The organism is Colwellia sp. E150_009 (assembly GCF_053543955.1).
In genome coordinates, this window is the sequence record NZ_JBHFOM010000028.1 from 1 (window position 1) to 55,621 (window position 55,621).

Sequence of the window (55,621 nt, forward strand, 5' to 3'; positions counted from 1 at the left end):
GAGATAACTTATCAAAACATCCAGTTGGTTAAGCTTTTTGGCTGAACCCCTTGGAACTGGAGCGCATTGTAGAGAACTTTCAGAAAGGATCAAGTATTATTTTTATGTTTTTATTTGTTCGAATGTTTATTGAACTAAATGTTGGTATATCGAACTATTTAAGATTATTACCGTATAAATTGCATGTTTTTTACACTTATAGTTGCACAATGAAAAAAGGTGGGTAACATAGAATTGTAAATTTCGTTTTTACGATTTGCTCTATATAAATTAATATTAAAATAATAATTAGGTATCTATATGAATTCTCCGAGTATATCCACAATCGTGATAGCTGCAATTTTTGCTCTTATCGCTTTCTTTATTTTTAGTTCTATTTCAGCTACACCTGTTTTCATTGCTGTTTTTGTTTTTATCACTGCAATTGTTGCCTCATTGATAAATACTTCTTCAGATAACACCCAAGCGAATACTTTAACTGATGACACAAAAACGAATATAAAAACACTTTATGTGGGTAATTTACCTTACCGCGCAAATGAAACAACTGTTCGTGAATTATTTGCTAATTATGGTACAGTCGAGTCTGTCAGGTTAATGAAGGATAAGCACACAGGTAAACGTAGAGGTTTTGGTTTTGTTGAAATGTCTGCAGAAGGTATTGAAAAAGCGATAGAATCATTAAATGACGCTGAATTTCAACAACGAACTTTAAAAGTCAGAGAAGCCAAAGAACGTCCAGAACGTACTGACACTACTCAATAAGCTCTAAAGTAGCTTTAAAATATTCGTGATTATAAACACCCGAGTTACCTCGGGTTTTTTATTGATACGTTTTGATTAAGAATTTATACGAAAAATCACTCTATACTAGACAAAAGGTAAACTAACGCTAAAATTGCCTTCTTTATTATGCCTGTTCCTTCCAACACTGAAATTTCAGCATTACATTTAAGTATCATCATAAGGTAAACAAATATGTTTAGTCATATACATCCTGATAACTACGAAACGCAACTGGCAAACAAGATACAAAGCATGGCTGATTTATTTTCTTGCTTTAATTTGCCTTCTGCTGAAGTTTTCCCATCAAAACCTTTACATTATCGTTTGCGAGCTGAATTTAGGCTGTGGCATCAAGGTGATGATCTTTATTACATTATGTTCAACAGCGAAACAAAAGAAAAATACAAGGTTGTCGATTTTCCAGTTGCAAGCCAGTTGATCAATCAAGCCATGAAAGCTTTGCTAGTACTCATTAAAGATGAACCTGCACTACGCTTTAAACTGTTTCAAGTAGATTTTCTTTCAACCTTAAGTGGTCAATTGCTAATTAGTATGCTCTATCATAAGCCTTTAGAGCCGATTTGGGAGGATAAGGCTAACAAGCTCAAAGCTGAATTATCATCAATTGCTCCCGTAGATATTATTGGTAGAGCGAAAAAACAAAAAATAATTATTGATAAAGATTACGTGATGGAATCACTACATGTAGGTGAAGACACTTATAATTACCAACAAGTAGAAAACAGTTTCACACAGCCTAATGGTAGCGTTAATGAACAAATGCTGCTGTGGGCTCAACAAGCAACAACTAATGTTGGTGGAGATCTAATTGAACTTTATTGTGGCAATGGAAACTTCAGTATTGCATTAGCGAAAAATTTTGAGCGAGTATTAGGAACAGAAATTTCAAAAACATCTGTAAAATCAGCCCAAGTTAATATAAGAGCTAATAACATTAACAATATAGATATAGTACGAATGTCGAGTGAGGAATTTAGTCAGGCAATGAATGGCGAGCGTAAATTCAGACGGCTAGAAGGGTTTGACCTAACCGCTTATCATTATGATACTGTATTGGTTGACCCGCCCAGAGCAGGTCTTGATGAAGACAGTATATCACTAGTCAGTCGTTTCAATATAATAGTATATATTTCTTGTAATCCAGAAACATTAAAGGAGAATCTTATCGAGCTAACTAAAACCCATACTATTGAAAAATTTGCTTTGTTTGATCAATTTCCTTATACAGAGCATATTGAAACAGGAGTTATACTAACAAGAAAATAATACTCATTTTCTACAATATAACTATTATTGAGTAGTAGTATTATTTTCGAGTCTTTTGGGATATTTTTCGCCTATCACTCAACTCTGCCGCACCACGAGCGATAAAGCGTAACTGTTGAATTGTCAATTTCGATAAATGTGCTCTTTCTGCTTTACTGTCCATGTCTAACGCATCTGAGCCTGCGCTAAATACGATAGTTACTGCGGCATTAGCTTGCATATAAGCAACATCTGAATCTAAATCATTCGCTTGTTGTAAATAATCACAAAGCTCCATGGTAAAATAACGAATCTCTCGTATTACAGCTGCCCTAAAAGCAGCTGAGGTACCTGACCGTTCACGCAATAACAAACGAAAAACATTTCCGTTACTTTCAATGAGTTCCATAAATGTTTCAACGGATATTTGAATTACTGAACCACCTTTAGCGATACGCTGTCTGGCTTGACGCATTAGTTGCCGTAACGTCAACCCTGCTTCATCAACCAAGGTTAATCCAAGCTCATTCATATCACTAAAGTGTCGATAAAACGACGTAGGAGCAAGACCCGCTTCTTTTGCAACCTCACGTAAGCTTAAGCTAGAAAAACTACGTTCTGCGCTCAATTGATTTAAAGCTGCATCAATTAGTAATCGACGCGTTTTTTCTTTTTGTTGGGCGCGAACACCACTCATTTTCATACACTCCTTTAAACACACACTATCATCATACTGTAATCCCACAACAATATGCAGGAAAAATAATATCAAGTGTCAAAAATCATTGTAAGATATTTCACTATAAATCAAAGATCACTTCTCTCTATACGCCATATCATCAAAAGAGTTATCATTTTATTACCATTATTTATAAATCCTGCTAGAATTTTCACGATTGATAACAATAAAAGTAGTATCTGAGGAAAGCCTTTTGACTAATGCTAAAACAAAGAAAAAAACGAATGATAAAATATTTACTTATGATGTCATTATTATAGGTACTGGGCCAGGTGGTGAAGGTGCGGCAATGGAGTTAGCCAAAAAGGATAAAAATGTTGCTATTATTGAACGTTATAAAGATGTTGGTGGCGGTTGCACTCATTGGGGAACAATACCTTCAAAGGCGTTACGCCAAAGTGTTCGTCGATTAACAGAATATAATGAGAGTCCTTTATTTCGTGGGCACGATAAAGCTAAGCGCTTAACCTGTTCAGAAATTTTGACACATGCCTCTGCTGTTATACGCAAACAAGTTCAATTACGTAGTGGCTTCTATGATCGTAATAAAGTTACTCTAATTACTGGAGAAGCCTCATTTGTTGATGCTAATACCATTCAAATTGTAAAAAGTGATGGCTCTGTAGAAAAAATTACTGCTGAAAAAATAGTTATAGCAACAGGATCTCATCCTTATAGACCAGATGGTATAAACTTTAGCCACCCTCGTATTTACGATTCAGATACTATACTTTCGCTTAAACATGAGCCCAGCTCTATTATTATATACGGCGCAGGTGTTATCGGAAGCGAATACGCATCAATATTTCGAGGCCTAGGTGTTAAAGTAGATTTGATTAACACACGGGATCGTCTACTTTCCTTTTTAGATGATGAGATATCAGATGCGCTGAGTTACCACCTATGGAATAACGGTGTGGTAATTAGACATGGCGAACAAATTGAACGTGTTGAAACAAGTGAAAATTCTGTCGTTGTACATTTAGAATCAGGTAAAAAAATGCGTGCTGACTGTTTGCTATTTGCCAATGGTCGAACGGGTAATACTCAAGATTTAAATTTACTTAATGCTGGCTTAAAAGCTGATGGTCGTGGTCAGCTAAAAGTGAACGGCCAATATCAAACTGATATTGAAAATATATACGCAGTTGGTGATGTTATTGGCTATCCAAGCTTAGCAAGTGCCGCGTATGACCAAGGTAGATTGGCCGCATCAGCAATGATTGACTATAAAAGTAACGCTATGCTAATTGCAGATATCCCTACAGGTATTTACACCATACCTGAAATTAGCTCTGTGGGAAAAACCGAGCAAGAGTTAACAGCAGCAAAAATACCATACGAAGTTGGAAGAGCTCAATTTAAACATTTAGCCAGAGCACAAATTGCCAACAGCTTAGTAGGTTCTTTGAAAATTCTTTTTCATCGTGAAACTAAAGAAATATTAGGTATACATTGTTTTGGTGAAAATGCAGCTGAAATAATTCATATTGGTCAAGCAATCATGCAGCAAACTAACGGTGGCAACACAATAGAGTATTTTGTCAATACAACATTTAATTATCCAACCATGGCTGAAGCTTTCCGTGTTGCAGCGCTTAATGGATTGAATCGATTATTCTAGCCTTAGAAATAATAGTAGAGGATTAGCGGCTCATTATTAGAGCCTCTTGTTGAGAAATAAATAGAAAAATTGAACGAGACTACTTGCGATGGCAAAAAAAATAGTATTAATTACTTTATTAGTACTCAACTACCCAAGCTTAGCCTTTGATAGTTACAGTATATATTTAGTAAGGCATGCCGAAAAAGTGGCTAACTCTGACAATCCATCGTTAACAAATTGTGGAGCGAGCCGTGCTGCAATGATAGCTAATATATTGTCTAAAACTAATATTTCCTCAATATATAGCACCAGTTATGAACGAACTATGCAAACAGCAAAGCCGCTGGCTGACTTAAACAATAGTCCAATAAAAATTTATAACCCGAAACTCTTAGATCAATTAGCTTTATTATTACAACAAAAGAATGAAAATGCTTTAGTCGTTGGTCATAGTAATACAACACCACAATTAGTTGAGTTGTTAGCGAAACAAAAAACATCCCCTTTAACTGAACAAGATTTTCAATACCTTTATCAAGTCCAATTTATTAACAAACAACCCCTACTTACCATTTTTCAACTACCATTAAATTGTTTAGCAGCATAACACACTAACAAATCTATTATTGAAGATATAAAAAAGGGCTATTTATAAAACATAAATAACCCTTCATACTACATTTGCTTAATAAAACTACAGCATATAATTCTCAGGCATCGGTAGTGCTGCTACCCCAGAATCTATTGCTGCCTGTGCTACAGCTCTTGCAACCGTGCCTAATAAGCGAGAGTCCATTGGTTTAGGAATAATATAATTTTTACCAAAAACTAGCTCTTTATCGCCACTAGCAAATAATACTTCTTCAGGTACTGGTTCTTTCGCCAAAGCACGAATAGCATGAACTGCGGCAACTTTCATCTCATCATTAATAGTGCGAGCCCTAACATCTAAAGCACCACGGAAAATAAACGGAAAACATAACACATTATTCACTTGGTTAGGATAATCACTACGACCCGTGGCAATAATTAGATCTTCTCGAGCCGCTAATGCCTCTTCTGGTTTAATTTCTGGATCAGGGTTAGAGCATGCAAATATAACAGGATTATCTGCCATCAAATTAACTTGCTCTTGGGACAGTAAATTAGGCCCAGAAACACCAACAAATACATCTGCACCAGCAATAGCATCATCTAACGTTCGTTTATCAGTATTATTAGCAAATAATTTTTTATACTCATTTAAGTCATCACGGCGTGTATGAACCACCCCTTTAGTATCAAGCATATAAATTTTTTCACGCTGTGCACCGCATTTAATGAGTAGTTCCATACAAGCAATAGCAGCCGCTCCTGCCCCTAGGCAGACAATATTAGCTTGCTTAATATCCTTACCTTGAATATCTAAAGCATTCATCATACCAGCAGCAGTAACAATTGCGGTTCCGTGTTGATCATCATGGAATACTGGTATTTTACAGCGCTCAATAAGTGCTTTTTCTATCGCAAAACATTCTGGCGCTTTAATATCTTCAAGGTTTATACCACCGAAACTATCTGAAATATTGGCAACAGTATTAACAAATTCTTCTACTGTTTTATGTTTAACTTCAATATCAAACGAATCGATATTGGCAAAACGCTTGAATAATAAAGACTTTCCTTCCATTACAGGCTTTGATGCCATTGGTCCTAAATTACCTAAACCTAAAATAGCGGTTCCATTAGTAATTACGGCAACCGTATTTCCTTTCGCTGTATATTTGTAAACATCGTCTGGATTTGCTGCTATTTCCCGAACTGGCTCGGCTACACCAGGGCTGTAAGCCAGTGATAAATCTTCACTTGTTTCGGCAGGAGTCGTTAGTGATACACTAATTTTTCCTGGTGTTGGTAATGAATGGTAATCAAGAGCTTGTTGACGAATATCTGACATTTTTGTTCCCTAGTGCGTAAGTTGGTAATCTATAAGGATGAAATTTATTATTATTGTTCTTATAGTGTATTTCATTCTTTATGACTATTTAAAGGTCTTTTAACTATATAAAATCGCTGTATGCTATATTGAATATAAACTTTTTAAAAATTAAAATCTCATTATTTCAAGTAATAACGACTATTGCATTAAAGAATTGTTAATTAAACAACTTTATTCTAACGAATAAGCTGCATAAACTACTGAGAAGTTAGTTTAGTTTAAAATGAAAAAGCACACATAAAGATGAACAACCGTATGAATTATTTTACTTAAAAGTACAGATTTATTGAAAAATAATAAATTTAGACAAAAAACCCTTATCAAATAAATGATAAGGGTTTTTATATAACGTTTCGATTATAAAATTTAATCTAATAGATTAAGCTTTTACAACAACATCAACTAAAGTCCAGTTTTTAGACTTAGAAATTGGTGCTACTTCACGAATAGTTACTACATCACCTTCATTACATACGTTAGCTTCATCATGAGCTTTCAACTTAGTTGAACGCGTGATAAATTTACCGTACATAGGGTGCTTAACGCGACGTTCGATCATTACAACAATAGACTTGTCCATTTTGTTACTGATAACAACGCCTTGTAGTGTGCGGATTTTCGCTTCGCTCATTACTTACCTGCCTTTTCAGTGATGATCGTCTTTACACGTGCAATATTGCGACGTACAGTTCTTAGCAAATGAGTTTGTGCTAATTGACCAGTGCTTGCTTGCATGCGGTAGTTAAACTGCTCGCGTAGAAGCTCTAGTAATTCAGCATTAAGCTCTTCAATGCTTTTTGCTTTAAGTTCACTAGCTTTCATTACATTACCGTCCTAGTTACGAAGGTAGTTTTAAACGGAAGTTTAGCAGCTGCTAAAGCAAATGCTTCACGTGCTAATTCTTCAGAAACACCTTCCATTTCATAAAGAACACGGCCAGGAAGAATTTGGCAAACCCAATATTCTACTGAACCCTTACCTTTACCCATACGAACCTCAAGAGGTTTTTTGGTAATTGGCTTATCAGGGAAAACACGTATCCAGATTTTACCTTGACGTTTAACATGACGAGTCATAGCACGACGTGCGGCTTCAATTTGGCGAGCAGTCATACGACCACGCTCAACCGATTTCAAACCGAAAGTACCGAAGCTAACTGAACTACCAACCTGTGCAAGACCACGGTTACGTAATTTAAATTGCTTACGGAATTTAGTACGTTTTGGTTGTAACATTACTGATTCCTCTTACTTCGCTTTGCGGTTGTTCTTTCTTTTAGGTTTAGCCGCTGGTTGTTCTGCCACAAGTGGCATTTTACCAATGATTTCACCTTTAAAGATCCAAACTTTAATACCAATAACACCATAAGTCGTGTCACCACGCGCAATGGCGTAGTCGATATCAGCACGTAAAGTATGTAAAGGTACACGACCTTCACGATACCATTCTGCACGTGCAATATCAGCGCCGCCTAAACGACCACTAACTTGAACTTTGATACCCTTAGCACCTAAACGCATTGCGTTTTGAACTGCACGCTTCATAGCGCGACGGAACATAACACGACGTTCTAACTGACTAGCAATACTGTCAGCAACAAGCTGCGCATCCATTTCTGGCTTACGTACTTCAGCAATGTTAATTTGAGCAGGAACGCCAGCAATTTTAGATACTGCTAAACGTAATTTTTCAACATCTTCGCCTTTCTTACCAATAACAACACCTGGACGAGCCGTGTGAATTGTTACGCGGATAGATTTAGCTGGACGTTCAATAACTACTTTAGATAGTGAAGCGCGTTTAAGCTTTTCTGTTAAATATTCGCGAACCTTATGGTCGCCGTCTAAGTTACTAGCAAAATCTTTGCTATTTGCAAACCAAGTTGACGCGAAAGGTTTCGTGATCCCTAGGCGTATACCGGTAGGATGTACTTTTTGACCCATACTAATATCTCCTAAGAATCAGACACAATCACAGTAATGTGACTAGTGCGCTTAATAATGCGATCGGCACGGCCTTTCGCACGAGGTCTAATACGTTTCATTGTTGGACCATCGTCAACCATTATAGTTTTAACGAATAATTCATCAATGTCTGCACCTTCGTTGTGCTCTGCATTAGCAATCGCTGAATTAAGTACTTTTTTAACTAATTGAGCAGCAGATTTGTTGCTAAAAGTTAAAATTTCAAGTGCTTTTTCAACGTGTACGCCACGGATTTGATCCGCAACTAAACGTGCTTTTTGTGCAGAGCCTCGGGCAAATTTATGTATAGCAATTGCTTCCATCTAACTTCCCCTTACTTCTTCGCTTTCTTATCAGCGACATGACCGCGATAAGTACGAGTTGGTGCAAATTCTCCCAATTTGTGACCGATCATTTCTTCGGTTACAAATACAGGAACGTGTTGACGGCCATTATGGACAGCTATGGTCAATCCGATCATCGTTGGGATGATCATTGAACGACGGGACCAAGTTTTAATTGGCTTTTTATTCCCGCTTTCCACCGCTTTCTCTACCTTCGTCAACAAGTGTAGGTCAATAAAAGGACCTTTCTTGAGGGAACGTGGCATGGTGATTCCTTAATTATCAGTACTCTAATTACCGACTTTAGTTTATTTAACTATCGATAATGTAGAGTATTTAGTTTAATGTACTAATTACTTAGTACGACGACGTACGATAAATTTATCGGTACGCTTGTTCGAACGAGTCTTATAACCCTTAGTTGGTACACCCCAAGGTGATACCGGGTGACGACCGCCAGATGTTTTACCTTCACCACCACCGTGTGGGTGATCAACTGGGTTCATGGCAACACCACGAACAGTTGGGCGAACACCGCGCCAGCGTGAAGCACCAGCTTTACCTAAAGAGCGAAGCATGTGTTCAGAGTTACCGATTTCACCTAAGGTAGCGCGACAATCTGCTTCTATTTTACGCATTTCGCCGCTACGAAGACGTAAAGTAACGTAAGCACCATCTTTTGCAACTAATTGTGCATAAGTACCAGCAGCACGTGCAATTTGCGCGCCCTTACCTGGCTTAAGTTCAATTGCGTGTACAACACTACCTAATGGTGTGTTACGTAATGGCATAGCATTACCCGCTTTAATAGGAGCATCAACACCTGACTGGATAGTATCACCAGCAGTTAAGCCCTTAGGGGCCAAGATGTAACGACGTTCGCCATCTGCGTATAAAACTAAAGCAATGTTAGCACTACGGTTTGGATCGTATTCTAAACGCTCAACTTTCGCAGGGATACCATCTTTAGTACGTTTAAAGTCAACAATACGATAATGATGCTTATGACCACCGCCAATATGACGAACGGTAATACGACCATTATTGTTACGACCACCAGACTTAGACTTAGTGTCTAATAATGGTGCGTAAGGCTTACCTTTATGAAGCTCTTTGTTTACCACTTTAACTAGGTGACGACGACCCGGAGAAGTAGGTTTACATTTTACAATAGCCATTTTCAACTACTCCTATGATTCAGCGCCAACGAAGTCGATGTCACTACCTTCTGCAAGAGTAACGTAGGCTTTTTTCCAGTCGTTACGACGACCAGTACGAGCACCTGTACGTTTTACTTTACCCTTAACATTCAGTGTATTAACACCTACAACAGAAACTTCGAAAAGTTTCTCAACGGCCGCTTTGATTTCAGCTTTAGTTGCATCAGTAGTTACTTTGAAAACAACAGTGTTGTTTGCTTCAGCAGCTACAGTTGCTTTTTCAGAAATATTTGGTGCTAAAAGCACTTTTAACAAACGTTCTTCGTTTATCATGCTAAAATCCCCTCAATTTCTTTAACTGCATCAGCAGTAATTAAAACTTTTTCGAAACCAACTAAGCTTACAGGATCAATTGCTTGTACATCGACTGCGTCAACTTTATATAAGTTACGCGCTGATAAGAACAAGTTCTCGTCAACTTCTTTTGTTACAATCAATACATCTTTAAGCTCTAAACCTTTTAACTTAGCAACTAAGTCTTTAGTTTTAGGCGTTTCTACCGAAAAATCGTTCACAACTACTAAACGTTCTTGACGAACTAATTCAGATAGAATGCTAGCAATAGCACCACGATACATTTTACGGTTAACTTTTTGGCTGTGATCTTGAGGTTTAGCAGCGAATGTTACGCCACCAGAACGCCAGATTGGACCACGAGTAGTACCAGCACGTGCACGGCCAGTACCTTTTTGACGCCATGGCTTCTTGCCACCGCCGCTAACTTCTGAACGAGTTTTCTGAGCGCGAGTACCTTGACGAGCACCAGCTGCATAAGCAACTACTACTTGATGTACTAAAGCTTCATTAAACTCACGTCCAAAAGTTGCTTCAGAAACTTCAAGAGCACCTGATGCGTCTTTTAATGATAATTCCATCACAAAATCTCCTGGACTAAGCTTTAACAGCTGGTTTGATGATTACGTTACCGTTGATAGCACCCGGAACTGCACCTTTAACAAGTAGCAAGTTACGTTCTGCGTCAACGCGAACCAATTCAAGGTTTTGTGTAGTAACGCGCACAGCACCCATGTGACCAGACATTTTTTTGCCTTTGAAAACGCGACCTGGTGTTTGACACTGACCTAACGAACCGTTAGAGCGGTGAGAAATTGAGTTACCATGTGTTGCATCTTGCATGCTGAAATTCCAGCGCTTGATACCACCTTGGAAACCTTTACCTTTTGAGGTACCAGTTACGTCAACTAATTTAGTTTCATTGAAAATCTCAACAGTGATTTCACTGCCTGCTTCAATATCGCTACCTTCATTTGCATTTAAGCGGAATTCCCACAGGCCACGACCTGCTTCAACGCCTGCTTTAGCGAAATGACCAGCTGCTGGTTTGTTAACACGGCTTGCTTTACGCTTGCCCGTGGTAACTTGAAGCGCTGAATAACCATCGTTGTCTACAGTTTTAACCTGAGCAACACGGTTCGCTTCAACTTCTAGAACAGTAACAGGAGTAGAAACACCATCTTCAGTGAAGATGCGAGTCATACCCACTTTACGTCCAACTAGACCTATAGTCATTGTTAAAACTCCTCTTAGCCCAAGCTGATTTGAACATCAACACCAGCTGCAAGATCTAAACGCATTAATGCGTCTACAGTCTTTTCAGTTGGCTCAACGATATCAATCATGCGTTTGTGAGTACGAATTTCGTACTGATCACGTGCATCTTTGTTAACGTGTGGAGAAATCAACACGGTAAAACGTTCTTTGCGTGTAGGAAGTGGAATAGGACCACGAACCTGTGCGCCAGTACGTTTTGCAGTATCAACGATTTCTGCTGTAGATTGATCAATCAAACGATGATCGAACGCTTTCAAACGAATGCGAATTCTTTGATTTGACATGTATCAAATCCCCTTTTAAAAGAACAAAAAAATACATCCCTCTGCTTCCTTATGTGCTGGAAGGGGGTGTATTACATAAAAACATTCAACGCAAGATTAGCGTTGCTGTAATAAGAATTTAACTTTATAGAATAACCAAAAAGTCAAACTCTTAGTTTGTTTACGCTGAAAAACTTCAAAACGATTTAAACAAACCTGCATTCAGTTCAACCGAATGCGGACGCGTATTATACATGATTAGTGATACCGAGCAAGTAATTATTTACGTTTAGTTTTATCCTCTTTGATTTATTTAATAAGAATTAAAATCTTTTTTTTTAATTCCGAAATTATTGATAATTTTATTATGGTGATTATTACCTATATATAAGCAGAACAATTTTTCTTTTGTCTTCTTTTACAATTTATTTACCAATGTTCTATCGATCCTTGTTGAGTAATGTTATACTCGCGCGCAAATTTTCAACAGTTCTGCTTTTGATCTTTCTTAGCTTAAAAAAGTTTAAGAATAAAAAGTGGGATAGACCTTAAACTAAGTAGAGTAAAGTAATGGCAGATTTAGCTAAATACAGAAACATTGGTATTTTCGCTCACGTTGATGCGGGTAAAACCACAACAACTGAACGTATCCTTAAACTAACCGGAAAAATCCATAAAGCTGGTGAAACACATGATGGTGAGTCAACAACTGACTTCATGGAACAAGAAGCTGAGCGTGGTATTACTATCCAGTCTGCTGCGGTTACCTGTGAATGGAAAGGCCACCGTTTGAACGTCATTGACACTCCTGGTCACGTTGATTTCACAGTAGAAGTATATCGCTCTCTTAAAGTTCTTGATGGTGGTGTTGGTGTGTTCTGTGGTAGTGGTGGTGTTGAGCCACAATCAGAAACTAACTGGCGTTATGCGAACGACTCTAAAGTAGCGCGCTTAATCTTCGTTAATAAGTTAGACCGTTTAGGTGCTAACTTTTTCCGTGTAACTGATCAAGTTAAAAAAGTACTTGGTGCTAACCCTCTTATTATGACTTTACCTATTGGTGAAGAAGATAACTTTGTAGGTGTAGTTGATGTATTAAGCCAAAAGGCTTATATTTGGGATGAGACTGGCCTACCAGAAAATTATACTATTGAAGATATTCCTGCTGATATGGTAGACGATGCTGCAATGTATCGTGAACAATTGATCGAAACTGCTTTAGAAGCAGATGAAGATTTATTGATGGACTATTTGGAAGGTGAATTAACACCAACTGAAGAGCAAATTAAAGCGTGTATCCGTAAAGGTACTAATGAATTAATGTTCTTCCCTACCTACTGTGGTTCTGCATTCAAAAATAAAGGTATGCAACTGGTTCTAGATGCTATTGTTGATTACTTACCTTGCCCTACTGACGTGAATCCTCAACCATTAACTGATGCAGAAGGTGAACCAACAGGCAAGTTTGCCATTGTTGATACTAAAGAAACATTCAAAGCGTTAGCATTCAAAATTATGGATGACCGTTTTGGTGCTCTTACTTTCATTCGTATCTACTCAGGTAAGCTTAAAAAAGGTGATACCATCTTAAACTCGTTTACAGGTAAAACTGAGCGTGTTGGTCGTATGGTAGAAATGCAAGCAGATGACCGTACTGAGCTTTCTGAAGCACAAGCTGGTGATATCTTAGCTATCGTTGGTATGAAAAACGTTCAAACAGGTCACACATTATGTGATCCTAAAGACCCATGTACGTTAGAAGCCATGGTTTTCCCTGCACCTGTAATTTCTATTTCTGTAACCCCTAAAGATAAAGGCGGCTCTGAAAAAATGGGTGTTGCTATCGGTAAAATGGTTGCAGAAGATCCAACGTTCCAAGTTGAAACTGACCAAGATTCAGGCGAAACAATTTTACGTGGTATGGGTGAACTTCACTTAGACATTAAAGTCGATATCCTTAAACGTACTTATGGTGTTGATCTAGAAGTTGGTAAACCACAAGTTGCTTATCGTGAAACCATAACACAACCAGTTGAAGACTCTTACACACATAAGAAGCAATCTGGTGGTTCTGGTCAGTTCGGTAAAATTGATTACCGTATTAAGCCTGGCGAACCTGGTTCTGGTTTCGTATTCAACTCTGTTGTTGTTGGTGGTAACGTACCTAAAGAATTCTTCCCTGCTATTGAAAAAGGTTTCAAAGGTATGATGGAAACTGGTGTGCTTGCTGGTTTCCCTGTATTGGATGTTGAAATTGAATTATACGATGGTGGTTTCCATGCTGTCGATTCATCTGCTGTAGCTTTTGAACTTGCTGCCAGAGGAGCTTTCCGCCAATCAATTCCAAAAGCAGGTGCGCAATTAATTGAACCAATCATGGCTGTTGACGTGTTTACTCCTGAAGATCATGTTGGTGATGTTATCGGTGATTTAAACCGTCGTCGCGGTATGATTAAAGACCAAGAAGCTGGAGCTACTGGTGTTCGTATTAAAGCGGACGTACCACTTTCAGAAATGTTTGGTTATATCGGATCTTTACGTACAATGACATCAGGTCGTGGTCAATTCTCAATGGAATTTTCTCATTACTTACCATGTCCAAATAACGTTGCAGAAGAAGTTATTGCTGAAGTAAAAGCAGCAAAAGCTGCTGCTAAAAAATAATTAACACTTAATTATTAATGAAAAAGCCCACTTCGGTGGGTTTTTTATTGTCCATAAAAACCACTAAACCAAAAAAAAGGTTGCTAACCTAAATTATCAACCTTTCTAATTTTTATACAAATACGATTCTTCTACAAATTAATTATTCTCTTGCTCTCGTGCAATAGCACGATAGGCAATATCAGTTCGAAATTCGACACCTTGCCAGCTAATTTGGTGCAATAATTCATAGGCTAATTCTTGTGCCTCAGTCACTGTATCCCCTAATGCTGTAGCGCATAAAACACGACCACCGTTAGTAACAACATCACCTTGCTCATTTAGCTTAGTGCCAGCATGAAAAGTTTTAGCTGCAACATTAGTATTGGTATCGAGACCTGATATAACATCACCTTTAGGGTAGCTTGCAGGATAACCTTGTGCAGCAAGTACAACACCAACAGCCGCTCGACTATCAAATGCTATTTCTGCTTTGTTTAATTGACCACGTGTCGCGGCTAAACAAAGTGCCACAATATCAGATTGTAAACGCATCATAATAGGTTGTGTTTCTGGATCACCAAAACGACAATTGTACTCAATAACATTAGGAGTACCATCAGCCGCAATCATGAGTCCCGCATACAAAAAGCCTGAATAAGGTGCACCTTCTTTAGCCATCCCCTCAACCGTGGGCATAATCACTTCAGCCATAATACGCTCATGAATTTCAGGTGTCACTACGGGTGCTGGCGAATAAGCTCCCATACCTCCGGTGTTTGGCCCTAAATCACCATTTAAAGCACGTTTATGATCTTGACTGGTGGCCATAGGTAACACATTTTTACCATCAACCATCACAATAAAGCTCGCTTCTTCACCCTCAAGAAATTCTTCAATTACTACACGATGTCCTGCGTCGCCAAAGGCATTGCCTGCTAGCATATCCTGAATAGCAGCTTCAGCTTCAGCTAACGTTAACGCAACAATAACGCCCTTACCTGCCGCTAAACCATCCGCTTTAACAACAATCGGTGCTCCTTGTTCACGCACATAAGCAAGTGCTGACTCTACTTCGGTAAAATTAGCATAACTACCAGACGGTATGTTATTACGCGCTAAAAAGTCTTTAGTAAATGATTTAGAGCCTTCAAGTTGTGCTGCCTTCGCACTTGGGCCAAAAATTGCTAAACCGCGTGCTTGAAATGCATCAACTACACCATCAACTAATGGTTGCTCTGGGCCAACAATAGTTAACGCTACATCTTCAGTTTGTGCAAAAGTAACTAACGCATTATTATCGCTAATATCAAGTTCTACATTTACCACTTTGTTTTCAGTTGCAGTACCAGCATTACCTGGGGCAACAAATACTTTAGTAACCTGACTAGATTGTGCGGCTTTCCATGCGAGGGCATGCTCACGACCACCTGATCCTATAACTAAAACTTTCATGTATTTTCCTATTATTTATTTTGCTTTTTAAAGTCGCTAAAACTGGCATTTGCAGGTTTAACAAACTTTAAAGTCATGCGATCACTTTCACCAATCGCTAAGTATTTATCTTTATCTTGCTCACCTAAACGTAGTACTGGAGGTAAAGTCCATACACCTTTAGGGTGTTGGGCCATATCTTTTGGGTTAGCATTAATATTACTGGCGCCAGCAAAACGAAAACCAGCAGCTTTAGCTTGTTTAATAGTGTTTGCTTCTGAAACATAACCCATGGCTTTATCTGGTGATACACCAGCAGGCAGTCTATGTTCAACCACCCCTAATACACCGCCAGCTTTAAGGGCTTTGTAAGCATCTTTAAACACTTGCTCTACGCCTTCATCTTTCCAGTTATGTAAATTACGAAAAGTTAGCACTAAATCAGCAGTACCCTCTGGCGCTAACTCACTTGGTTTACGAGGCACAAAATCAGTTAGTTCAACCTCACTAAAAACAGCGTTTGAAGCCAGCATTTTTTCTAACTGCTTACGTGAATTAGAATAATAATTATCTTCACCTGTATCAGGATAATGCGCCCCATAAAGCTTACCCTTACCCTTTAATGCAGGGGCTAGAATTTCGGTATACCAGCCACCGCCAGGTGTAATTTCAACCACAGTCATTTCTGGTTTAAAGCCAAAAAAAGTTAATGTTTCAATGGGATGACGATATTGATCTCTGGCTTTATTTTTAGCTGAACGGTGCTCACCTGTCACCGCTTGTTCAAGTGCATCATTACTATGATCATGATGGTCATGAGCATGGAGATTAGCGCTTGTAAACGCACTTATACTTAGTGCTCCTGTGATTGCTATTGCGCAAAATACGGATTTCAAACTTTTAAACTGAATCATAATATTTCCATTAACTATATTAAGTTACTAAAAGAATACTATTTATAGCAGATTTTAAATAAACAAGCAGCGTGGATTTTATTCAAATACTCATTTTCATTGTAAGTAAATAAATCTACACTGCTTGAATACAAATTGTTTTAATGCAAACGTAATGCTACGTAATTAATGTCTGAAATGTCTCATGCCAGTAAAGACCATAGCAATACCATGCTCGTCTGCCGCTGCAATTACTTCATCATCACGCATAGAGCCACCTGGTTGAATTACGGCTGTGATACCCGCTTCTGCTGCAGCATCTAAACCGTCACGAAATGGAAAGAATGCATCTGATGCCATCACTGAACCTTTCACTTCCAGGTTTTCATCGGCCGCTTTAATACCCGCAACTTTTGCCGAGTATACTCGGCTCATTTGACCAGCCCCAACACCAATAGTTGCACTATTTTTCACATAGACAATTGCATTAGATTTAACGAATTTTGCAACTTTCCAACAAAATTGTAAGTCTCGCATTTCATCAGCAGTAGGTTGACGCTTGGTCACAACGGTTAATTCGTCTTTTGTTACACGGCCTTGATCAGTGTCTTGTACTAACAAACCACCATTAACACGTTTAAAATCAAACCCTGTAGTTTTAGTATCCCATTGACCACATGCCAATAAGCGTAGGTTTGGTTTAGTTGCTACAATTTGTGCTGCTGCATCAGAAATACTCGGTGCAATAATCACTTCAACAAATTGACGAGATACAATAGCTTCTGCAGTTTTTGCGTCTAATTCACGGTTAAAAGCGATAATACCGCCAAACGCTGAGGTTGGATCCGTTTTATAAGCACCTTCATAAGCAGCTAAAATATCATCACCAATTGCAACACCACATGGATTTGCATGCTTAACAATAACACAGGCTGGTTCATCAAATTCTTTAACGCATTCAAGCGCTGCGTCAGTATCTGCAATATTATTATAAGATAAAGCTTTTCCTTGAAGCTGTTTAGCTGTAGAAACTGAGGCTTCTTCAGGGTTCGCTTCAATATAAAAGGCTGCATCTTGATGAGAATTTTCACCGTAACGCAAATCTTGAGTTTTGATAAATTGGCTATTGAATGTGCGCGGAAATTTAGCTTTATCTTCAAATGAAGGCGTCGCTTCTTTATCGCCATATGCTGGTAGCATTTTACCAAAATAATTGGCGATCATGCCATCGTAACTTGCCGTGTGCTCATAGGCAGCAATAGCTAAATCAAACCGTGTTTGGTAAGTTAATGAGTCATCATTAGCATCCATTTCAGTTAAAACACGATCATAATCGCTAGTGTTAACAATAATGGTTACATCCTTATGGTTTTTAGCCGCAGCTCGTACCATTGTTGGCCCGCCAATATCAATATTTTCTACCGCATTTTCCAGAGTACAATTCTCGTAACTAACCGTATTTGCAAAAGGGTATAAGTTAACCACAACCATATCAATCGCGCTGATGTTATTCTCAACCATTACAGCTTCATCTATACCGCGACGAGCTAAAATCCCTCCATGTACTTTAGGGTGTAATGTTTTAACTCGACCATCCATAATTTCAGGATGACCTGTATAATCAGAAACTTCAGTTACAGGAATACCATCTGCAGCTAATAACTTAGCCGTTCCGCCTGTAGAAAGCAATTCAACACCTTTTTCGCTTAAGCGACGCGCAAAATCAACAATGCCCGTTTTATCTGAAACACTTAACAAAGCGCGTTTAATAGGACGTGGAGTATCCATTAATATATTTACCTTTTAATAAAGCGCGAATACCTTTTTTAAAATAAGCTCGCTTACAAGTTAGTTTGGCGCGAACAAAACAAGAAGCTCCTGTGTTGTTTTAAGCTACATCCTTATAACCTTGTTCGCCTACATAAAACAATAAAAGCACCCGAAGGTGCTTTCTAGAAAAATACAAATTTAGTTCATGCCATATTTTTTTAATTTTTTACGTAATGTACCACGGTTGATACCTAGTAAGTTCGCAGCTCTGGTTTGATTACCACGCGTATACATCATAACTTCTTCTAACATTGGCGCTTCAATTTCGCTTAATACAAGGTCGTACATGTCATCAACATCGTTACCATTTAACTGTTTTAAATAATTATTGATCGCTATTTTAGCTTGAGTACGTAACGGAGACGTTTTGGTTTGCGTTTGAATATCACCAGTGATAAACGGAGAAGAAATATTTTGTTCGAACATAATGTACAACTCTTTCTATTAATATAAATTAAACAACCAATTGCTAACTAATGAGCAAATTGATCAAAACAAAGATTTAACGCCTCAAGCTGTTCACTTTCTGACGCTAAACCATTAAAAGTAGTTCTAAAATTTTTGCCTTGTTCTTCCGAGAATCTTTCAGAAAAATCTTCGCCTAGCTCTTTACCCAATAGAGCAAAGGCATGGATATACCAAGACACATGTTTACGAGCGATTCTCACGCCCATATAGTTACCATAAAACTGATGTAAATCCATTACATGCCCAAGTAATATTGAACGAATCTCAGTCACTGAGGGAGCAGTCATTTGGATACCTGTTTTCAAAAAATGATTAATTTCTCGAAAAATCCAAGGCCGCCCTTGAGCGCCTCGGCCAATCATAATGGCATCAGCTCCTGTATAACTTAATACTTGCTCAGCCTTTTCTACTGAGGTTATATCGCCATTTGCCACAACAGGGATTGAAACCACCTTTTTAATTGCTTTTATCGTGTCGTACTCTGCATTGCCTTTATAAAAGTCATTACGGGTTCGACCGTGCACTGCAAGCGAAGCAATACCGTTGTCTTGAGCAATTTTAGCTATTTCTACACCATTACGGCTATTCTCACACCAACCAGTGCGAATTTTTAACGTAACCGGCACATTCACCGAATTAACCACAGCCTTCACAATTTGCTCAACCTGTGCTGGCTCTCTTAACAAAGCAGAGCCCGCTAATTTTTTATTTACCTTCTTTGCTGGGCAGCCCATATTAATATCAATAATCTGCGCTCCATTTTTAACATTCATTTGCGCTGCAAATGCTAATTCATCAGCACAACTACCCGCTATTTGAACGCTACGAATACCAGACTCTTGACTATGAATCATTCTAAGTTTAGATTTATCGGTATTCCATACTTTAGGATTAGATGACACCATTTCGGATACAGCTAAACCAGCACCTAACCGACAACATAAATCTCGAAAAGGTTGATCGGTAATTCCTGCCATTGGTGCAAGAAAAACATTATTGTCAAATTGATATGGACCTATTTTCAACTTACCACCACAAAATCACTTTCAAAGCTGACTATTTTTTAAGCACCACTGCAAAAGGGCGCTAAGTTTACGTGTTTTTTTATGAATTGAAAAGCCTAGAATTTGAACAAATTTTAGTTTTTTTTGCCTTTTTAATATTGACATTTGCCAAACCATTAAAGTGAACGATTTTTAAACAATACATCAATGTTTTTGGTGATAAATATTATCGTTGACTGATAAAATAATTTTAATTAATAAACAGGAATTTTTTTAAACCTAACGTTATACTGTGTGGATAAGATATTGCTAAAGTTCCGCTAACCTAATTAAGCCAACATGATTATATTAATTTAAATGGCTACACTTAAATTAGTCGTGGGTATTATTAATAAGTAAAACTGAACAGTAATTCAAGGTACTATATGTCTGGTAGTTTAGTGTGTGTTGGTACAGGGATGACTTTAGGTGCACATATTTGCCCTATTGCAAGTAGTTATATTACCCAAGCCGATGTTGTCTTTTCATTAATGTCTACAGGTATCACCGAACGTTGGGTGGAAGAAATGCATGAAGACGTTCGTAGCTTACAGCCATACTATCAAGAGGGTAAAAATCGCAACATAACCTACAACGAAATGGTTAACGCTATATTAGCCGAAGTACGTATAGGCAAGAAAGTGACAGCAGTGTTTTATGGCCACCCAGGCGTATTTGCTTGCGTTAGCCACAGAGCTATCGATAAAGCAAAAAAAGAAAATTTTACGGCTCATATGGAAGCAGGTATATCCGCAGAAGACTGTTTATATGCCGACTTAAGCATAGATCCTGGAAAAACAGGTTGCATAAATTATGAAGCTAGCCAATTTATGTTTTATCAGCGCAATATTGATCCTGCTGCTCATCTTGTACTTTGGCAAGTAGGATTAGCAGGCGATAAATCACTTGGAAAGTTTTCAACGGGCAAAGCTTACAGACAAATACTAGTAGATTTGTTATTAAAAACTTATCCAGCCGACCACAAAGTCATCCTTTATCAAGCAAAAGTGTTACCCATTGATACCATGCGCGCTGAATATATAGCACTAGCTGATTTAATTGATGCAGAGCTATTTATGCACACCACTTTAGTGATTCCACCCAGTGAAAAAATGCGCCCCAACCAAGCAATTTTAGATAAACTAGCAGAATTAGATAAAAAAGAATTAAAAAGTAGCTATAGACCTAAACTAACACTAGTGTTATAAATCAAAGTTACCATAGTAAAAACTCACTATATAATGGTAATAGTTACAACAACAAAAACGGAGTACAAAATATGTCTAAAGTTATTCAGGTATTAGAACAAATGAGCCGTGACGCTAACGGTCAAAATGAAGACGCTATCAACAATTTATTAGCGGCAGCTCAGCTTGACACTGAAATTACAACAGCAATTATAAATAAGGATGTTATCACACTTGAACGTCAATTAGATGTTAGATCTGATATTGTATGTATGATTCTTCCTGCAGAAGACGATGAAGACAATGAAGACAATGATTCAACAGAAATAACAAACTACCATGTTATTGGTTTTTAATAAAAGTTTATCTTTGAATGTATTTTAGCTGCTTTAATGCTTTTATTGTTAATTTATGCATTATCTTAACTATTTTCATTAGCTCAACATTACGAGCTAATGAAATACAAAGTTTTGATGACAAACTGTCTCATGCTGACAGCATTAGAAGCAGCCATCCAAAACAATTTTTAATATTACTAGATGAACTTAATCAACAAAGAAATAGCCTCTCTATAGAACAACACCACCACCTCAATTACCTTAATTTTTATTTATTAATGTATCAAGGTGATTTTGATAAATCAATTAGTTCAGCTCAAGCTCTACTTCATTCTACTGCTAATAGCTTATTAAAATTTAGAGTTAAACTCGGCTTAGTAAATATTTCTGCTGTCAATCAAAACTGGTCTAAAGGATTATCCTATTTATCATCTATTTTGCATGAATTACCCCAAATTGAAGATAAACAAAGCTATCATGGGGCTCTACAAATAATCGGTATGTTTTATAATCAACTTGGGCAATATAACTTAAGCCTTTCTTACACAAAAAAAGTTGAATCAGAAAGTCCCCGAGGCAGAGACCAATGTATGGCAAAATGGCTTATTATAGAATCATCTTTTAGGCTAAAGCGATTAACTCCTACGGATCCTATAATCAATCAAACAATCAGTTTATGTAGAATAAATAATGAATATATTACTATCAGCTATATCAACTCTTACGTAGCTGAAATGTACCTTAACAATCAACAAGCAGACAAAGCCTTAGTCTTATTAAACGAGACTTTGCAGGACACCTTAAATACAAAATACCCACGCATCATTGCAATAACTTATGCATTGTTGGCACAAGCTCATTGGTTAAATAACGATGTTTTTTCTACAAAACAGTTTGCCTTGAAAGCGCTAGAGTATGAGACAAAAGAAGACACTGTACAGGCAAAAACATTGTCTTATAAATTGTTATTTGAAGTTGAAAAATCACAAAAAAATTATGAATTAGCACTTTTTTATCACCAAAAATACACAGCCGCTGACAAAGTAAATTATAATGAAACACAAAAAAAATATTTGGCATTTCAAATTGCAGAACATCAGGCCATAGAACAACAAAACGAAATTGATTTACTCAATAAAGAAAACGCCTTATTAACGTCTGAAAAAGCGTTACTAACTGCTGAAAAAGCAATGACTCGTAGTAATATTCAAAATAACCGCTTAGTTATTACTATATTAATACTCGCAATATCTGTATTGACTTTTTGGGGATATCATTTGTTAAAGGCACATAAGCGTATAAAAGAACTCGCAGAATATGACTCTCTCACTGGCATTTTTAATAGAGGGCATTTTACTCACATTGCTGACACCACCTTAGAATATTGTAAGAGCGCAAGTCAAAATCTAAGTTTAATTATGTTTGATTTAGACCAGTTTAAAGATGTAAATGACAATTATGGTCATGCTTGTGGTGACTGGGTATTAAAAAAAGCAGCCGAGGCATGTAAGCAACTTGGCAGAAAAAATGATATTTTTGCTCGTATTGGCGGTGAAGAATTTTGTATATTACTCAGCAGTTGCGATATGCAAGCTGCAGAGCAACGTGCTGAAGCTTGCAGAAAAGCGATATCAGAAATCAACACATCAAGCACAGGTTTTGATTTTACCATTACCGCAAGCTTTGGTGTTACCGACACTAAAACAAGCGGTTATGATTTAGGGAAACTTTTAGCAGACGCAGATAACGCCGCTTATGTATCTAAAGATGCTGGTAGAAACAAAGTGACGTTATTTAAACCAAAAACAATTGAGAAAGAAGCAGTAAAATTAGATAACTCACTTAATGCTTTTTAGTTAGGTTAGCTATTCAATAATACTTAAATATTTGCGTAAATTTTTACTTACGTTGCCCGTTTAAACGTACCCATTCGTCTTGAACGGTAACAGGCGCCATATTACACCACTGTCCGTAAATAACTTGTAAGCTTTCAGCTTGCTCTTCTAATATGCCCGACAAGGCTAACAACCCTTTATCGCCAACATATTCTATTATCGTTGGCGCTAGTTCACGTAATGGTCCTGCTAAAATATTAGCCACCACTACATCTGCTTTAAACGTGGGTTGATCTTTAGGAAGGTATAACGCTAATCTGTCATCAACCTGATTTCGTTTAGCGTTGGTAAGGCTGGCTTGTAGCGCTTGAGGGTCTATATCTATTCCGATAACTGTCTTTGCCCCAAGCTTTAATGCCGCTAACGAAAGAATGCCTGAACCACAACCAAAATCTACTACCGTTTTACCTTGTAAATCTAAACCATCAAGCCAAGTTAAACAAAGTGCTGTGGTTGGGTGTGTACCCGTGCCAAACGCAAGGCCAGGATCTAACATAACATTGACAGCTTCTGGTTCTGGCACATCGCGCCAACTTGGACAAATCCATAAACGCTTACCAAATTTCATCGGGTGGAAGTTATCCATCCATTCACGTTCCCAGTCTTTATCTTCTAGCTGCTCTAATTTATATTGCATTTGTTCTTTGTCTGGATGAATGCCTTGTAAATAACTGATCACTTTATCCATATCATGGCTAGCATCAAACAACCCCATCACTACCGTGTTAGACCAATAAATCACTTCATCACCAGGTAGGGGCTCATAAATAGGTGTATCTTTTGCATCAATAAAGGTAACGGCTTGCGAACCACAAGCAACGAGCCAATCACTATATTTTTCTGCTGTTTCTTCATTGGCACTTAATCTAAGTTGTATCCAAGGCATACTATTTTTCCGATAAGGTTAATTAATTTATGGTCACAATAACTATTCGTAATGATAGTTTATCACTCATTGATGCTAGAGTAGGAACAAATTCACCTAATGCAGCAAAAATACTATGTTAGATTTACTTCCTGATTTATTCGATCTTTACCCTGAGCAATTACAACTCGCTGAGCCACTGTTTAATGATTATGGCGGCAAAGTTATTTTTTCAGGTGAAATTATTACAGTATCTTGCTTTAACGATAATTCAAAAGTAAAAGAACTTGTGGCTACCGATGGCGCAGGCAAAGTGATGGTAGTTGATGGTAAAGGCAGTACAACCCGTGCATTGTTAGGCGATATGCTCGCAGAACAAGCTGTAACTAATGGGTGGGAAGCTATTGTGATTAATGGTTGTATTCGAGATACAGGTACAATTGCAACCCTGCCCATTGCTGTCAAAGCATTAGGCTGTAATCCAATAAAAACTGAAAAACTTGGTATCGGAGAGATAAACACAAACATTTCGTTTGCAGGTATTGAGTTTGTAGCAGGCCAGTATATTTATGGTGATGCTAATGGTTTAGCTATTAGCAAAATACAGTTAACAGTAAACTAACACAAGATTTTCTGTAATAGCTTATGGTAAAATTTGCATATTATTAAATTAACGTATTTTGCCCTAGGTTTTTCAATGAAATATTTTCCTGTTTTTCTTGATGCGAAAAAAATATCAGCCATGGTGATTGGTGGTGGTGAAGTTGCTACCCGTAAAATTGAGTTACTTTTAAAATCCACAACAAATATCACCATTATGAGTGAGAAAGTTTGTACTAGTGTTGAAAGACTAATTGATGAGCATCAATTAACTTGGTTACAACATAATTATCAAGCTGGTTATTTAGATAATATAACTTTAGTCATAGCCGCAACGGATAATATGTCGATAAATGAAGCGATTTATCAGGAAGCGGTTCCTTTAAAAATACTTACTAATGTTGTTGACCAGCCTGAATTGTGCACTTATATAACACCTGCAATTATAGATAGAAGTCCGATGATTGTTGCTTTATCAAGCTCAGGTAGCTCACCTATACTTATTCGTATGTTACGTGAACAAATTGAAAAAACATTACCGCAAGCTTATGGAAAACTAGCTGATTTCTCGTATAAATTTCGAGATCATGTCAAGGCAAGAGTCAAAGGGTTACGTAATAGACGTAGTTTCTGGGAAAACACTCTTAGAGGCCCAATAGGGCAAGCCGTACTTAACGGAAAACAACAACAAGCTGAACAACAATTAATTGCCAGTATCAAACAAGAAATAGCACCACCGTGTGGTGAAATTATTTTTATTCACACCAAAGATGGTAACCCTGATAACTTAACATTAAACGCTCATCGTGCTATGCAATTTGCCGATGCTGTCTTTTATGATGAGGATGTTAACATTGAGCTTATAGAATATGTGCGTCGCGATGCTGAGAAGTTTTTACAAACAATCGCTTCTCATATATTAATTAATTACCAACATGCAATTGAATTAGCGAAGCAAGGGCAAAAAGTGATTTATTTGCTGGCTGGCAATGAGCCTTTACCTGAAAATGCTGCATTAAAAAGCAGCAATATCACCACACAAGCAATTGTCAGTGGAGACTAAGCAGCAAGCATAAACTCATTTAGTTTAGTGTGTAGGTGTGAATTAATTATCACCTACACTACTTGTTTATTAACTTAATTTAGAACTATAGATACGCCTCTACTATGCTTACTTGCCTCAGAAGCCGCTTGAAATGTGTCATCATCTCTAAAAATAAGTTGCACATCACCAAAGGTTTTTTCTTTTGTTATATACCCCAATGAATGCAATTCTTTTATTACCTTAGCATCAATCCCTGGATAATGCTTTATCTCATCTTTTGGCCATAGTTGATGATGAAAGCGAGCGTTGTTAACCGCTTCATTGGCACTCATATTAAACTCAACTACATTTAAAATTGATTGATACACAGAGCTAATAATGGTGGTACCGCCTGGAGATCCCGTAACCAAATCAACTGTTTCACCTTTTAACAGTATTGTAGGAGACATAGAGGAAAGCATACGTTTTTTGGGATGAATTTCATTCGCTTTGCCGCCTATAGCACCAAATACATTCGCTACACCAGCTTTTGCACTAAAGTCATCCATCTCATCGTTCAAAATAAAACCAGCGCCTTCAACAATAACGCCACTACCAAAGGTATAATTAATGGTTGTAGTATTCGACACCGCGTTTCCCCATTTATCAACAATGGAAAAATGCGTGGTGTCAGTACTTTCTTTTAAGCCAGGTTTAATCTCTGGGGTAGCTGAAATTTTATCGAGTGAAATATTTTTAACTCGACTAATTAAATACTCTTCATTTAATAAGGCCTCTGATGGCACATCAACAAAATCAGGATCGCCTAAATATTCCGCCCGATCTGCAAAAACACGTTTACCAATTTCAGACAATAAATGAATATACGCAGTTGAGTTGTGCTCATATGTATTATCGCCCTTTACCAAATCATACATAGTGAGCCACTGCAATATAGCTAAACCACCTGAACTTGGCGGCGGCGCCGTAATAACAGAATACTCCCGCCACTTTTTCACTAGAGGCTTTCGCCACTTTGCTTGGTAGTTAGCTAAATCTTTTTCGTCAATAATCCCCCCATTTTTTGCCATAAACTGGCTAATAATTTGGGCCGTTCTACCTTTATAAAACCCATCTCGGCCATGGGTTGATATACGTTTTAAGGTTTCTGCTAATTCAGGCTGTTTAAAAACACTACCTGCTTTAGCATGAGCAAAATATTTAGAAAAATTAACTTTAATTCCTTTTTTCTTAAAACTATTGATACGCCACTCTATTGAGTTTTGCATAACAGGATGAACAATATAACCTTGTTCAGCTAATGTTATGGCTGGCTCTAGTAAGTCTGACCATTTTTTACTACCATATTTTTGATGCGCTTGCCACATACCATCCACCGTGCCTGGCACACCAGACGACAATATGCCATATAAAGACAAATAAGGAATAACATTACCTTTTTTATCTAAATACATATCCCTATGTGCTCTTTCTGGTGCAACTTCACGATAATCTAAAAAGACGGCTTTTTTATCTTTATAAATCGTCATAAAGCCACCGCCACCTATATTACCCGCTTCTGGCAAAGTAACCGCCAATACAAATTGCGCCGCAATTGCCGCATCAACGGCATTACCTTCTTCTTCAAGAATTTTTTTAACGGTTTGAGCACTATAACTGTCTGGCATTGCTAAAGCAGCGCCTGCTTTTACATTTTGCTTTATGTTTTGTTCTGCACTGGTTGCAATAAAGCAATGTGAGCAAGCAATTAATAACATAATTATTTTAGAATTCATTCAATTTTTCCTTATAAGAATAAATCACTATAAAAGAGCGCTTGTTTTAAAGCAATTATCATCTGATGAAAGCACCTTAAATTCTAATATTTAATTCATTAAGGACAAGCAGTTGAAAACTGGTAAGACCATGTATAGAATAATTTACTCTTTAAAACTACTTTTTTGTTGAACTACATGAGCTCTGTTGATATTAAAATAACATGCATGGATAACGCATTTCTTTCGGCAACACGTTTTACACCTGCACAAACAACAAATGAAGAAATCAAAGGAGCCATATTAATAGGGCCTGCAACAGGTATAAAAAGACAATTTTATACAAACTTTGCAACCTATCTAACACAACATGGTTATGGGGTGATCACCTTTGATAACAGAGGTATTGGCGAATCACTAAAAGGAAGTATTAAACGTTGTAATGCCAGTTTACAATGTTGGGGAGAACAAGATTTACCTGCAGCTTTTGAACAGCTTAAACAAAGTTTTCCTAATACCCGTTATCATTTAATTGGCCATAGTGCAGGCGGACAGCTTATTGGCTTAATGCCAAACGCAAATGAGCTAAGTTCTATTTTTAATGTTGCTTGCTCTTCTGGCAGTTTAAAGAATATGCATCCATCATATAAACTTAAAGCCCACTTTTTCATGAACTTTTTCATCCCTGTGAGTAATGCATTATTCGGACACACAAAGTCGCAATGGGTCGGTATGGGAGAACCACTCCCAAAAAATGTTGCTAAACAGTGGCGAGCATGGTGTAACGGAAGTGGTTACGTAAAAACAGCCTTTGGTAAAACAATTCACAAACACTACTATGATGAATTAGTAATGCCTTCACTATGGGTGAATGCCTCCGATGATTTCATAGCTAACAATACAAACACCGACGATATGCTTTCAGTGTTTACAGAAATTCCCTATAGCAAAATAACACTGGCAGCTGAAGAACATAACTTAAGAGAGATAGGTCATATGAAATTCTTTAGTCAAAAATCAAAAGTATTATGGCAATATGCATTGAATTGGTTAATGGAACATTAACAACTAAATTCACTACCAAAGAAAAACTGTATTTTAATGCGTTAAAAATTTAAACGGCCATAACCATACTCTTTTTGCACCAAAATGAGGCGTTAAAATTAATTAAAACACAATAATAAAACTTACCACTTGAAAATAACCAATAAAAATAAAACAAAACTTGTTATTTTACAAAAAGTTAAATTTAAACTTTAACTTTTTGTTCAAATGGCATAAAAGTTGATGCTCTTAGTAATAGTAGATATTTATCAAGAGTAAAAATAATGCTTTCAGCTTTTATCGAACAACACAAATTACCTACAGATTTCAAGCACACCATTGAGCAATATTATATACCGCTTGCTAATAAAATTGTCGGTCAGTTTACAAAAAGCGCGAAGGCTTACTTTGTTGGCATTAATGGCTGCCAAGGCAGTGGTAAATCAACACTTACTGACTACCTTGCTAGCTATTTAAGAGAAGAATATCAGCTTAATGTAGCCGTAATGTCGTTAGATGATTTTTACTTACCTAGTGAAAAACGTCATCAGTTATCCCGCGACATTCATCCCCTGTTATCCACTAGAGGCGTTCCAGGTACACATGACATCACTGCGCTAAAATCAGTGTTATCCCAATTGGAAAACCATAAAACAGGCTTTTCTATCCCACGATTTAATAAAGCAACCGATGAGCCTTTTCCTGAGGAGCAGTGGACATTAATTGAAAAGCCTGTAGATATTATTTTATTAGAAGGATGGTGCTGGGGTGTTCCAGCACAAACAGAAGAACAGCTACAAGCTCCTGTAAATGAGCTAGAATTACAACACGATACTGATGGTATATGGCGACATTATGTTAATCAACAACTGAAAGATAATTACGAACCCTTATACAAAAAAATGGATTTTTGGTTAGCACTACAGGCACCGTCTTTTGACTGTGTTTACCAATGGCGATTAGAACAAGAGCAAAAATTACAAGCAAGAAATGTTGGTATCGCAAATTCAAAAATAATGTCTCCCCCTGAAATATTAAATTTCACACAATATTTTCAAAGGCTTAGTGTTCAAGGTTGTAATACCATTGCTCATTCTGCTGATATGATTTTTTACCTAGATTATGATCGTAAAATTAGCGATACCCCGCAGCCTTTGGTAGCAGAAAAATAACAAGGATCAAACATGAACAAGATAAATAACATTATCTTTAGTGATCTCGATGGCACTTTACTAGACCATTATACTTATCAGTCAACGGCAGCAAGTAAAACACTTCAACAGTTAAAGCATGCCAACATACCCGTTATTTTAAATACCAGCAAAACATTAGCCGAAATAGAAATAATTAAACAAGAACTTGGACTAGATACACCATTTATTATAGAGAATGGTGCAGCCATTTACATACCTATTGGTACTTTTACTAGCCAACCAATTGGCACCATAGTAGTTGATAACTATTGGGTGAAATCTTTCTGTTTTCCAAGACAATATTGGTTAAATTTATTAGACAAACACTCTGATGAATTCGCCCCATATTATCAAGGTTTTTCTACCTTATCAGATTCGATTTTATCTACGTTAACAGGGTTAACTTTAAGCGAAGCAAAGCGAGCAAAAAAAAGACAATACGGCGAACCTATTCAATGGTTAGGGGATAAAGCAACTAAACGAGCCTTTGTCCATCATATGCTTGATTTAGGTGCTAATGTTGTTCAAGGAGGACGATTTCTCCATATAAGTGGTTATTGTGATAAAGGACAAGCGTTACTTTGGTTAGCTGAGCAGTATCGTGAGTTCTATATCGAAAAAGACCAAACAACAGATAAAAACACCTCATTGTGCACTATTGCGCTTGGTGATGGTGAAAATGATGTACCGATGTTAGAAGCAGCTGACATCGCCGTACAAATTCGTTCTCCTGTACATGAATTTCCCAACCTGTCACGCCAATATAAAACAATGCAAACGACCTTATTTGGCCCTGAAGGATGGACCGAAGCAATACAAGCAATTTTAGCTAACCAGTTAGTTCCATACTCAACCGATACACTCAATTAATTTCTTAAACATAATCAACATCTAAAGAGGTAAACCATGGCTGATTTTTATCAAAACGGTACGGTAACAACATTACATAATTTAGCACAGCGTGATCCTAAAGATTTGGCCGAAGAATTATTAGTTTTCTCTAAAACACGTCCTTTAGGGCTTATTTTACCCTCATTGTTTTCAGAGTTAGAAGGTAAAGCATTACCTGATATTATTAACAAACTCAAAGATGTGGAATATTTATCTGAAATAGTTATTGGTTTAGACCGTGCAGATTTAGACCAATACAAACATGCCTTATCTTTTTTTGGGAAGTTACCACAACATCACAGGGTTCTATGGAATGATGGACCTAGATTGCAAGCCATAGACGCTAAACTGCAGGCATTAAATTTAGCACCGAAGGAATTAGGCAAAGGCCGCAATGTTTGGTATTGCATGGGCTATATTTTAGCATCAGGAAAAGCTGAATCAGTGGCATTACATGATTGTGATATTTTGACGTACGAAAGAGATTTACTCGACAAATTACTATACCCTGTAGCCAACCCTATGTTTAATTATGAATTTTCCAAAGGGTATTATGCACGTGTTGCTGGCGAAAAAATCAATGGCCGAGTATCACGTTTATTAGTAACGCCATTAATTAAAGCATTGAAAAAAACCGTTGGTCATTGTGACTATCTTGAATACATGGACAGTTTCTTATATCCCTTAGCCGGTGAATTTTCTTTTCGTCGAGACGTCTTAAGTGATATTCGTATTCCCAGTGATTGGGGATTAGAAATTGGTGTGCTTTCTGAAATGTACCGCAACTACGCGCCAAACCGTATATGCCAGGTTGATATTGCCGCAACCTATGATCATAAACATCAAGACTTGTCTTTAGATAATGATCAAGGAGGGTTATCTAAAATGTCGGTTGATATCACTAAATCATTTATCCGAAAGCTTGCCACACAGGGCGAAACATTCACGTCAGAAAAATTCAGAACATTAAAAGCGACTTACTATCGCGTTGCTTTAGATTATGTGGAAACTTATCGTAATGACGCCATGATGAACGGCTTACAACTCGATATTCATAGCGAAGAAAAAGCAGTAGAAATGTTTGCCGAAAACATATTAACTGCAGGTCATACTTTTTTAAAACAACCGATGGACACACCTTTTATTCCTTCTTGGAATAGAGTTGTAAGTGCTATCCCAGATATTTTATCGCAGTTAAAAGAAGCGGTTGAATTAGATAACAAAGAATTTAGTCAATTATAAAAGTAAAAAGTGAATGGTACCCATGACGATTAATCAGTTTAAAAATGAGTTACTAAGTGATTTAACAGCGAAATTGACTCAACAGCTTAATACTATATATCAAGACATTGAACTTGAGCAGTCATGTGAAGACATTGCTCAGTCACTATTAACTATTATGAATTTGTCTAACAAAATAGTTATTTCTGAGCCATTCACTAATCATTGGTCTGAAAAAGATATTATTTTGATCACCTATGGCGACAGTATTATTAGTAACAGTCAGCCCCCGCTAAAAACCTTAAAAACGTTTTTAGATAAAACAGTAAAAAATACCATTAATAGTACCCATATATTACCCTTTTTTCCTTATAGCTCTGATGATGGCTTTGCCGTTATTGACTATTCATCGGTAAATGAATCGCTGGGCACATGGCAAGACATAAAAGCGATAAGTGAGAACTATCATCTAATGTCTGATCTTGTTATTAACCATTGCTCAAGTCGCAGTGCTTGGTTTGACAATTTCATTAAGGGTGAAGGTCAAGGCAGCGACTTTTTCTTTACTGCCCATCCTGATGATGCATTATCAGAGGTAGTAAGGCCACGTACTTCACCACTATTAAAAGAAGTTGAAACAGGGCAAGGAAAAAAATATGTTTGGTGTACTTTTAGTCACGATCAGGTAGATTTTGACTTTAGAAATCCAGAAGTGCTCAAAGCATTTACTTCAATCATTAAGCAATACCTTGATGCAGGTGTAAAAATATTCCGCTTAGACGCTATCGCTTTTTTGTGGAAAATCGCAGGCACAAGCAGTATTAATTTACCACAAACTCACGAGGTGGTGAGATTATTAAGAACACTAATTGAAGCAGCTGACCCAAGCGCAATTATCATTACGGAAACCAATATCCCGAATACGCAAAACCTAACCTATTTTGGTAACGCTAATGAGGCTCACGGAATATATAATTTTTCATTACCCCCATTATTATTAAACACGCTACTAACAGGTAATTGTTTATACTTAAAGCGTTGGTTAATGAGTATGCCGCCACCACAAGACGGCACTATGTATTTTAATTTTATCGCTTCGCATGACGGCATTGGTTTACGCCCTGCTGAAGGTTTATTAAGTGATGAAGAAATTGATAAACTAGTACACACAGTAGAAAACTTTGGTGGAAAAATTTCATGGCGAACCTCTGATACTGGCGAACAAAAAGCCTATGAAATGAACATATCGCTTTATGATGCTATGCAAGGCACTGTGAACGGCAAAGATCAGTGGAATTTTGAACGTTTTATTTGTGCTCATACCATTATGTTTGGGCTTGAAGGTATTCCTGGCATTTATATTCATAGTTTACTGGGAACACAAAATGATTATCAAAAACTAGCAAACACCCATCATAACCGCTCTATTAATAGACACCGCTGGCAAGAAGATGCATTGGCAGAGGCACTTAATGACGAAAGTTTGCACCACGGTAAGGTACTTTCAACATTGAAATATTTATTGAATATACGTATTTCAAAACCAGCATTTCACCCTAACGCTACACAATTTACCTTGCATTTAGGTTTGCAATTATTTGGTTTTTGGCGGCAAAGCAAAAACAGGGCACAAAGTATTTTTTGTATCAGCAACATATCTGATCGGTCAATTGAATTACCCTTGGGTGAATTAAATTTAATTGTAACTGACAACTGGGTTGAGCTAATTAGTCATACTGAAATAACTGATTTAACTGCAACAATAATATTAACGCCCTATCAAACAGTTTGGATATCAAATAGTTAATTCTAACAAATAGTCACTTTTCTATTAAACATAAGCGACAACTGAAGTGTTTAAAGGGATAATATACGCTATCAAACGATCCGATCAGTTGATAGCTGTCTCTTGATATTTTATCAGTTAATCTTACAACAATTGAACTATTGACCTGCCACTTGCATTTCATCAATCAAGATTGAACCTGTACTAATACTGCCATGCTTATCAAAATCTGTTCCAACGGCAACAATGCCTTTGAACATTTTGTCTAAGTTTCCTGCGATGGTAATTTCACTAACAGGATAAGAAATTTCCCCATTCTCAACCCAAAAACCAGCAGCACCACGAGAGTAATCACCGTTAACAATATTAACCCCTTGACCCATTAATTCAGTCACTAACAACCCTGTACCTAAAGTTTTTAACATGGCATCAAAATCAGCAGCTTGATTGCCTTTTGTGCTATTATTTTTATCGGTCACTAGCCAGTTATGAATACCACCTGCATGCCCCGTCGTGGTAAGCCCTAACTTACGAGCAGAGTAGCTAGTTAAAAGGTAAGTTTGTAACGCACCCTCAGTAATAATATCGCGATCTTGGGTAAGCACTCCTTCACTGTCAAATGCACTACTCGCTAGTGCTTTAAGAATGTGTGGTCGCTCTTGTATCGAAATAAAATTAGGAAAAACCTCATTACCTAAAGCATCCATTAAAAAAGACGATTTACGATATAAGTTTCCGCCACTAATAGCAGCAATAAAATGTCCCCAGATAGTATTGGCAATATCAGCACGAAATAGTACAGGTACTTTCATTGTAGAAAGTTTTTGGGGATTAAGACGTGAAATCACTTCGCTAGCGGCTTTTGTCCCAATAACCACACCACTGTCGAGTAATGAAAAATCACGATTAACGTCATACGCATAGTCTCGCTGCATTTGGTCATCACTGCCCGCAATAACAACACAACTTAAGCTATGACGTGAACTTGGATAACCCACTAATTGACCATGGCTATTGCCATACACTTTAAAACCAGAGAAACAGTCTAAGTTAGCACCATCAGAATTGGTGATTCGTTTATCACTGTCTAAGGCACTATGTTCACATTCTTTAGCGATTTCTATAGCTTCTTCAGTCGTCAACGTTTTGGGATGATATAAGTCTAAATCTTGTGTTTCCATAGCAAGTAAAGCTTTATCAGCTAATCCTGAGCAATCATCAACCGACGTATATCTAGCTATATTAACGGCTGCTTCAACTGCTTGAGTCAATGCTTTTTCAGATAAATCAGCCGTTGAAGCACTGCCTTTCCTACCTGCCTGATACACGGTGATACCTAAAGCCCCATCATTAGTGAATTCTACATTTTCAACTTCACCAAGACGAGTACCAACACTTAAGCCTTGTTGGCGGCTCATGGCAACTTCAGCGCCATCAGCCCCTAAAGATTTTGCGAGTTCAAGCACTTTAGCTACACGACTTTTTACTTGATCAAATTGCTCAATTAATGGATCACTGGTGTGATTTACTTGGGTCATAGTTTATTTATCTGCTTATGTTTCTATAATTTTAAATTAAGATTACCATTTATGATTAAGTCTAAATTCAAAATATTAACTTTATTGGTTTTTGAGTATATAAATTCACGCTATAATACTGGCAATATTTATATAATCCACATTAGCAACTATTATGCCCCAGTCAGCCAACGATATCGATGACTTAACACCAGAAATGGCAGAAGAATTAAAAAGTAAAACTGAAATAAAGAAAGAAATGCACCAATTGCAAGACTTTGCCCAATCTTTAGTAGAAATGTCTAAGCATCAACGCAGCCTTATTCCGTTAACTGACGATTTAAAAGACGCCATGGTTGTTGCAGATAAAATTAGAAACAAGCATGAAGCACTTCGCCGACACATACGTCATATTGCGAAAATATTAGTCGAAACTGATCTTGCCCCAATCCATCAAGCTATTGATGTAATGGCAAATAAACATCAACAATCTACAGCTAAGTTTGAACGGTTAGAAAGCTTAAGAGAGCAACTTGTCGAGCAAGGCAACGACGCTGTTGAGGCTTTATTGTTAGAGTTTGAGCAAATGGATCGTCAAAAGTTAAAGCAGCTTGTTCGTAATGCCGCTAAAGAGAAAAAAGCTGAAAAACTCGGTAAACACTATAAAAACTTATTTATCTACCTTAAAGATAATAGTTAAAAAGTCGTCGTTAGGTAAAGACAGTAATTAAATAAAAGCCAAAAAAAATGCATCTATAATAATAGATGCATAAAACATGAAACACTAAGGGAATAACATTACTATTAAGTATGAGTGCCGTTCGATAAGAAAGTTCAATTTATTTTTAAATAAAAAATAAATTTTGCCTAACATGATCTAGAAACCATTTAACTTCGTGCGTTTTATGTTTAAGTTATTAATATCAAACTATCTAATGATACCACATTATTAACTATACCCAATTCAGCTTAATAACCACTTAACCCATTAAAAATTAAACTTTATTTTACACATTCACCATAGCAAAATAGTTTTCTTAATCAGTAAACCCATTATTAGCATCAACTACGCAGTTTCGACCATTACCTTTAGCCAAATACAAACGTTGATCTGCTTTTAACAGAAGAGCTTCGAGGTTTTTGCCGTCCTTTTCATAAGTTGAAATACCTGCACTAATTGTAATAGCTATTGTCACATCATTATAAACAAAGGGCATATCAATTAATTGCTGTCTTATTGAATCGATTTGTTGATAGCAATCTTTTTCTTTAGAGCCAGCCATAAGTAAAACAAACTCCTCACCGCCAAACCTAACTAATAAATCAGTTTTTCTAACCCTATTTTTAATAAAATGAGCAATATACTTTAATGTTGCATCACCAACCTGATGACCGTGCTGGTCGTTTATATTTTTAAAATAATCTAAATCGAAAAGCACGACAGCTAAAGGAGATTTGTTTCGCTTTGCGTATTCAACATATAACGTGAAAGTTTCCTCTAATTTCATGCGATTAGCTAAACCTGTCAAGTCATCTGTACCTGCCAATTCCAATAACCTTGCTTCATTCTTCTCTCTGTTTGTTTCATACACATGAGCTAATAAAATCATAAGGCTAGCACTAAGAATGATATTCAAAGACTCTGCAATGTTTATGGCGAGATTTCCATTTATAAAACGAAAATGGTAAACAACGACACCGCTCAATATAAAAAAGAGTGACACCCAAAACCCTTGTTTTCGTCCCATCATTAGATAACAGATAACAGGGATAGTTAATATCCAAACAAAAATAGATTCAGATGAATTTGGTACATACATGGCATATACCATGGTGGCAAAAAAAGGGCACAAAAAAACATTAATCCAACGTTGAAAGTGTGATGTATGTAAAATTTTACGCCACAAAAAGAATGCAAAAAAAATAAAAAATAATTCTAATGCTGCCAATCCCCAAAGCCCGCGATAAAAATTAATCGAACTAAAGGTTGAACCACCAATCATTACTAGCATTAACATTGCACGCATGACACTTCGTCTATATTCTAAATTTTGTTCTAAACTTTGTGCTAAATTTTTAAACATATAATTCTCTTGCTAGTCCATTGTTGGCCACAGTACCAATAAACTTACGACTATTACCCCTATTTCCGTGTTAACAGCACTATTTAAATTCAAATACTTACTCTTTATCAGAATACCTTGTTAGTATTTTGAGTTGTAAGTATTAAACATGCCTTAAAATTAATCTTTATACAAGAAAGCTTATAGCATTCAACGATTAAAAGTAAAAGATACATGCCGTTTATACTCCCTTATTATCAAAAAAAACTATAAAAAAACCCTGCAGAGGGGCAGGGTTTTATGAAGATATTTATGGGTATTACAACTAATTAAAAAGTTTTAAACCCTGTTCTACTTAACTAAAAGAGTTCATCTTCAATATCAAATAAACAATCACAACCAGATGTAGCCGACGTAATTAACGAAAGTCGACGAGGAAGTATTCGAGTATAGTAATAACGTGCTGTGTGTAACTTACTTTGATAGAAGTCATCACCGCTTTCACCATTATTATCTTTTTGTGTTAGCGCTACTTGTGCCATTCTTGCCCAAATATAAGCCATTGCAGTATAACCAAATACATGTAGGTAATCATTAGCAGAAGCGCCAAGTTCATTAATATTGGTTTGAGATTTTGTTAATAAATCTTCTGTCAATTCAATTAAATCATGAACTGCTATATTTAATGGTGTAATAAATTCAGCCATTGCCGCATTATCTTTATTTTCGTCAATATAAGTATTCACTTCGTTGGTAAATACTTTTAACATTGCGCCTTTAGATGTGGCAACTTTTCTAACTAATAGATCCATGGCTTGAATGCCATTAGTTCCTTCATATATTTGTGTTATACGGGCATCACGTACTAACTGCTCTTGACCCCATTCACGGATAAAACCATGACCGCCAAAGACTTGTTGCCCTGCTACAGCATTTTCAAAACCTAAATCGGTAAAAAAAGCTTTAGCGACAGGCGTCATTAATGCTGCTAATGTTTCGCCTTTTACTTGCTCATCACCTTCACCGTAAGTGGCATAATCTAACTGCATTGAAATATAGCTAGAAAGTGCACGCGAACCTTCGTTCAATGCTTTCATATTCAATAGCATACGGCGTACATCGCCATGAACCATGATAGAATCAGCTTCTTGATCAGGGTTTTTAACACCGTTTTGCTTGCTATCAAGGGCACGTCCTTGAATTCGATCTTTAGCGTACTCTAGCGCATTTTGATAAGAACGTACTGCCGCACTCAAGCCTTGAATACCTACACCAATACGCTCAAAGTTCATCATAGTGAACATGCACGCCAAACCTTTATTTAATTCACCAATAAGGTAACCTTTTGAGCCATCAAAATTCATAACACAGGTTGCTGAAGCGTGTATGCCCATTTTATGCTCTATAGAACCACAACTAACATTATTAAATTCTCCTAATGTTTCATCATCGTTAACCTGATATTTAGGCACTAAAAATAGAGATATACCACGCGGGCCTGCTGGCGCATCAGGTAATTTTGCTAACACTAAATGTACAATATTTTCAGTTAGGTCATGCTCACCACCTGTAATGAAAATTTTAGTACCCGTCACATTATAAGTGCCATCTTCTTGGGGAATTGCTTTGGTGCGAATAATTCCTAAGTCGGAACCTGAATGTGCTTCAGTTAAACACATAGACGCTGACCATTCGCCAGAATACATACGCGTTAAATAACGCTGTTTTAATGCTTCACTACCGTGCTTTGCTAATGACAAGGCTGCCCCAGCCGTTAGTACAGGATATAGCGCAAAGGAAATATCGGCGCTACATAACATTTCTTCATGTAAAGCGGTTAGCATTTTAGGCATACCCATGCCGCCATAATTTACATCACCACCAAGAGATGTCCAGCCTCCTTCAACGTAAGTATTAAAAGCTTCTTTATATCCAGGGGCTGTAGTGACTACACCATCTTTAAAGCTGACACCTATCTCATCACCTTGACGGGCAATAGGGTCTAACTCTTGCTCTGCTATTTTGGCGCATTCTTGCAGGATAGCTTGAGCCGTTTCTTTGTCAACTTGCTGTGCTAATTTAGGCAGCTTTTGCCACATTTTATCCGCTTGAAACACTTCATAAAGCAAAAAGCTCATATCTTTTAATGGAACTTTATATTCAGCCACAATAACTCCTTATTATCTCTTAAATTCATAAATCATTTTGTTAATACTAACGTTAATGTTAGCTAAGGTACGCTAATCAAACGGTCGATTCAAACAGTTGTTTGATTCTTGCATTAATCATGTTTAAAGTAAAGTTTAATACTAAGCAAATTCCTCTTGTTTAATTTTATATTTTGTTAAATATTGTCTTAATAGTGTTAACATTAAAGAATTAAGTAGTGAACATTTGTTAGGAACGATAGTGAAAATATTTAAAATTTTACGTTATCTCTTGCTCTTATCGTTATGCCTAGCAAATACGGTAGTGGCCAAACAACTTAGTTTTGCCAAACAGTTACAAGGCGATCATTACCTTTTTAATTATGAATGGCTTGATCATAATGACGTGCCACAAGCAATACATTTTTCTTTAACGAAACACGCTTTATTTCAGCGTTTTAGACTACTTCGTGGCTATCAAAACGACTTCGCCCAAAAAACCATTATGCGTGCTGTAAAACAGCAATTAAGAGATTCACCTTTACAAGGAGCACAAGCTTTTTTCTTTCAAAAAAATGGAAGAATGACTATGCAAGTTAAAGGATTAAAAGATAAAAATGTTGCACTTGCATATCAAAAAGTTAAAAAAATTGAGAAAACAGCGACTGAACAATATTTTAAAAAGAACTATTTTCAATTTTTTCGCACACCAGAGCAAGTTTCAGGTGTTAAAATTGATCATGTTCGTATTGCTAACGATGCTGTAGTTGATTTCAAAACAATTAAACCCGTTATTTTAGCGCAAGTGTCTATTAAAAATATTCGTGAAGTAACTGATTATGTACTTAGTTTTGTTCAAAGTATTCCTTACTCTACATTAGAATCAAGGATTACTTCTTCAGGTACTGGCTTTAACTCCCCTGCAACACTACTGTGGGAAAATCAAGGGGATTGCGATAGCAAAATGACATTAACAGCAACGATATTACGTGCATTAATGCCAAGAATTGATATGGCTATGGTCTATATTGATCAACATGCTTTCATTGGTATAGCCACGCCTGCTAAAGCAGGAGAAATGACCATAGAATATCAAGGTGTCCGTTATCTGCTGGGAGAACCTACTGGACCAGCCCCCTATAAACTAGGAAAATTAGCTCCTGAGTCTGAATTAGCTATCAATCAAGGACGTTACGTGGCAGAAGCATTTCATTCTGATGATCGTTTTTAATAAAAAATAAAATTCCTGCAAAATTGAGTGTGTAGTACAAAACCAACTTGCATCTTTGTAGTTAATCAACACTACGGCACTCAACCACATACATCATTAGAACGAACGTTCATCTTCTAATTGTTCAGTTAAGAAAGTTAAACTGGGAGCAAAAAATGCAGCACCTGTTTCAGCTTGGGTATATTTAAGCAAAGAATCAACATGTCCGTGCCCATCGCCATGTATCATACTTTTCAGCATTAATTCAAAAGGTTCTGGCGATTGGCAATAAGAAATAAAGAATAGCCCTTGTTGCTTCATGTCGCCGTATGGCATGCTTTGACGTAAGATTTCAATCGAATTTCCTTGTTCATCTTTTAAAGATGTACGCTTAGTATGTGCTGTTAACGGCTTCTGATCACTTTCATATTCTATATTGTCAACCTTGGTACGACCGTAAACATCTTCTTGTTCATGATCATTCAATGAACGCCACAACGTTAAGTTATGCTGATAACGTTGCGTATGTAAATAACTGCCACCTGCAAAAATAGCATCATCCGATGCATGAACAAGCGCAACTTCTCGACGATGCATGCCTTGAGGATTCTCTGTTCCGTCAACAAAACCAGTTAAATCACGGCCATCAAGAAAACGAAACGCTTGAATTTGTTCAATTAATTCAACACTATCCGCTAGCAACTGACAAACCTTAGAACAAACTATATGATTAACATCAGCACGGTCGCTGCGGATTTCAATATAAATATCAACATTATTGCTGGGAGCTACCCTATCTTCATCATGCATTGTGGGAAATGGCTTCAATAATGCTGGCCGTGCAAGTGGGTAGAATTCATCCCAATAATTTGCCCCAATAGCAATAACGCTGGTTAAATTAGCTTCTGAAAATTGATCTGCATAATCATCAAACAATGCAGGTAAGCGCGACAAAGCAGCCCGAATAAAAGCATTTTTATCATCTAAAACGTTAAATAGTAAATAATTACCATGCAAGTTTGGTTCAGCACAAACACCAAATTGTTCTCTAGCCATTTGAAATCCCAAAAGTATTGTTATTCTAATAATGAGAGTATATACCCAAACCACTTAAGAATGCGAGTTTCAAGAGAGGGTAAGAATACATTTATTTTAAAGAATATTATGATTTTTTTATGTGGATTTTAACTACAATTAATTAAATGCCTTAGAGACAATACGGTAGCTTTTTTGGCCTAACTTTCTTCATTCTGGTATTGAACAAAAACAAGTTCATCAAGAAAACAGTGGGTTAAATCATCTATAACATCAAATTTTTGTATTTTAATTGCTTGCTCTAACTCACTAGCACTTTGCGATAATTCAGTAAAACTAAACATTTGGGCTGCACCAGCAATTTTATGTGCTATTTTAGCCAACATTTCAGTGTCTTGGTGATGACGACAATATACCACCTTCTCTTTCGTTTGCGATAAACTAGCGACAAACGACTGTGATAAATCAGATATATCAAAGTTAGTGTCTGTAGATTCAGAGTAATCAGCTATTGTAGCGTGCTTTGTCATTGAATAATGTTGAGCAATTGTCGCAACAAACACATCTCGTTCTATCGGTTTTTTAAGGTGTCCTGCAAAACCAAGTGCCAGGTAATGGGCTATTTCATGCGACATAGCATTCGCCGTTAACGCATAAATAGGCTGATTACAACCAAGCTCTTTTAATTTTGCTAGTGCTTCTAAACCGTCCATTTTAGGCATTTGAATATCTAATAAGATCAAATTAGGTTCATGTTTTAAACATAACTCAACCGCTTCAATACCATTCGATGCTTCAATCACTTCCAAGCCTAAACGAGTGAGTAATCTTGCAATTAAACGTCGGTTATCATCATGGTCATCAGCTAACAAAATGTTACCTGTGTATTGTGTGTTATTGCATATTCTAACTGGCTTATTTTCATCAACTGGGCAATTTGTTAACGCAGGATATATTTCGCCAAAAGGTAGTTTAAGTACAAAAGTACTGCCATGATTGAGCTGACTGCTTACGCTAATACTACCTGACATCACTTTAGCTAGTTGCTCTGATAAAAATAGCCCCAATCCTGAGCCAGAAAAACGCCTGCTAATACTATTATCACCTTGAGTAAAAATATTGAACACTTTACCCATTTGCTCTTCACTCATACCTATGCCTGTATCTGTAATAGTGAACAGTAATGTTTTATTCATGATAGCAATATCTAAAGAAACCCACCCATCAGTAGTAAACTTAATAGCATTAGAGCAAAGGTTAATTAAAATTTGTTTCAAACGTAAACCATCTACGTCAATAATAAAAGGGCGTGGCAATTGATGAGTTATTGTGAATGACAAATATTTACGTTGTGCTTGTTCGACAAACATATCATTTAATTTATCAACGATGTCATGTAAATCTTGCTGTCTATTATCCAACTCAAATTTATTTGCTTCTATTTTACTTAAATCTAAAATATCATTAATTAGCTGTAACAAATGTAAGCTATTACTATGAATAACAGCAACTTCTTTAATGATACTGTCATCATCAAAATCACCATGGATGATGGCCTCTGCTTGGCCAAGAACCGCTGTAAGGGGTGTCCTTATCTCATGACTCATATTAGCTAAAAATTGACTCTTTATCATATTAGCATCTTGCAATTCTTTGGTTAAAAACTCTAATGCCTCAGTACGCTGCTTAACCCTAGATTCTAGCTCTTTGGTTAAATGACGCTCAAGATAACGTCGATATATCAAAAACAGCATCACCAATAAAAAAGCCACACCTACTACAATGAATTGGCGTAACTGTGCGGCTTTGGTAAGCTCTAATTGTTGCAGTTGTTTACTTTGTTGTAAGTTTTTTACTTGTTGCGTTAATTGATCAGATTCAAATTGCGCTAACTGTTCATTGAGCGTGTCATTTGATAGTTTCAAACGAGAACGTTGATATTTTAACTGTGAATTCAATGCACTAATTGGCTTTTGTTCTGCTGCAAAAATAAGTGACATGAGCCCTAGGTTTTCCATATTTAATCGTTGAAAGCCCATTTCATTGGCGACGCTATTTGATAATTCAACATACTTTCGTGACTGTGTAATATTCCCCTGATAATAATAAATTTTAGCTAGCGTTTGCAAACAGCCAGCATAAGCCATTTGATGTCCCATTTTTTTGCTCAGTTCTGCTCCCATCGTTGCATAAGAATAGGCTTTTTCCATATCAGATAATTCATAACTGATTTCTGCAATATTATGCAACTGGCCTGCGGTATCAAATTCATTTTTTTGTTTTTTAAAGTAAGTTAATGCGTCATAAGCATACTGTCCAGCCTGACTGTATTGCCCTGAATATTTATAGGCAACGCCTAAATCACCCGACGCTTTAGCAACGCCTAAATCATCGTTAATAACTTTTCGCCTACTAATAACATCTTTAAGCATACTAATAGCTATGTCATAACGACGTAAACTTATATAAAGCACCGCAAGATTATACCTAACATCAATTTTATCCACTTCATCGCCAAAGCGTTGATATAAAGAATCAGCTTCTTGATAAGCCGTTAATGCAGAAAATGAATCGCCTTTGGCCGTTTGTACTAGTGCTATATTATTCAATACATTAGCTTGCTTAATCGCCATTTCAGATGAAAACAGCTGTGTTCTGAAATAGGTTAAAGCACTTTGATAAGCTGGCAAAGCGCGATCATATTGACCTTGATAATAAAGAACTACGCCCATTAATTTATCAACTTGCGCTTGCTGCAAGGGTAAGTCTTCTTGCTCGACTATCGCTTTTGCTTCTTGAATTGCAATTAATGCTTTCTTTAAATCACTTAACATTAAATAGCTACGGCTTTGTACCAACAAAATATTTAAGCGTTGTATGTGGCTCAACGAATTATTTGTTAATAGCTTAGTTAAACGCTCAACAACAATCGATTTATCGTCAAGTTTTTGAATTTCAGCTAATTGGTCGTCAATAGATAGGGCTTGAACATTGAGTGCAATTGAAAATAAAAAAATAGATAGCAACAACATGCGCCGCATAGCAAACCCTGAGCAATAAGTGATTAAATAAGAAAATTTGTTTGTTAAGTTATATCACTAATATTCATTAATGTAACTATTTAGCCATAGCAAACAATAGAATTAGTGTATTGAATTACCTTGAAACTACCATTATTATGCAGCAATATTTATTATAAGGTCGTCAATAAACATGTTTAAAAAATTATTTTATACTCTACTATTATTCATTAATTTAACATGCGCTGCTCAGGCAACTATTGTTGAATTTAAAACCTCGCAAGGTGTTATTCAAGTAAATTTATTTGATAAATCTACCCCAAAAACAGTGGCTAACTTTCTGCAGTATATTGATGAACAACACTACACAAATTCGTTAGTACACCGTGTTTCAACTGGTTTTGTTGTTCAAGGTGGTGGGTTTACCTTTGAAGGTGCTTGGCCTTTAACCCGCCTTGAAACGAATAACCCAGTTATCAACGAGCCAATCTATTCAAATGTTAAAGGCACCATTGCGATGGCTAAACTTAGCGGTAGCGCTAATAGTGCAACTGACCAGTGGTTTTTTAATTTAGCTAATAATGCCAGTCAATTAGATATTCAAAACAGTGGATTTACGGTGTTTGGCCAAGTGATTGGTGACGGCATGAATGTTATCGAAAAAATAACACAACTTAAATTATGCAATGTAGACTATTTTCAAGGCATACCAATGGTAGTTAATGAGGAACAACAATGTGCTGACTTAGCTTCTCCAGGCATTGAGAACTTTGTCGTCATTGAGAATATTACGATTATTGACAGCTCTGAAGCCACTGCTGACGATTTAAATCCAATCAAAAACACGTTACTTGCAACGACTGGCGAACCAACATCTCCTATAAATAATGGTAGTTGTGGTTCTTTCACTTGGTTTTACTTACTGTGTTTACTCTCATTTACGGTAAAAAAACATATTGGTTAAATCAAAAAAAGCAGCGAAAAGGCTGCTTTTTTATGTTTAGTAATAAAGTAATTAGCCAACTCGCTTTGACTTGGCTAATCGTTATTTAGAGAACTATTAACCTCTTGTAAATTCTGGATATGCTTCCATACCACAGTCAGAGATATCACCACCCTCATACTCTTCTTCATCACTTACACGAATACCAATAATGGCTTTAAGTGCAAACCAAACAATAAAGCTAGTTACAAAGACCCAAACAAAGATGGTTGCTGCACCAATTAATTGACCGCTAAGTGTAGCGCCTGTATTAGTTAATGGCACAATAAGTAAGCCAAACAAACCAACAACACCATGAACTGAAATCGCACCCACTGGATCATCAATTTTTATTTTGTCTAAACCAATAATTGACAGTACAACAATAATACCCGCGATTGCTCCAAATATTGTTGCCTGTAACGGTGATGGAGTTGAAGGTTCTGCAGTTATAGCAACAAGACCAGCCAACGCACCGTTTAATACCATAGTTAAATCTGCTTTTTTGAATAATATTTTAGCTAAAATTAGTGCACTTATCGCACCTGCCGCTGCTGCTGCATTGGTATTTAAAAACACCATAGCAACTGAGTTGGCACTGTTAATATCAGCAAGCTTTAATACTGAACCACCGTTAAAACCAAACCATCCCATCCATAAAATGAACGTACCTAATGTTGCCATAGGTAAGTTAGCACCTGGAATAGCATTCACTTTACCATCTTTCGTGTATTTACCTTTACGTGCGCCAAGTAGTAATACCCCTGCTAAAGCAGCTGAAGCACCAGCCATATGAACAATACCTGAACCAGCAAAATCAGAAAAACCTAAGTCGCCAAGCGTATATAAACCAAATACGGCATCGCCATTCCAAGTCCAACTACCTTCCATTGGGTAAATAAAACCAGTTAGCACAACAGTGAAAGCTAAGAAAGCCCATAGTTTCATGCGCTCAGCTACAGCACCTGAGACAATTGACATTGCTGTCGCAACAAACACAACTTGAAAGAAAAAGTCGGCTGCATTTGAGTAAACTGAACCACCATCAAAACCCGCTTCAGCTGATTCAGCTAATACCGCACCAACTAATGCTTCAGCATCAGTTGCACCATCGAGGCCTATTCCATTTAAGAACACCCCACCACCATACATAATGTCATAACCAACAACTAAATACATAATGCAAGCAATGGCATACAATGCAACGTTCTTTGTTAAAATTTCAGTAGTATTTTTAGCGCGTACTAAACCTGCCTCTAACATTGAGAAACCTGCTGCCATCCACATAACTAGCGCACCACAGATTAAAAAGTAAAAAGTATCTAAGGCGTATTGAAGTTGAAAAATATTCTGTTCCATAATTTATCCTATAATTGTTATATATGTATTGTTCACAATTGAGACGAATAGAGACTAAATAGCCTCAGAACCTTGCTCGCCAGTACGAATACGTATTACTTGTTCAAGGTTATAAACAAAAATTTTGCCATCACCAATTTTACCTGTATAAGCCGCTTTACTAATGGCCTCAACTAAACGCTCTACAATGTCGTCATTGACTGCTATTTCAAGCTTAACTTTTGGTAAAAAGTCTACTTGGTATTCTGCACCACGATATAATTCCGTATGTCCTTTTTGACGACCAAAACCTTTCACTTCACATACCGTTATTCCTTCAACACCAATTTCAGAAATGGCTTCACGAACATCATCTAATTTAAATGGCTTAATAATCGCATTAACTATTTTCATTGCAGACCTCTACTTAATAATTTTTTGGGTAATATTGAACTAAGTAATTCAATTCATGTGCCACAAAAATTAATTAATAAATATCAACAAGTTGACTCTATATTTTATTTTCATTAATGAATGGACGCACCAAAAAAGCACATTAACAAAAGATTGAGTTTTTATTTGGTGCAAAAAGAGAGGGTTATTTTGGGGCAAAGAATAATTAATATGAAACTGCTAATGGCGACATATATTTCAACCTATTCTTTCTTCTCAAACCAATATGAGTTTTGAAGACTCATATTAACTAGAGATAAGTAAACATTCATCACAACGCATGCACCGAGCGGTGCACTAGGCTTAATTTATCGAGGTGAATTAATTACTCTTCAACAGGGGAGTTTTTTGCATTCAAATTAGACTTATTAGCATATTGCATAGAATCTTGATATTGAATTGCTCTATTCTTACCGCTAGCTTTAGCATGGTACAATGCTTTATCTGCTTGTACATATAATTCAGAACTTGTTTTAGTATTTTTAGATGTTGTTGATAAACCTACACTCACTGTTACTTTAACTTTTTGAGTTTGGTTGTCAGCTACTTCGGTAGTAAACTCATGTTCATTCACTTTATTCACAAATCGCTGGGCAATATGTAAACATTGCACTGCATCTATTCGGGGTAAAACACACAGAAACTCTTCTCCTCCTACTCGGCCAATAACATCATCAATCCTTAGTATTTCTGTACCGATTTCAGCTATTTTTCGAATAACTTTATCACCAAAAGGATGACCGTACAGATCATTGACTTGTTTAAAATCATCAATATCTATCACCATAATAGAAACAGTATTTTTATCTGAACGATTAGCATTAACTAACTTATGTAAAAAATTAAATACGTATCGTCTATTAAAGGAGTTGGATAAAGGATCTCGCACTGACAACCGCGTGAGTTTTTTATTGTGATACCACTGAAAATAAGCTAGAAAAAACATAAAGAACACAAGTAAAAACACAAACGCCATAAGATAATCTTGTATGATATTTGATTGTTTTTGTTGTTCAAACTGAAGTTGCTGTACTTTTGCATTTTGTTGTAACAGAGAAATTTCTACATCTTGTCGTTCTGCTTCTAACGTGCCTCGAATATGCAATAAACGATCTGACATGTTCTTCTTAATTAGTTCAATTTCTTTTTTATTAAACAGCTTTAATAGCTGATAAGCTTCTTGACTATGACCTTGCGCTTCAGCTAATTCTGCACTGATTTCATATAACTCAATTTGCCAGTGCGTGCCTGTTAGTTCAGGTAACGTGTCAAAAATATCACTCGCTTTATCTAAAGCTGTTTGTGCTTCATCTAATCGTCCTAGCTTTAGTAAACACTGCGATTTCCGTTTATATAACTCTGCTTTGTAATCAATCAAGCCTTCTATACTAATAGCATAATCAATAGAAATCAGCGCTTGCGAACAATCGCCTTGTTCCGCTTTACTCATAGCAATGCCATAAGCGGCATAAAATTTACCATCAATATTATTAGGGCTAAAATCAATATCTTCCTGATAACGTTGATAATATTCAATCGCTAGCTCATAGTTTTTCCAATAACGGTAAGTTGAAGCTAAACCATAAATGGCTTCAACTTGATGAGCTGGATACCCTAGCTGTTGATAACTCGATAACGCTTTTTGATAATATTCTATTGATTTTTCATAATCATGCATATAACCATAAATTGCCCCATACACTTCATTAATCTTTGCAATTAAAAACTCGTCATGTATAGCAAAAGCCTCAAGGTAAGCTTGCTGCAATTCTGTTAAGGACGTTTGATAAATTTGGGTTAAACTTTTGGTATAAGCAAGCTCTTGTTTTGCCAGCACAGCCAGATATGTATACTTATGATTAAGTGCAACTTGTTTAGCTTTCTTTAATATTGTTTCTGATAGTCTATATCGCCCTTGGCGCTGAAGAATCACGCCACGGAATATATCTAAATTAATCATAATTTTTGCGGGAGTTTGCTGACTTACCGAGGCGACTGCCTGATTAACCGTTTGCTCAAACCTGTCAAAAAAATATAATAAATTTTCTGCTTGCGCTTTACGTAATAACCACCATGATTTGTAGTGATCAGACATATCGTCAAGCTGCTCACTTTGGGCCAGCAATAATTGATATGTTTCCCATGGTTGAGAATTTAACTCATGTTCCATTTTTTCCAGTGCCGTGCTGTCTGTTAATTTCGCTGCACTAGCAACAAAAAAACAATGACTGAAAAGCACAAAGACAATACTTTGAAAAACTAGCCGCAAAGTGATTCATTCCTTAAAGGTTACCGTTTCTACGCCCAAGCAACTCACAGCATATCGCGTATAAAAACATAGCCTAACATGAAGTTGAGGGGTTATTAAATAAGAAATTAAATAGTTAAACTTAACTGTTAAATAATTTATTAAAATTATTAATGAAAAAAACATTACTTTGTTTACTAGATGACAACGCTCGAAGCAATTTGTCGAATTTCGTCTATCATATTCACCATCATTACTAGCATTAAAACGCCTAAAAATCACCAAATATTATTTTTATAGAAATATTTATATCAAAGTACATAAATATAATTAACAACGGTTAAAAAACAATAAAGAAATGCATAAATACCAGTCAATATAGCCTTATTACAACCATTAATATTATTGCCTTTATAATTGTGATGATATAACATAACATCTTTAATTTTTAACACTGGAGAATGTGATGTTTAAAATATCACGTATAGCGGCTTTTATTGGCTTGCTGATACCTACGAGCATAATGGCACAATCAATACAGGGTGAAGTGAAAAACAATGATGGTAAAGCTATTGCAGGAGCCACGGTTAGAGTTGAAGGAACAAGTGCTGTCACTATCACTGATAAAAATGGTCAGTTTACTTTTCATGATTTAAACGCAGGTAAAAATGAATTTCATATTTCAGCTGCAGGCTTTGCCCACTTGCACCAAAACATTATATTATCAAAAGATGAGGAAAGTACCTTAACGTTAGTTTTATCACGTTCTCCCATTGAAGTAATAGATATAATTTCTACTCCTATGCATATGTCAGTAATGGAATCTGCTGCCCCCGTTAGTGTGCTCACTGGCGAAACATTACGTCGTCAGCAGGCTTCAACATTAGGCGATACCCTTGAAAAGTTGCCAGGTATTCAAACTAACTTTCATGGTAGTGTTGCTAGTACTCCCATTATTCGCGGCTTAAGTGGTCCACGAGTAATGATTGCACAAAACGGCTTAGATTCTAGCGATGTATCAAGAGTAGGTCCTGATCATTCCGTTGCATCAGAAGCTTCGACATCTCAACAGATTGAAGTACTGCGCGGTCCTGCAACCTTATTTTATGGTAGCGGTGCTATCGGTGGTGTGGTCAATGTAGTTGATGGTCGTGTACCAAAAGACAGTAGTACGCAAGGTGAATGGTTACTTGAAAGTAACTCTGTTGATGATCGCAAACTTGCCTCTTTTAATCTAACTACAGGTACAGAATCGTTTGGTTTTTATGTTGATGGTTACTGGCGTGAGTCAAATGATTATGAAATACCTGTTGAAGCAGAATTAGAAGGTGATGGGCATGAAGAGCATGAAACGGGCAACTTTACTGTTGCGAACAGTGCTGAAAAGTCTAATGGCCTTACATTAGGCACAAGTTATTTGTTTGATGAAGGATATATTGGTGTTGCTGTAGAACAATTTAACCGTGAATACGATGTTCCTGGCCACTCACATGGCGATGAAAGTGTTTATGCAGATTTAGAACAAACCCGAGTTCAAGTATTAGGCGAATACAGCTTTAAAAACCAATTCATTAAAACCGTTAAATTAGCTTCAGGTTTTACTGACTATGAACATGCGGAGATAGAAGGTGGCCAAACAGGGACATTATTCGAAAATGAAACTCAAGAAGTAAAGCTTGATGTTATTCATACGCCTTTAAACGATTGGAACGGAGGCATTAGCTTTCATTTTAAAAATAGCGAAGTAGCAGCACAAGGAGAAGAAGCTTTCACACCGCCGTCAAAAACTCAAACTTTCGCATTAGGATTAATGGAAGAAAAACATTTCGGTGATGTATTATTACAACTTGGTGCACGCATTGAACATATAAAATTAACGGCAGATGATGTTTTATTACCTACTTTAGAAGCGCATAACCATGATGAAACTGAAGACGACCATGACCATGACCATGAGGAAGAAACAAGTAGTACTAAAGTATACGCAGTTGAACATGAATTCACTCCAGTAAGTTTATCCGCAGGCATAGTATGGAACTTTACACCAGGTTATAACTTAGGTTTGTCACTTTCTCGTTCTGAACGTGCACCATCAGCTTCTGAATTATTATCTTTTGGACCCCATATTGGCACAGGTTCTTATGAAGTAGGGGCCTTGTTTTCTTCCAATGCCAATAATGGTGTTATTGGTTTAAGTAATGAATTAATTGACCTTGAAACGGCTAATAATATTGATCTAACCTTCAGAAAAACAAAAGGTGATATCGCCTTTGTATTCAATGCATTCTATAACCAAGTAGATAACTATTATTATCAAAGTTTTAGTGGTCTTTATGCTGAAAGTGGTCATAACCATGGCGAAGAAGAGCATGATCATGACGAACATAGCAATGAATTACCTGTTTATATATTCCAAACAGATGATGTTGTACTACATGGTTTTGAAGCGCAAGTAGCTTGGCAAGTAAATGATACTTTCAAAACAACAGTATTTTCTGATTATGTTCGCGCCAAGCTAGAAGACGGAGGAAATTTACCGCGTACACCACCTCTTAGGTTAGGAACTCAGTTTAGTTATGAAACCGAACAACTAAGTGCTCACCTTGATATAACTCGTTACCAAGAACAAGACGATATTGCTGCTACTGAAACAGCAACCGATGGTTACACCCTAGTAGATGCCAGTGTTTCATACGACTTAGAAATAATGAGCCATGATGTTGCTCTGTATTTAAAAGGCACTAATCTAACCGACACAGAAGCAAGAGTGCATACTTCATTTATCAAAAATATTGCACCACGCCCAGGTCGTAGCATTGCTTTGGGGATTAGAGGCTATTTCTAATCAAAAATAGTAATAACAATTTGATTAAATTTACTAATTAAGGAAAATAACTGATGAACAAATCTTTTCAACTTAACTTTATTGCAGCCTCTATAGCTGCATTATTCCTCAGTGGTTGTGGTGATGCTGAAACCACTATTATTGAAAAGACCCCAATAGAAGTGCCTGATGAACACGATCATGACGAATACACCATTGAATCACAGGGACGGCTGGCCGTACTCTCTGCCGAAAGCAATGTTACAACGTTATATGATTTAGATGATGGCGACTTACTCGACTCATACTCTTTAATTCATGATAGCAACGTATTGACTGCTTCTGCAGATTATCGTTTTGCCGTAATTGCCAGTAGAAGTAATGATTATGTTGGTTTTATTGATAGTGGATTATGGCGCGAAGATCACGGTGAGCATTTGCACGATTATAAACAAGCCCCTGCAATGAGTGATTTTGAATTAAACAATAGCCGACCAACACATATCATTAAAAATGACGGTAAAATGGTTGTTTTTTATGATGGTGATGCAGAATCAGGAGTTTCATCTTCGGTACAGGTGTTAACAGACACAGATATTAGTGGACAAACAAGTGAATTACCACATATTGATTACAGTATTAATATGCACGGTGTTGCAGAGCCTAAAGGTGATTATTTACTTAGTACAGTTCGTCGCGACGATGCCGAAAGTACATCAGCTGCCAAAATTCTTCCCGATCAAGTGGGTGTTTATCACTTACATGATAATGAATATGAACAAGAACAACTTTTAGACATAACTTGCCCTGATTTACATGGTGCTGCACAAAATGAAGATTATGTTGTATTTGGCTGTAGCGATAGCATTTTAGTTGTCCATCAACATGACGATGACTATGAAGCAGAAAAAATTGCTAATATTGCTGATTTAGACGGTTTGCGTATAAGCACACTTTACGGCCATGAGGAAAGTGCATCATTCATTGGCATCGCTTCTGATCACAGTAGTAGCAACGCCATATTGTTTAGTATTAACCCTGAAGAAGGCGAAATAGAAAAACTTGAATGGCAGCTTGGTGATGGTGCCAGCCCAGTATCTTACGCTTTTTCACATGAAGCAGAAAATTTTTTAATATTGGACAGTGCGGGCTACCTAAACATTTTAAGTGCTCATAATCATGACGGTGAAATTCACTGGGAACTTGAACAAAGTTTAGATATATCAGAGGAAGATGTTTCAACTATGCCTGAAGGTATGTCATTTAGTTTGACTGTGTCGCAAAATGGTGACTATGCATACGTAGCAGATCCTATTGCAAAACATATTTTACAAATAGATTTAGAAACAATAAGTATTAAAGGTGATATTGAAATTAGCTTTATTCCTCAGTCTTTAATTTGGTTAGGTATTGCTGAAGAAGAACACGAACATTAATTCAGCGACTAATCACTAAAGTATTAAAAACGCAGATACGAATAACTAAATGTTTACTAATTAACGAGAAACTTTATTAAATAATGAAGTTTCTCGTTTAGCAGGCAAGCATACCTGCAAGCTACAAATAACACCTGCTTATATCACATTAACACTTATATCTAAGCGATATAAAAATATATGCCTTACTCTTTACTCACTTAACTACTCTAAAACTCGCATATTAAGACAGTTTGCGTATATACTAACGTTATGAAAGAGAATCAAATCTGCTAGAATACCGTTACCTTTATCCATAACTGCAATGTAAATTAAAGGCATAACAACACTTAACGCGACAAACTAAATAAGTTTGAGATATAAAATGAATAACGTTGATGAAATTATCATACATGCTGAACAGTATTGCAAAAACCATGGTGCGCGCTTAACACCTAAAAGAAAACAAGTTCTATCATCACTTGTTCAGTCGGAAAAAGCACTTTCTGCCTATGAATTAATAGCTCTATTTGAACAAAGATCTGGTGAGAAAATACCAGCTATGTCTGTATATAGAATCTTAGAATTTCTAGAAAATGAACGACTCGTACACAAATTAAGCTTAGCGAATAAATATATCGCCTGTTCCCATATAACATGTGATCATGAACATGGTGTCCCACAATTTTTAATCTGTGGTACTTGTAACCAAGTAAAAGAAATCACGATAGATAAATCTACCATTAATGAACTCAAGAAAAATGTAGAAAGCGCAGGCTTCCAGCTTGTTAGCCCCCAATTAGAAATGAACTGTGTTTGTAATCAATGCTCAAACACGCCCGTATAGTAAAAACTAATTAAAATAGATAAAACTCACCGCAATCTGTAAATATACACCGTATGACCTCTCTATTTATGATTGGTCCATACTATTACTGACTAAATTTTTTGTTAAACAGTACTGTAGCAATTTTTTCAATCCCCCCTACTCCCAACATCTTTTATTAATATTAATTTTAACGCTTTTTATTGACACTAAACCTAGCTACAAATACAATACGAATAACTACATTTTGTAGCAAAATATATCAAAGGATATAGTATGGGTATAGTGAAAATTTCAGATGAACTTCATGAAGAAGTAAGAAAAAATAGCACCGTAATGGAACGTTCTATCAATTCGCAAGCTGAGTTCTGGCTAAAAATAGGTAGGTTAGCAGAGCAAAACCCGACTTTAACTTATGAAGAAATACTCAAACGTGAAATGAAAACTCAAAACGTTACTACGGTTAAACTGGTTAATGAATAAAATATTAATTAAAACACAAGATGAAATCGCACTTATGCGTAAGTCAGGATACTTACTCGCAAGTGTTGCGTATTCTCATGACTTTGATCACCGATTCTCATCAGCTTTGATCACTTGATTTATCATTTTGTAGAGCCAACTTTACATTAACTTAACTGATCATCATCAGTCAATTCATTTAATTGTTTTCGT

50 protein-coding genes are annotated in these 55,621 nt (G+C 36.7%); 22 read left to right on the forward strand and 28 right to left on the reverse strand.

Features of this window, described 5'->3' with window-relative positions; genetic code table 11:
- Positions 1-300: 300 nt before the first annotated feature.
- Together ACE1OF_RS12730 and trmA are read left to right on the forward strand one after the other, a co-directional pair.
- Positions 301-765 (forward strand): RNA recognition motif domain-containing protein, encoded by a 465-nt coding sequence (locus tag ACE1OF_RS12730; RefSeq protein ID WP_448894956.1) that lies wholly within the window; start codon positions 301-303, stop codon positions 763-765.
- Positions 766-978: 213 nt separating this feature from the next.
- On the forward strand, positions 979-2,073 hold the full coding sequence (gene trmA / locus ACE1OF_RS12735) for a tRNA (uridine(54)-C5)-methyltransferase TrmA (protein WP_448894958.1): 1,095 nt from the start codon (positions 979-981) through the stop codon (positions 2,071-2,073).
- Between the two features lie 40 nt (positions 2,074-2,113).
- Here the strand turns inward: trmA and fabR are convergent, their stop codons facing one another.
- A complete protein-coding gene (gene fabR, locus ACE1OF_RS12740; RefSeq protein ID WP_448894960.1) occupies positions 2,114-2,749 on the reverse strand; it encodes an HTH-type transcriptional repressor FabR in 636 nt (211 codons plus the stop codon).
- A 235-nt stretch (positions 2,750-2,984) separates the two neighbouring features.
- Here fabR and sthA point away from each other — a divergent pair, with 235 nt between their 5' ends.
- Both sthA and ACE1OF_RS12750 read left to right on the forward strand, forming a co-directional pair.
- Positions 2,985-4,415, forward strand: coding sequence for a Si-specific NAD(P)(+) transhydrogenase (sthA, locus tag ACE1OF_RS12745; protein WP_448894962.1), 1,431 nt, complete (start codon positions 2,985-2,987; stop codon positions 4,413-4,415).
- An 88-nt stretch (positions 4,416-4,503) separates the two neighbouring features.
- The gene (locus tag ACE1OF_RS12750; RefSeq protein WP_448894964.1) at positions 4,504-5,004 is read left to right on the forward strand and encodes a SixA phosphatase family protein; all 501 of its coding nucleotides are present in this window, start codon (positions 4,504-4,506) and stop codon (positions 5,002-5,004) included.
- Positions 5,005-5,091: 87 nt separating this feature from the next.
- On the opposite strand, the gene ACE1OF_RS12755 is transcribed toward ACE1OF_RS12750, so the two are convergent.
- From ACE1OF_RS12755 to rpsJ, 12 genes are all read right to left on the reverse strand, one after another.
- Entirely contained in the window at positions 5,092-6,333 is a 1,242-nt protein-coding gene (locus ACE1OF_RS12755; protein ID WP_448894965.1) for a malic enzyme-like NAD(P)-binding protein, read from the reverse strand.
- 421 nt (positions 6,334-6,754) lie between these two features.
- Positions 6,755-7,006: a 30S ribosomal protein S17 gene (gene rpsQ / locus ACE1OF_RS12760; RefSeq protein WP_448894966.1), complete on the reverse strand. Its 252-nt coding sequence runs from the start codon at positions 7,004-7,006 to the stop codon at positions 6,755-6,757.
- Positions 7,006-7,197 carry a 50S ribosomal protein L29 gene (gene rpmC / locus ACE1OF_RS12765; RefSeq protein WP_159821672.1) on the reverse strand — a complete coding sequence of 64 codons (192 nt, stop codon included), beginning with the start codon at positions 7,195-7,197 and terminating at the stop codon, positions 7,006-7,008. The genes rpsQ and rpmC overlap by 1 nt, the downstream gene beginning before the upstream one ends.
- Positions 7,197-7,610 (reverse strand): 50S ribosomal protein L16, encoded by a 414-nt coding sequence (rplP, locus tag ACE1OF_RS12770; protein ID WP_242283930.1) that lies wholly within the window; start codon positions 7,608-7,610, stop codon positions 7,197-7,199. Before rplP ends, rpmC begins: the two co-directional genes overlap by 1 nt.
- A 12-nt stretch (positions 7,611-7,622) precedes the next feature.
- A complete protein-coding gene (gene rpsC / locus ACE1OF_RS12775; protein ID WP_448894968.1) occupies positions 7,623-8,318 on the reverse strand; it encodes a 30S ribosomal protein S3 in 696 nt (231 codons plus the stop codon).
- 11 nt (positions 8,319-8,329) lie between these two features.
- Positions 8,330-8,662 (reverse strand): 50S ribosomal protein L22, encoded by a 333-nt coding sequence (rplV, locus tag ACE1OF_RS12780; protein WP_448894970.1) that lies wholly within the window; start codon positions 8,660-8,662, stop codon positions 8,330-8,332.
- Between the two features lie 11 nt (positions 8,663-8,673).
- A complete protein-coding gene (rpsS, locus tag ACE1OF_RS12785; protein ID WP_011041718.1) occupies positions 8,674-8,949 on the reverse strand; it encodes a 30S ribosomal protein S19 in 276 nt (91 codons plus the stop codon).
- An 87-nt stretch (positions 8,950-9,036) separates the two neighbouring features.
- Positions 9,037-9,861, reverse strand: a complete 825-nt coding sequence (gene rplB / locus ACE1OF_RS12790) for a 50S ribosomal protein L2 (protein WP_448894971.1) — start codon at positions 9,859-9,861, stop codon at positions 9,037-9,039.
- Positions 9,862-9,873: 12 nt separating this feature from the next.
- Positions 9,874-10,176: a 50S ribosomal protein L23 gene (gene rplW / locus ACE1OF_RS12795; RefSeq protein ID WP_242283926.1), complete on the reverse strand. Its 303-nt coding sequence runs from the start codon at positions 10,174-10,176 to the stop codon at positions 9,874-9,876.
- Positions 10,173-10,778, reverse strand: coding sequence for a 50S ribosomal protein L4 (gene rplD, locus ACE1OF_RS12800; protein ID WP_242283924.1), 606 nt, complete (start codon positions 10,776-10,778; stop codon positions 10,173-10,175). Before rplD ends, rplW begins: the two co-directional genes overlap by 4 nt.
- A gap of 16 nt (positions 10,779-10,794) precedes the next feature.
- Positions 10,795-11,433, reverse strand: a complete 639-nt coding sequence (gene rplC / locus ACE1OF_RS12805) for a 50S ribosomal protein L3 (protein ID WP_448894972.1) — start codon at positions 11,431-11,433, stop codon at positions 10,795-10,797.
- A 14-nt stretch (positions 11,434-11,447) separates the two neighbouring features.
- The gene (gene rpsJ, locus ACE1OF_RS12810) at positions 11,448-11,759 is read right to left on the reverse strand and encodes a 30S ribosomal protein S10 (RefSeq protein WP_044833274.1); all 312 of its coding nucleotides are present in this window, start codon (positions 11,757-11,759) and stop codon (positions 11,448-11,450) included.
- Positions 11,760-12,308: 549 nt separating this feature from the next.
- On the opposite strand from rpsJ, the gene fusA reads away from it, so the two are divergent.
- Entirely contained in the window at positions 12,309-14,402 is a 2,094-nt protein-coding gene (gene fusA, locus ACE1OF_RS12815) for an elongation factor G (RefSeq protein ID WP_448894973.1), read from the forward strand.
- 138 nt (positions 14,403-14,540) lie between these two features.
- Here the strand turns inward: fusA and purD are convergent, their stop codons facing one another.
- The 5 genes from purD to dusB all read right to left on the reverse strand — a co-directional run bounded on the left by purD (position 14,541) and on the right by dusB (position 20,031).
- Positions 14,541-15,836, reverse strand: a complete 1,296-nt coding sequence (purD, locus tag ACE1OF_RS12820) for a phosphoribosylamine--glycine ligase (protein WP_448894974.1) — start codon at positions 15,834-15,836, stop codon at positions 14,541-14,543.
- A gap of 11 nt (positions 15,837-15,847) precedes the next feature.
- Entirely contained in the window at positions 15,848-16,729 is an 882-nt protein-coding gene (locus ACE1OF_RS12825; RefSeq protein ID WP_448894975.1) for a class I SAM-dependent methyltransferase, read from the reverse strand.
- A gap of 165 nt (positions 16,730-16,894) precedes the next feature.
- Positions 16,895-18,496, reverse strand: a complete 1,602-nt coding sequence (gene purH, locus ACE1OF_RS12830) for a bifunctional phosphoribosylaminoimidazolecarboxamide formyltransferase/IMP cyclohydrolase (RefSeq protein ID WP_448894977.1) — start codon at positions 18,494-18,496, stop codon at positions 16,895-16,897.
- A gap of 180 nt (positions 18,497-18,676) precedes the next feature.
- On the reverse strand, positions 18,677-18,964 hold the full coding sequence (gene fis / locus ACE1OF_RS12835) for a DNA-binding transcriptional regulator Fis (protein WP_114325692.1): 288 nt from the start codon (positions 18,962-18,964) through the stop codon (positions 18,677-18,679).
- A gap of 47 nt (positions 18,965-19,011) precedes the next feature.
- Positions 19,012-20,031, reverse strand: a complete 1,020-nt coding sequence (dusB, locus tag ACE1OF_RS12840; protein ID WP_448894978.1) for a tRNA dihydrouridine synthase DusB — start codon at positions 20,029-20,031, stop codon at positions 19,012-19,014.
- A gap of 404 nt (positions 20,032-20,435) precedes the next feature.
- On the opposite strand from dusB, the gene ACE1OF_RS12845 reads away from it, so the two are divergent.
- The 3 genes from ACE1OF_RS12845 to ACE1OF_RS12855 all read left to right on the forward strand — a co-directional run bounded on the left by ACE1OF_RS12845 (position 20,436) and on the right by ACE1OF_RS12855 (position 23,430).
- Complete coding sequence (locus ACE1OF_RS12845) at positions 20,436-21,257, forward strand: SAM-dependent methyltransferase (RefSeq protein ID WP_448894979.1); 822 nt, start codon at positions 20,436-20,438, stop codon at positions 21,255-21,257.
- Between the two features lie 71 nt (positions 21,258-21,328).
- Positions 21,329-21,592 (forward strand): hypothetical protein, encoded by a 264-nt coding sequence (locus ACE1OF_RS12850; RefSeq protein ID WP_448894980.1) that lies wholly within the window; start codon positions 21,329-21,331, stop codon positions 21,590-21,592.
- 17 nt (positions 21,593-21,609) lie between these two features.
- Entirely contained in the window at positions 21,610-23,430 is a 1,821-nt protein-coding gene (locus ACE1OF_RS12855) for a GGDEF domain-containing protein (protein ID WP_448894981.1), read from the forward strand.
- Between the two features lie 43 nt (positions 23,431-23,473).
- Here the strand turns inward: ACE1OF_RS12855 and prmA are convergent, their stop codons facing one another.
- Entirely contained in the window at positions 23,474-24,355 is an 882-nt protein-coding gene (gene prmA / locus ACE1OF_RS12860) for a 50S ribosomal protein L11 methyltransferase (protein ID WP_448894982.1), read from the reverse strand.
- 115 nt (positions 24,356-24,470) lie between these two features.
- Here prmA and ACE1OF_RS12865 point away from each other — a divergent pair, with 115 nt between their 5' ends.
- Positions 24,471-24,956, forward strand: coding sequence for a putative 4-hydroxy-4-methyl-2-oxoglutarate aldolase (locus tag ACE1OF_RS12865; RefSeq protein WP_448894983.1), 486 nt, complete (start codon positions 24,471-24,473; stop codon positions 24,954-24,956).
- 75 nt (positions 24,957-25,031) lie between these two features.
- Entirely contained in the window at positions 25,032-25,997 is a 966-nt protein-coding gene (locus ACE1OF_RS12870) for an NAD(P)-dependent oxidoreductase (RefSeq protein WP_448894984.1), read from the forward strand.
- A gap of 74 nt (positions 25,998-26,071) precedes the next feature.
- Here ACE1OF_RS12870 and ggt read toward each other — a convergent pair whose 3' ends face one another.
- Positions 26,072-27,754: a gamma-glutamyltransferase gene (ggt, locus tag ACE1OF_RS12875; protein ID WP_448894985.1), complete on the reverse strand. Its 1,683-nt coding sequence runs from the start codon at positions 27,752-27,754 to the stop codon at positions 26,072-26,074.
- A 207-nt stretch (positions 27,755-27,961) separates the two neighbouring features.
- On the opposite strand from ggt, the gene ACE1OF_RS12880 reads away from it, so the two are divergent.
- The 5 genes from ACE1OF_RS12880 (at position 27,962) to ACE1OF_RS12900 (ending at position 33,889) form a co-directional block, all read left to right on the forward strand.
- A complete protein-coding gene (locus ACE1OF_RS12880; RefSeq protein ID WP_448894986.1) occupies positions 27,962-28,798 on the forward strand; it encodes an alpha/beta hydrolase family protein in 837 nt (278 codons plus the stop codon).
- Between the two features lie 263 nt (positions 28,799-29,061).
- On the forward strand, positions 29,062-29,949 hold the full coding sequence (locus ACE1OF_RS12885) for a kinase (protein ID WP_448894987.1): 888 nt from the start codon (positions 29,062-29,064) through the stop codon (positions 29,947-29,949).
- Positions 29,950-29,961: 12 nt separating this feature from the next.
- Entirely contained in the window at positions 29,962-30,840 is an 879-nt protein-coding gene (locus ACE1OF_RS12890; protein ID WP_448894988.1) for an HAD-IIB family hydrolase, read from the forward strand.
- A gap of 36 nt (positions 30,841-30,876) precedes the next feature.
- Entirely contained in the window at positions 30,877-32,103 is a 1,227-nt protein-coding gene (locus tag ACE1OF_RS12895) for a glycosyl transferase (RefSeq protein WP_448894989.1), read from the forward strand.
- Between the two features lie 22 nt (positions 32,104-32,125).
- Positions 32,126-33,889 (forward strand): sugar phosphorylase, encoded by a 1,764-nt coding sequence (locus ACE1OF_RS12900; RefSeq protein WP_448894991.1) that lies wholly within the window; start codon positions 32,126-32,128, stop codon positions 33,887-33,889.
- Between the two features lie 137 nt (positions 33,890-34,026).
- Here ACE1OF_RS12900 and pmbA read toward each other — a convergent pair whose 3' ends face one another.
- Entirely contained in the window at positions 34,027-35,406 is a 1,380-nt protein-coding gene (gene pmbA, locus ACE1OF_RS12905) for a metalloprotease PmbA (RefSeq protein WP_448894993.1), read from the reverse strand.
- A 154-nt stretch (positions 35,407-35,560) separates the two neighbouring features.
- On the opposite strand from pmbA, the gene yjgA reads away from it, so the two are divergent.
- A complete protein-coding gene (yjgA, locus tag ACE1OF_RS12910) occupies positions 35,561-36,085 on the forward strand; it encodes a ribosome biogenesis factor YjgA (protein WP_448894995.1) in 525 nt (174 codons plus the stop codon).
- A 337-nt stretch (positions 36,086-36,422) separates the two neighbouring features.
- Here yjgA and ACE1OF_RS12915 read toward each other — a convergent pair whose 3' ends face one another.
- A complete protein-coding gene (locus ACE1OF_RS12915; RefSeq protein WP_448894997.1) occupies positions 36,423-37,469 on the reverse strand; it encodes a GGDEF domain-containing protein in 1,047 nt (348 codons plus the stop codon).
- Between the two features lie 338 nt (positions 37,470-37,807).
- Positions 37,808-39,616, reverse strand: coding sequence for an acyl-CoA dehydrogenase C-terminal domain-containing protein (locus tag ACE1OF_RS12920; RefSeq protein WP_448894999.1), 1,809 nt, complete (start codon positions 39,614-39,616; stop codon positions 37,808-37,810).
- Positions 39,617-39,857: 241 nt separating this feature from the next.
- On the opposite strand from ACE1OF_RS12920, the gene ACE1OF_RS12925 reads away from it, so the two are divergent.
- Positions 39,858-40,826 (forward strand): hypothetical protein, encoded by a 969-nt coding sequence (locus tag ACE1OF_RS12925; protein ID WP_448895001.1) that lies wholly within the window; start codon positions 39,858-39,860, stop codon positions 40,824-40,826.
- A gap of 96 nt (positions 40,827-40,922) precedes the next feature.
- Here the strand turns inward: ACE1OF_RS12925 and ACE1OF_RS12930 are convergent, their stop codons facing one another.
- The gene (locus ACE1OF_RS12930; protein WP_448895002.1) at positions 40,923-41,861 is read right to left on the reverse strand and encodes a Dyp-type peroxidase; all 939 of its coding nucleotides are present in this window, start codon (positions 41,859-41,861) and stop codon (positions 40,923-40,925) included.
- A 179-nt stretch (positions 41,862-42,040) separates the two neighbouring features.
- Entirely contained in the window at positions 42,041-44,881 is a 2,841-nt protein-coding gene (locus ACE1OF_RS12935; RefSeq protein WP_448895004.1) for a response regulator, read from the reverse strand.
- A gap of 172 nt (positions 44,882-45,053) precedes the next feature.
- On the opposite strand from ACE1OF_RS12935, the gene ACE1OF_RS12940 reads away from it, so the two are divergent.
- The gene (locus ACE1OF_RS12940) at positions 45,054-45,824 is read left to right on the forward strand and encodes a peptidylprolyl isomerase (RefSeq protein WP_448895006.1); all 771 of its coding nucleotides are present in this window, start codon (positions 45,054-45,056) and stop codon (positions 45,822-45,824) included.
- A gap of 96 nt (positions 45,825-45,920) precedes the next feature.
- On the opposite strand, the gene ACE1OF_RS12945 is transcribed toward ACE1OF_RS12940, so the two are convergent.
- The 3 genes from ACE1OF_RS12945 to ACE1OF_RS12955 form a co-directional block, all read right to left on the reverse strand.
- A complete protein-coding gene (locus ACE1OF_RS12945; RefSeq protein ID WP_448895007.1) occupies positions 45,921-47,201 on the reverse strand; it encodes an ammonium transporter in 1,281 nt (426 codons plus the stop codon).
- 54 nt (positions 47,202-47,255) lie between these two features.
- Positions 47,256-47,594 (reverse strand): P-II family nitrogen regulator, encoded by a 339-nt coding sequence (gene glnK, locus ACE1OF_RS12950; protein ID WP_448895008.1) that lies wholly within the window; start codon positions 47,592-47,594, stop codon positions 47,256-47,258.
- 364 nt (positions 47,595-47,958) lie between these two features.
- Positions 47,959-49,902, reverse strand: coding sequence for a tetratricopeptide repeat-containing diguanylate cyclase (locus ACE1OF_RS12955; protein ID WP_448895009.1), 1,944 nt, complete (start codon positions 49,900-49,902; stop codon positions 47,959-47,961).
- 445 nt (positions 49,903-50,347) lie between these two features.
- On the opposite strand from ACE1OF_RS12955, the gene ACE1OF_RS12960 reads away from it, so the two are divergent.
- From ACE1OF_RS12960 to ACE1OF_RS12975, 4 genes are all read left to right on the forward strand, one after another.
- Positions 50,348-52,726 carry a TonB-dependent receptor gene (locus ACE1OF_RS12960; RefSeq protein WP_448895011.1) on the forward strand — a complete coding sequence of 793 codons (2,379 nt, stop codon included), beginning with the start codon at positions 50,348-50,350 and terminating at the stop codon, positions 52,724-52,726.
- A gap of 53 nt (positions 52,727-52,779) precedes the next feature.
- The gene (locus ACE1OF_RS12965) at positions 52,780-54,141 is read left to right on the forward strand and encodes a 5-methyltetrahydrofolate--homocysteine methyltransferase (RefSeq protein WP_448895012.1); all 1,362 of its coding nucleotides are present in this window, start codon (positions 52,780-52,782) and stop codon (positions 54,139-54,141) included.
- A 364-nt stretch (positions 54,142-54,505) separates the two neighbouring features.
- Complete coding sequence (locus ACE1OF_RS12970) at positions 54,506-54,967, forward strand: Fur family transcriptional regulator (protein ID WP_448895013.1); 462 nt, start codon at positions 54,506-54,508, stop codon at positions 54,965-54,967.
- A gap of 255 nt (positions 54,968-55,222) precedes the next feature.
- Positions 55,223-55,429, forward strand: coding sequence for a ParD-like family protein (locus tag ACE1OF_RS12975; RefSeq protein ID WP_448895014.1), 207 nt, complete (start codon positions 55,223-55,225; stop codon positions 55,427-55,429).
- The last annotated feature ends 192 nt before the right edge of the window (positions 55,430-55,621 follow it).

What these genes read in the sequence shown, in the direction of transcription:
- ACE1OF_RS12730 (WP_448894956.1), top strand. Translation starts at nt 301, where the DNA reads ATGAATTCTCCGAGTATATCCACAATCGTGATAGCTGCAATTTTTGCT.
- trmA (WP_448894958.1), top strand. Translation starts at nt 979, where the DNA reads ATGTTTAGTCATATACATCCTGATAACTACGAAACGCAACTGGCAAAC.
- fabR (WP_448894960.1), bottom strand. Translation starts at nt 2,749, where the DNA reads ATGAGTGGTGTTCGCGCCCAACAAAAAGAAAAAACGCGTCGATTACTA.
- ACE1OF_RS12750 (WP_448894964.1), top strand. Translation starts at nt 4,504, where the DNA reads ATGGCAAAAAAAATAGTATTAATTACTTTATTAGTACTCAACTACCCA.
- ACE1OF_RS12755 (WP_448894965.1), bottom strand. Translation starts at nt 6,333, where the DNA reads ATGTCAGATATTCGTCAACAAGCTCTTGATTACCATTCATTACCAACA.
- rpsQ (WP_448894966.1), bottom strand. Translation starts at nt 7,006, where the DNA reads ATGAGCGAAGCGAAAATCCGCACACTACAAGGCGTTGTTATCAGTAAC.
- rpmC (WP_159821672.1), bottom strand. Translation starts at nt 7,197, where the DNA reads ATGAAAGCTAGTGAACTTAAAGCAAAAAGCATTGAAGAGCTTAATGCT.
- rplP (WP_242283930.1), bottom strand. Translation starts at nt 7,610, where the DNA reads ATGTTACAACCAAAACGTACTAAATTCCGTAAGCAATTTAAATTACGT.
- rpsC (WP_448894968.1), bottom strand. Translation starts at nt 8,318, where the DNA reads ATGGGTCAAAAAGTACATCCTACCGGTATACGCCTAGGGATCACGAAA.
- rplV (WP_448894970.1), bottom strand. Translation starts at nt 8,662, where the DNA reads ATGGAAGCAATTGCTATACATAAATTTGCCCGAGGCTCTGCACAAAAA.
- rpsS (WP_011041718.1), bottom strand. Translation starts at nt 8,949, where the DNA reads ATGCCACGTTCCCTCAAGAAAGGTCCTTTTATTGACCTACACTTGTTG.
- rplB (WP_448894971.1), bottom strand. Translation starts at nt 9,861, where the DNA reads ATGGCTATTGTAAAATGTAAACCTACTTCTCCGGGTCGTCGTCACCTA.
- rplW (WP_242283926.1), bottom strand. Translation starts at nt 10,176, where the DNA reads ATGATAAACGAAGAACGTTTGTTAAAAGTGCTTTTAGCACCAAATATT.
- rplD (WP_242283924.1), bottom strand. Translation starts at nt 10,778, where the DNA reads ATGGAATTATCATTAAAAGACGCATCAGGTGCTCTTGAAGTTTCTGAA.
- rplC (WP_448894972.1), bottom strand. Translation starts at nt 11,433, where the DNA reads ATGACTATAGGTCTAGTTGGACGTAAAGTGGGTATGACTCGCATCTTC.
- rpsJ (WP_044833274.1), bottom strand. Translation starts at nt 11,759, where the DNA reads ATGTCAAATCAAAGAATTCGCATTCGTTTGAAAGCGTTCGATCATCGT.
- fusA (WP_448894973.1), top strand. Translation starts at nt 12,309, where the DNA reads ATGGCAGATTTAGCTAAATACAGAAACATTGGTATTTTCGCTCACGTT.
- purD (WP_448894974.1), bottom strand. Translation starts at nt 15,836, where the DNA reads ATGAAAGTTTTAGTTATAGGATCAGGTGGTCGTGAGCATGCCCTCGCA.
- ACE1OF_RS12825 (WP_448894975.1), bottom strand. Translation starts at nt 16,729, where the DNA reads ATGATTCAGTTTAAAAGTTTGAAATCCGTATTTTGCGCAATAGCAATC.
- purH (WP_448894977.1), bottom strand. Translation starts at nt 18,496, where the DNA reads ATGGATACTCCACGTCCTATTAAACGCGCTTTGTTAAGTGTTTCAGAT.
- fis (WP_114325692.1), bottom strand. Translation starts at nt 18,964, where the DNA reads ATGTTCGAACAAAATATTTCTTCTCCGTTTATCACTGGTGATATTCAA.
- ACE1OF_RS12845 (WP_448894979.1), top strand. Translation starts at nt 20,436, where the DNA reads ATGTCTGGTAGTTTAGTGTGTGTTGGTACAGGGATGACTTTAGGTGCA.
- ACE1OF_RS12850 (WP_448894980.1), top strand. Translation starts at nt 21,329, where the DNA reads ATGTCTAAAGTTATTCAGGTATTAGAACAAATGAGCCGTGACGCTAAC.
- ACE1OF_RS12855 (WP_448894981.1), top strand. Translation starts at nt 21,610, where the DNA reads ATGTATTTTAGCTGCTTTAATGCTTTTATTGTTAATTTATGCATTATC.
- prmA (WP_448894982.1), bottom strand. Translation starts at nt 24,355, where the DNA reads ATGCCTTGGATACAACTTAGATTAAGTGCCAATGAAGAAACAGCAGAA.
- ACE1OF_RS12865 (WP_448894983.1), top strand. Translation starts at nt 24,471, where the DNA reads ATGTTAGATTTACTTCCTGATTTATTCGATCTTTACCCTGAGCAATTA.
- ACE1OF_RS12870 (WP_448894984.1), top strand. Translation starts at nt 25,032, where the DNA reads ATGAAATATTTTCCTGTTTTTCTTGATGCGAAAAAAATATCAGCCATG.
- ggt (WP_448894985.1), bottom strand. Translation starts at nt 27,754, where the DNA reads ATGAATTCTAAAATAATTATGTTATTAATTGCTTGCTCACATTGCTTT.
- ACE1OF_RS12880 (WP_448894986.1), top strand. Translation starts at nt 27,962, where the DNA reads ATGGATAACGCATTTCTTTCGGCAACACGTTTTACACCTGCACAAACA.
- ACE1OF_RS12885 (WP_448894987.1), top strand. Translation starts at nt 29,062, where the DNA reads ATGCTTTCAGCTTTTATCGAACAACACAAATTACCTACAGATTTCAAG.
- ACE1OF_RS12890 (WP_448894988.1), top strand. Translation starts at nt 29,962, where the DNA reads ATGAACAAGATAAATAACATTATCTTTAGTGATCTCGATGGCACTTTA.
- ACE1OF_RS12895 (WP_448894989.1), top strand. Translation starts at nt 30,877, where the DNA reads ATGGCTGATTTTTATCAAAACGGTACGGTAACAACATTACATAATTTA.
- ACE1OF_RS12900 (WP_448894991.1), top strand. Translation starts at nt 32,126, where the DNA reads ATGACGATTAATCAGTTTAAAAATGAGTTACTAAGTGATTTAACAGCG.
- pmbA (WP_448894993.1), bottom strand. Translation starts at nt 35,406, where the DNA reads ATGACCCAAGTAAATCACACCAGTGATCCATTAATTGAGCAATTTGAT.
- yjgA (WP_448894995.1), top strand. Translation starts at nt 35,561, where the DNA reads ATGCCCCAGTCAGCCAACGATATCGATGACTTAACACCAGAAATGGCA.
- ACE1OF_RS12915 (WP_448894997.1), bottom strand. Translation starts at nt 37,469, where the DNA reads ATGTTTAAAAATTTAGCACAAAGTTTAGAACAAAATTTAGAATATAGA.
- ACE1OF_RS12930 (WP_448895002.1), bottom strand. Translation starts at nt 41,861, where the DNA reads ATGGCTAGAGAACAATTTGGTGTTTGTGCTGAACCAAACTTGCATGGT.
- ACE1OF_RS12935 (WP_448895004.1), bottom strand. Translation starts at nt 44,881, where the DNA reads ATGCGGCGCATGTTGTTGCTATCTATTTTTTTATTTTCAATTGCACTC.
- ACE1OF_RS12940 (WP_448895006.1), top strand. Translation starts at nt 45,054, where the DNA reads ATGTTTAAAAAATTATTTTATACTCTACTATTATTCATTAATTTAACA.
- ACE1OF_RS12945 (WP_448895007.1), bottom strand. Translation starts at nt 47,201, where the DNA reads ATGGAACAGAATATTTTTCAACTTCAATACGCCTTAGATACTTTTTAC.
- glnK (WP_448895008.1), bottom strand. Translation starts at nt 47,594, where the DNA reads ATGAAAATAGTTAATGCGATTATTAAGCCATTTAAATTAGATGATGTT.
- ACE1OF_RS12960 (WP_448895011.1), top strand. Translation starts at nt 50,348, where the DNA reads ATGTTTAAAATATCACGTATAGCGGCTTTTATTGGCTTGCTGATACCT.
- ACE1OF_RS12965 (WP_448895012.1), top strand. Translation starts at nt 52,780, where the DNA reads ATGAACAAATCTTTTCAACTTAACTTTATTGCAGCCTCTATAGCTGCA.
- ACE1OF_RS12970 (WP_448895013.1), top strand. Translation starts at nt 54,506, where the DNA reads ATGAATAACGTTGATGAAATTATCATACATGCTGAACAGTATTGCAAA.
- ACE1OF_RS12975 (WP_448895014.1), top strand. Translation starts at nt 55,223, where the DNA reads ATGGGTATAGTGAAAATTTCAGATGAACTTCATGAAGAAGTAAGAAAA.